A 57671-nucleotide genomic window follows, 5' to 3' on the forward strand; every position below is an offset into this window, starting at 1 on the left:
CTTTATATAGGCCTGCCTTGCAGGGAATAGCTTCTGCTTTTCAACGCTTAGCTGTACCCGACGAGGAGATTGCCGGCTTGCTGATACAACTCGTCCCCCCAACTAATGCTGCCCAACGAGCTGCAATCATTGACAGCTTATTTGAGATAAATGCTAATGAGACCATCACTAACTTATCCCGAGACACTTTTCCCTTGGAATTAGATACGGCAAATTGGATGATCTCTTCACTCCTGATCACCGGCAAGCTAGAGGACGCCTATGCAACCATAAGACAAATGACCTCCTTAGCTACGCAAGATAACCATGATTTAGAATATCTGAAAAAGTGGGCTACCCTCTGGGCTATTTGCTCTTGGGCGCTTTTTGGAGAATTCCACAATGACCTGCTAACCTATGCACCAGACGAACTCCGTTTCGGACTGCAATACATTCAGAAGTGCCACCAGCAACAAAAGGTAGATCCCGCTGAAGCAGAGGTAGATTCATTAACATTACATTCCTCATTCATTTCAGATTTGATCGAACAATCAGTAAAACTACACCAGCCCGCGTTAAGCGAAGCTTTGATAAAGCTGTTCCCTACCTTTCGGTCTGAATTAGCCGCAGCATTATATAAAGAAGGGAATAGGAATACAGCCGGTGAGCATTTTATCAGGTTAGTTAGCGATCAAGCGGCTGATGCGAAGGTTCTTTTTTATATAGGTGAGATGGTCTTTGACAAGGGGCATTACACGGAATCCAGTGAATGGTTTCAACAAGCGCTGGAGCAGATGCCTGAGCATGAGGCTGCCCGAGTGGGTTTAGCACTCTGTTACCTTCAACAAGCGAAGCTTAGCATGGAGGAGGCACTGAACAGCTTGGATGCAGCTAACGTTCATGGTCCACTGCAAACGGATATTGGTGCCATCCATAAATCCATCTTTTTACTAAATCGTACACCGTGGCACACACAATGGAGCTTCCGCCAGAGTGAGGGGAGGACAGCCAAATGAGCATGCCAAGCCAAAAACCTCTGATTTCTCTATGCATGATCGTTAAGAACGAAGCAGATAACCTAAACCAATGTTTAAAAAGTGTACGTGGTGTCGCCGATGAGATTATTGTAGTCGATACTGGCTCTACTGACTCCACGCTACAAATTGCTCTAAGCTTTGGAGCTAAAGTTGTTCACCATCCTTGGAATGGCGATTTTGCCGCTGCCCGCAACGCGGGTCTTCAGCAAGCCCACGGACAATGGATTCTCATTCTGGATGGAGACGAGGAACTGGATGCGAAAAGTAAGGGGGAGCTGTTGCTGTGTGCGGAGCATTTGGAGTATGAAGCTTTTTTTCTGCGCATTCATAATCATAAAGGTTTAACCGCAGCTTCACAGACCATTACTGTTAATCCGATTATCCGGCTATTCCGTAACCGCCCGCAGTACCGTTTCAGCGGCATCATCCACGAACAGATTGCAGAAACGATCGTAAAAGCTACACCCAAAGCAGCAATGCATTTAAGCACCATAATCATCCATCATTACGGTTATGCAGACGGCGTAGTAGCAAAAAAAGATAAGATCAAACGAAATGTTGAGCTGCTCAAGGAACAGCTAAAGTTAAATCCCAATGACCCCTTCCACCATTTCAATATGGCTGTTGAATATATGCGGCTTAGTGAATATCAACCGGCTCTAGAGCATATCAAAAGATCACTTAACGAAGCTCCACCCGACACAAGTTACGTTCATCTGCTGCACAAATATCAAATCCGCTGCCTGGCAGAATTAAAAGATTTCAACGCGGCGCTGGAAGCTTGCGACTCAGGGATAAGCTTACATCCGGATTATCCTGACTTGGCTCATATCAAAGGTGTGCTGCTGTTTCAAATGGGGGCCCTAGCTGAGGCCAAAACAGCATTGCTGCAAGCCTTAGTCATTGGAGAAGCTCCTTCCGGTTACCATACCGAGTCCGGATTCGGATCTTATTTGACATTTTATTTGCTGGGACAGTTATGCGAAGAAATAGGTGATGAGACCGAGGCCTGTGTCTGTTATACCAAAGCTGCTCAGCTTCATCCCGAGCCAACACCCATCATAACCCGACTGATCCGAGCCTTAAAATGTGCTGAGCGCGAAAATGAAATTTCGGGCTGGCTTCACGCTCATCTACCCGAATACACAGCTGTTAAAAGCAGACTTCTCTTAGATTTATTGCGGATTGAGGGATGTGAAGAGGCAGCAAAACAGCTGATGAAGACCACAGGGCAGTCCTCATCTAATGACTCGTTATTCAACCCAGCCTATCACCCAGGGCGTTCAGAGCTTTTGTTGGCGGATCGTCTGCTTGCCTCCCTCACTTCTTCAACCCCCTATTCTCCAGCGGCTAAAAGAGTGCGGCTCGCACTTCCACTGCCCAGAGTTTCAGATTAGGAAGGACGTATTCCTATGACCACACCGGATATTACACTTTGCATGATTATTAAGAACGAGGCAAACCATCTGGAGAAATGCTTATCCTCTGTGTGCGGGCTAGTGTCTGAGATTATCATTGCGGATACAGGCTCAGAGGATAACAGTAAAGAAATCGCTCAGAGGTTCGGTGCAAAGATTATCGACATTCCATGGGAAAATGATTTTTCCAAAGCTCGGAATATAAGCCTAGAGTATGCAACTTCCGCTTGGGTTCTGGTACTGGATGCTGATGAGGCTGTGGATCATTGGAGTGAGGAGCTGCTCCAGCCCTTGCTTGGTGCCGAGTATATTCATGGGTATTGGCTGCCTATTATCCACTATGTCGGTGAAATACCTGAAGCGGATTTTGTTACAGATCATGTCTGTCGATTATTCAAAAATGATAAAAGAATTATTTTTCGTGGAAGTATTCATGAGGAGATTGTCAGCAGCATTTGGGAGCTTCCAGCGGGGGAGATCGCTTATGCAGATTTGCGTATTTTCCACTACGGATATTTAGAAGATGAACTGCTGCGTAAAAATAAATATAACCGCAATTTAGCACTCATCAACAGGGATCTGCGGCTTCAACCGAACCATCTTTTTCTTCGTTACGCGTTAGGGGCAGAGTATTATCAGCAGGGTCAATATAAAGAAGCGGCAGAGATCCTCCTTCCGCTGCTCACCGATGTTCCAGCCCCTTCCGGTTATGTCTCAGATATTTACCTTAAGACGGCGTACGCCTTACAACTATGTGACCGAAAGCAGGAAGCCGAGGAAGTTTTTCGTACGGGGAGCGGTCTTTTTCCTGATTTCACGGATTTATTAGAAAGCTATGCCCTCCTATTACTGGAACAAGGGAAGCTCAGCTCAGCCAAGCACTTCTTGGAGAACGCACTTCAGAGCGGGAATACAGCACAGAAATACCCTTCTTCCTCAGGCAGTGGAACGTATCGGACAGAACTACTAGCCGGAAGAGTCTGTGAGAAGTTATACCAATATCCGGATGCGTGGAGACATTACGAGGCTGCTATACAACATAAGCCTGATTATAGCGAAGCGTGGAAAGAACTCGTCCCACTAAGCCTTCTATCTGGAGAGAAGGCACAACTGCGAGCATTGACCCACAACTATCTTCACTCTTTATCTCCTGATACTTTGAGTTATCTTCTGCCCGCAGCGCTCAATGCCCGCGATCCGGAATGGCAAGCTGAGCTTTCTACAGCCAGCCAGTTACCCTCATCTGTTCAGGCTGCATTGCAGGCGATTCTGGAAATAAACAATCAACCGGAACATTTTCAGACACTCGCACCGCTTGAACAGCTGCTTCATAATCCTTCCCATCTTTCCAACCGATCCTTTGTACTTGGCTACCTGTGGGCTTTCTCTTGCCGTATTGGAGATACTGAGTCTGCCATGCGCTGGCTTGTCTGTCTATTGCCTTACAGACCGGGGATTTTATCGATCCATCATATTTTAGCGGGGAATTATAGCCTTAAAGCTGATCTTTCGGATCTCAACTATGCAGCACAATTGCTGCTTCAGACTGGTGCTTGGAATAGTTTATTGACACTTTATCGCCATTCGGAAGGATCTTCCTTACAATGGTCCAGTCTGCCGCAGCCCTTACTCTACGGATTACTCGAAGCCCCTACCTCCATAAAAAAACAATGGTGCTCTATTTATGTCAGCAAGCACCCTCAATATCATACGCCTGCGGACTGTACCGAGTGGCAATTATACGCTGCGATAGCCTACTCCTGTGGAGAGATGCCCATCCTTCATGTAGAGGATGAAGCCGCTTTGCGTAGAGTCGGGGGGGCTACCGCAGCCGTGAGCCTCGCTTATTACAAGCTGCAGCTCGCAGCAGAAGTATATCCGCAAGGGATACCATCAGCTCATATCCCTTCTGCGCTGCTTCTGAGATCTGCCAGCCGGACTTAGCCAGTTGGCAGATCAGATGCGGATTTCAAAGCTCCTCTTGCCATTCCACCAGATGGGGCTGCTCATCAAGGATAGATTCGTACTGCTCCAGACTACCCCAGCGCCCCTCTGGATCAAGCTCCAGGTAACGCGAGTATTTTCGCCGAAGCTCCTCAGGGGATATCGCCCAACCATAATGTTTCACACGCAGCTCGGTAAGAAAACCCGGCAATACCGAATAAGAGAGCGGAAGTCTTGGCACATGATGATCCATTTTCGGAAAAAAATAATGAAAGTTCGGCAAATACCGGACTAGTGTACGGGTATGCTTCGTGTGGATATTCCAATGCTCATCTTCACGGTAATGTGTGGTGCCACCCCAAAAATCAAATAATCGGAAGGATACCCAGTCATACACATCCTGATCGATGAGTCGCCTCATCTCCCGTTTAGCAGACTCTTCATAGAATTCATCGGCATCCACAGACAGCAGCCAATCCGGATTCGTAGATACCGCCAGCTCCCACAATGTTTGCCGTAGCTCCCATTCACGGTTAAACAAAGAGCTTTGCAGGGTTACGAGCTTCTTAACTTTGGCAAAAGAGAGACATAACTGAGCCGTATGATCTGTACTTCCATCATCCACGATCACAATATCATCCACGAACTCACTTAATTCCTCCAGCACCTGCTCTAAATACCTTCCGGCTTCGTTCCTAACCTGCATAATAGCGGTCAGACGGTTGCCTGATGTTTTGCGGAGTGGCCCTCTATGACTACTCATCCTCCACTCTCCTTCTCAATCGTCTTACAGCCTCTTCGAGATCTGCCATCTCTGACAAAAGTGGCCATGCCTGATTGTCTTGCCCTCCTGCATTTAAAAAGCTGCGAATGGCCTCGTGCCGCCTGCCATACAGCAAGTGTATGGTGCCTTCCATGGCTTCATCCACATTTTCTTCCTGCTCATGTTGCAGCACTATTGCCTTTTCCCATTGAAAAGTCCGCACATAATTTTGCACCAGCAACGCTTTTGCCTCGGGAGAAGTTAGCGGACTTAAAATTCTTACTGCCGCTGCCTCATCCTCATTCAGGTGGAACAACTCCGCGCGAACCAGTTCATCCTGCCCGGAATGGAGCCAGCCCTCCATCCTTTCTACTGCTTGCTTCTCCTCTGCGGTAAATGCTGTAATCGCAAATTGGCGGACCGCCGTTTCCAAATTCCCTGTCTTGGCTTCTATTGCAGAAAAAAACCGGAAGTGTGAAATAAGGCAATCCAAATATTCATACAGCACCATTAACTCAAAGGATTGCGCCAGATATCGATTCGCTGTGGAGTCCCCAAGCAAATACAAATAAGATGCTGCCAAATAATGTACAACAGGCTGGCTGGGCAGCTTGGCGCACATCGAGGTATAATAATCCGCCCTAAGCTGGAGTTGAATCCTAAACCAGTCCGTAGCAAGGAGGGGCTCCTCCTGCCATAAGTTCTCAATCGCCTTACTCCACAACATCTCATAATCTGTCAGAAAATAAATCCGCTCGCGCTGACATACAACTCCATACGATTCCTGCTGATCCCCGTCGAGATAAATAATATTCTCCCTGCACAAGCTCTGCTCCAAATAGATCCGTTCTGACCGGGTTCCTACTAGATCGGCCTTTGCTCCAAGCAAGCCGCTGTATTTATCCCATAAGACCTTATTTTCTTCTTCCGGACAGCGCTCTAATAAAGCCACTATATATCCCGCTTGCAAAGAAAGAACCTCTGGTAGCCAATAGGGAGAAGAGACCAGAAATGTGTACTCCCTCGCCTTGAGAGTATGAATATCCGCGATCATTACCGGCTTGATCTGGCTGTTAGTCTGCTGCTCAAGAGTCATTCTTCCGGCAAAACAGACCTCTTCCCGCTCGGGCAGAAGATCCAACAGTCTTTTATATTCGTATTCCTCCCAGGAGCCTCTGCTCAGAATTAAATATTTCATGACTGCGCCTCCTTGCCCCTGCTCCTATCTGCCTTCTTCCCCTGCGGTTCGGACAAATCCCCCACATAACCTATAGTTAGTGAAGCTTCAGGGTGAAGCTGCAATTGGTGCGAAGTAGACGCCTTACAGGTAATCACTCCAGGCACATTCCCGCCTTTATGAGCAACTCGCTCTAATGGAAAAACAATTCCCGAAGGGTCCCCCCTAAGCAACCGCCCCACCTCTTCGTCCATATCCGTAGATAAACTAACGATCAGATCCGCGGAACCTTGGGTGATCGCCTTCACTACCCGTTCAACGTAATATTTCTCATACCTGATAGAGTCTGATAAATACACAGTTATCTCACTCTCAAATAATGCAGATGCATTCTTCAAAGCCCGCAGCCAAGCCTCTTGACCACGAACTGCAATCACTACATCCTGTTCATTTACTGGCAAGCCGGAAGCTGTGTTCATCCAGCTGTCCTTGATCCAGATCCAGCGAATATTCTTGTAGCTCTGCTGCTCCTGTGTAGCTGCCCATTCCTGCGGAAGAGGGTCCCCATTCCCATCCTCTTCACAATAAACAATCGCCGTCACTAATGGCGTTTGCAAGGTTGCCTTACCGAGTGGAATAACAGGTTGTGTTGATTGTAAGAATCCATTCTGCGGTACAAGATGTTCTTCGGCTTCTAAGACATCTTCCAGTGCCCATTTTGTACTATACGCCTGCCAGCCATCCGCAAGTGTTGGTCCGTTCATCCTTCTCTGGCCCCTATCAAGTGAATGTATAGCATGAACATACACAGCATCACTTAGCGCCAGCTTGGCTCCAGACTGCCGCGCTCGAAGACACCAATCGGCAATCATAAGAGACCGCACTTGAAGCGAGGTGTCCAACCCTCCGATACGCTGAAGCAGCTCTTTAGAGAACAGGAGGCAAGAACCCGTTAGTACATCCATCTCTCGCCATTCTCCTTGATGCCGGCCAAGATTGTAGCTTACATGAGCAGCAAACTCATCATAGGTGCCGAAGTGAAGACGTTTCTTCCCTTCCCCTCTTTCGGTTGAAGAGCGAGGGGCCACCACCTTAACTGAAGCGTCATCAAAAGGAACCCACAATAGCTCACTTAGCCAGCCAGGCGATACCATGATCGAATCTTCAAGCAAAACCGCGAAACTGGTTTCGATCTGTGCCAAAGCCTGGTTAGGCATGTACTCCTCCTTTTCATAAGGAAGAAAGAGAATCGACTGCTCCGGTGAGAACTGTTCCGCTAAAGTTTCCATAGGAAAATCAGGAGTCATCGCCACAGCAATAATGCGCACAGACTCTCCAGAATGGAGCAGCAGCAAGGGTAAGCAAGCTGCGGCACATTCCAGGCGGCTTAGCTCAACTACAAGGGTAAGTCCATCTTTACTCGGCAGTGGAAGTAGTCCCGTGCGCTCCAAGAACCCATACCTTCCCGCCAAGCGTTCCACATTCAGAGATTCTTGCGACATTAGGATTCACGCTCCATTTATTAAAGCTGTTCTACCTATAGTCTATGAGCGCTGAAGCGTGATATCCCCTTAATTTCCTCCGCCCGCGCCTTTGTCTTCTTCCGTATGATCTGCACCCGTACTCGCGGGATCGGTTGCCGCTGGAGACGAGCTGTTATCTTTCTGACTGTTACTGGTGGTATCCTTGCCCTGATCCACTACTCCACTCTTATCCCCGCCTACAGCTGGAGCAGGAATGGCAATTCCCGGAGCACTGCTGCCGTTCGCCCCCACAGGTTGACCTTGATTATCGTAATAATACATAGGTACATCTCCAACAACCATCAGATAAGACACAGGAATTTCTGTATCCACTACCTGCGGCTCCATATCAAAAGGAATGACGACTGCAACCTCTGTCACAATATGAATGTATACCTCGACCAGAATCATATTGATCCCAGCGTTTTGCTGGCGGGTGCTGAGTTCAACCTTAACCGCACCTTGTGGTTCAATCTTGATCGGAATATCGGGTCCATAAGAAGCAATAAGGGGACTGCCCAGCGCTTGCCCCAGCGGAATATATTCTGTTCGATTATGCAATTCCTGCAGCGTAGACTGAATGACCTGTGCCGCTTGCGAAGTAATACGCATATGCTCCGCGTAGTTGAGCATGAACCCTGATATTTTCCCGTTCTTATCCGTCTTCCAATCAATTAGCTCTTCCGCATTCCCTCCATTCGCAACCTGTGAGGTAATCGCCTTATTAATCGATTCCGTAGCGATTTGCTTCACACGTATTTGTGCTAAATGCAGGATGGGCGGTTTCATATGCAGCTCCACATAGCGCAAGGATTGCAGCACCAGCACAAGTATTACTAAGGATGCTATCAGCCAAAATTTACGTCGGCTTCTTGGCTTATGTGTTCTTCCGCCTGCAACCGTTACCTTACTCTCTGGCCGGCTGGATAATCTAAAGCGGCCTTTGCTACGTTTGGCTTCAAAGCGCGTACGCTGCGGCCTAACCGCTGCCCGGCTGGGTTTTGACTTGAATGCGGAGCTTCTCGCTGAGAATCTCCGATTCGTGTCCCCATTTATTTTTGGCAGCCGAAAATGGCCTAGATCAGGTATTCTCAGCCTTCGGTTTCCCCATTTTTTCAATCTGCCCATTGCAACAGTCCCTCCCGCCTTACGCAGAGGTCAAGCCACCTCCACTTAATTTAAGGTATTCGCTAAGAGGACAAAAAAGAAGAACGTTCCCTCCGGCAAACTGCGCCTGAAGTAACGTTCTTCATCCTTTAGATCATGAACTGGGAAGATGATATTAGTGCATTCTGCTCCGCTTATCCTCCTGCAAATGGTCCCAATGACGCCGAATAAAGATGCCAATGAGAATAGCTATAAACACCGCATACCAGGTAAGATAACCATTCCATTCTTCACGCGGAACAATTAGGGTGGATCCGATCGTACCGAATAACCATATATAAGACAAATTACCAAGTACGGTTCCCCATATAAAAGATGAGGCTTTAATCGGTGAAACAGCAGACATGAAATTGATTACATTATTCGGAATAATCGGGATCGTACGCAATAGCACCAGTGTCCAAATCCCATATCGATCCAAGTAACGTTGCCATTTATCATAGCGCTTCAGTTTGCTTCTCCATTTTCGGTCAAACCAGTTATACAGATATCGCCGAATGAGAAAATACATCAGTATTCCGCCCAGATTGCAGGCCAGCCAACTGATCAGCATGCCTCCAATTACGTTAAAAACAGAGACATGCAGCACGATCAAAATTACGAATGGAAAAAATCCTAATATACTCTGCAAAAGTGCGAGCGGGATGGTCACGAATAAAATAGATGGCCCGCTAAGGCCCAGCGTTTGCAGCAGCCAATCAATCCAGGTATTTATGGTCTCTGTCATGAAGCAGTCTCCTCTCTTGACTCCTTGCAGCAGCTGCCTCCTGATTTACTTTGACAAAGCATAAGTCTAAGTGTGTAAACTAGGTATCCATTCTTATTGAAATATAAGCAGGGTACACTAAGAGCTTGTAATACTTTGCTTATATTCCCAAGAAAAACACCCCTTACGGGGTGTTTTATTGAATGAGCTTGCTTATGAAGTGTAATGTGTAAAGAACAGTAGTTAGCGTACAAGTTACATTTTTGTTTCCATTTATTCTTCACATCATAACACAGTTTTTAATCTACTTACAATTCTATACCTGCAACCCAAGCATTCACTTTATCCGGATTGCTTTCCACCCAAGTTTTAGCGGCTTCTTCTGGGGACTTCCCACCCTGAACCTCGATCATTACTTTGGCCATATCTTCTGCTGTCCATTCGAATTGATCCAGGAATTTGTAGACATTGGGCATGTCATCTTTCAGACCTTGGCGAACCATCGTGTGGATCTGTTCATCCGCACCGTAAACCCCTTTTGGATCTTCCAGATATTTCAGATCCATATTGGCGAACATCCAGTGCGGTGTCCAGCCTGTAACAACGATTGGCTCGTTGTTGTCATAAGCCTTTTGCAGTTCCTGAGCCATCGCTGCGGATGAGCTTTCAAGAAGTGTGTAATCGCTAAGATCATATTCCGCGATAGCCTTTTCTGTGGTTGTCATAATGCCGGCACCTGGCTCAATGCCGATAATGCGATTGTTCAGCTTTGCTGCCATATCACTGTTCTTCAAGTCTTCAATAGAGTTAATATCCATATAGGCCGGAACAGCCAAGCCAACCTTAGTCCCGTTTAGATTTGCACCCAAATCTTCAATTTTTGCACCGTACTTCTCTAAATAAGCCGCATGGGTGCTTGGCAGCCAAGCTGCAACCATTCCATCCGCACTACCGTCTGCAACCCCAGCCCACATTGGACCAGCATCTACCTGCAGCATTTCAACGGTAGCTCCAAGCTTAGTTTCAAGTACTTCCTTTACTACATAAGTACTCGCAATTTCCGAATCCCATGCTACATATGCTAATTTTACCTTCTCTTTACTTGATGAAGAACATCCAGCAATAACAGCAATCATCATAATAACTAACAGGAATACCCCTATATTTTTCTTCTTCATTTATTTAAAACTCCTATCTTTGTTTTGGTTTTAGTGCGTTCTGTGTCAAACGGTCCAGCAGAATGGCGATAATAACGATCGCAATCCCTGCTTCGAATCCGTCTCCTGTCTTAGCCTGTGATACCGCACGGTATACATAGGCACCCACGCCCTGTGCACCAATCATCGATGAGATAACAACCATTGACAGTGACAACATAATGGTCTGGTTCACACCTGCCATAATTGTTGGTAAAGCGATTGGAAGCTGCAATTTAACCAATTTCTGAGTAGGTGTCGATCCGAAAGCATCTGCTGCCTCCACCAGTTCCTCCGAAACCTGACGAATTCCGAGATTGGTCAAGCGAATCGTTGGCGGAATTGCAAAAATAATCGAAGCAATAACCCCTGGAACTACGCCCAGTGAGAAAAAGGATACCGCTGGCAATAAATATACAAAAGCCGGCATCGTCTGCATAAAGTCCAAAATAGGCGTAACTATATTTCTAACGGTATTTCTCTGCGCACATAAAATACCAATCGGCACACCAATTACTACAGCCAATATCGAGGCGGTTAGAACAAGGGCCAAGGACTGCATAGAAGGTCCCCATAATCCAAGATTATCAATCAGAAGCAGCCCAATGACCGCAAATAGTGCCATGCGCCATTTACCGATCCAATAAGACAAAGCTGCAATAAGCACGATAAGTACTAATGCTGGCAGGAAGGTAAGTGCATTTTCAATGCCAGCCACCATACCACCGATAATCGAATGGATGAAGTCAAACAGGGGCCCACAATAAGTCGTCAGCCAATTTTCCAACCACTCGAGTGCCTTTCCCAAAGGCAGTTTAGGAATGTCCATTATAATCCTCCTTCCGGTACCGCGTTGCCGGCGAGTGCGGAAAGAACGGCTCCTTTAATCACAATACCCTTCAATTTATCCGCTTCATCTACGACGGCTACAGGCAAATGTGTCTCAGATATTAATTCAAAGAAATCATTGAGTAGCGTTTCCGGTTGAACACGTGGGATTTCTCTCCGCGTTACTTCCAGAATAGATTTATTATCATTCAGTGCCTTAAGGGCATCCTCAGCTGTAATAACACCCAGAAGCTTATTTTCCTTGTCCACTACATACAGACTGAATATACCACTGTCACGCATTAATTGAAGCGCTACCCGAGGCCCGCGTTCAGGTCTGACTGTTTCCGGCTGACGCATTACATGAGCTGCAGTCAACACCTTGGACAAGTCCACATCCTCCACGAATCGCTCTACATATTTATTGGCAGGTTGGATGAGGATTTCTTCCGGTGTACCAATTTGCACAATGACTCCGTCCTTCATCAGTGCGATCCGATCTCCAATCCGCAAAGCTTCGTCTAGATCATGAGTGATAAACACGATGGTCTTCTTCACTCTGGCCTGTAATTCCAGCAGCTCTTGCTGCATGTCTTTACGAATAAGCGGATCCAGTGCACTAAATGCCTCATCCATAAGCAGGATATCCGGGTCGTTAGCAAGGCCCCGTGCCAGTCCAACACGCTGCTGCATCCCTCCACTGAGTTGATCAGGACGATGATTCTCCCAACCTTTCAGACCTACCAGATGCAAGGCTTCCGTTGCCAGTTCAGTTCTTTTCTTTTTATCTACGCCCTGAACTTCAAGCCCGTATGCTGCATTCTCCAGTACGCTTCGATGTGGAAATAATGCGAACTTCTGAAACACCATGCCGATGTTCTTCCGTCTGAATTGGCGCAGCTGCTCCGGATTCATTTTCACAACATCTTTCCCTTTAAAAAGAACTTGCCCCCCTGTAGGCTCAATCAAGCGGTTCAACAAACGAACCAGCGTCGACTTACCGCTGCCGGACAAACCCATAATGACGAATATTTCTCCTTCTTCAATGCTGAATTCGGCTTTGTTGACTCCGACTGTCAACTTCAATTCCTGAGCAATTTTTTCCTTCGACATCCCTTGCTCTAATAAAGGAATCGCGCGTCCCGCATCATGACCGAATACTTTGGTTAGTTGTTTCACCTCTATAATAGCCATGCCGTCCTCCTTCTCCCGAAATGTTATCCGGGTTTAGTTCACTTATAGTAGTTTACCGGACTATTGAAAATTCATGCAAACACCATATACGGATAAAAATTAGTGTACAGTTTTAACTTTACGAACTTTATGTATGGAATACTCTGTTTTACGCCAAATTCCTTTATTCATGAATTCTTTACTTATGGAGGGGGATTTGATTACAATACATTGTATAAGGTTGCAGTCTATCGACCTATTCCTCAGGAGGGACATCATGAACGATTTAGAAGGGCTTACGCCCGAACAAATAGAGAAGATTAGTAAAGCCCGTGAACGTGTGATCGATTCTATCGGCAAAAACATGGATCTGTATGGCATTACCTTGTCTATTGGACATTTATACGGTTATATGTACTTCAATCAAGGTCCAGTGACACTGGATGAGCTCAGCAAAACAATGGGAATGAGTAAAACGTCCATGAGTACGGGAGTCCGTACCCTTCTAGATCTGAAAATGATCGACAAAGTATGGGGGAGAGGGACGCGCAAAGACTTGTTCACCACTGTGCCTGACTGGCATCAGAACTTCAGTGATTACTTCTCTATTAAATGGAGAAAAGCCGTCGAAGGTAATATGATCTCACTAGCGAAATCACTTGCAGAAATTAACGATATGAAAAAAGAGTATAGTGACGATAGTAAACTTATGCAGCTCTTAAATACAGATGAAGAAAAAATAACTGAATCCATTAACTACTACCGCTGGTTGCTGAAACTAATAGAATCTTTTGAGAGTGGCAAAATTTTTGAATTTATCCCTAAAGAAACTTAAATCAAACCCACAAAAAACACACAAAAAAACGACAGTGCTCCTGTAAAAGGAGAACACTGCCGTTTTTTTCGTTTACCCTTCGATCAAGCTTACATCATCCAAATAAATTGTACTGCCCGCGCTAATTTCACTATTCGTCTCCGTACTATTCCCATCTATAAGCCCTAGCAAAAACACCAGATGAACACCAGCGTCTGTTGCCCCATTCATTGTAAAAGTGTAGCTGTATTCGTCCATATTCTGGGTCAAGGCTACAAGCTCAGCTTCCATATATTTGGTGTAGTCCCCGCCTTTATGCTCCACAGCTACCTGAATATTGCGGTTTACTGTAGAACGAGCTTTAAACTTCAAGGTGTACGTTTTTCCCTGAACGAGCTTGAGATTTTCGTAATCCACCTGTGCGCTATAAGGGGCTTGCCCGGTACCTGTTAAGTTGATAGCAAATTCCCCCTCTTGAACAGAAGCAGATCCGATTCCGTCAAAATACTGGCTCCAGCCCGTTGCATCTACATCGAAGGTTCCATTATCCAGCGTACCGCTTGGCGGTATTACTGGTGGACCCCCTTGTACCTCCCTGACCACAATATCGTCAAAAGAAATCGTATGCGGCGTACTATTAGCCGCAGGATCAGCGCCCAGCGTTTTGCCGATCAGATAATTAAGCTTCAGCGGGTTGCTGTTCGACACCGTAAATTGTGCTGTATAAGTAGCCCAATCCGCATGAATATCAAACTTAGCTTGCGCGGAAGCAGCTGAAGTATTGGAGTATTCTAACACAATTTGGCGCGGAACCGTTGATTTCGCTTTGAAGCTCACCTCATACGTTTTTCCGCCCTCCAGTGGAATACCCTCTTGGAAAAATTGTGTATGCCACACCTCCCATCCGGCCGACGTAATCAGAATTTCAGCTACGCCATCCTTCACATTAAACGCGGAGACGCCACCTTCTCCGGACCATGTAGTCCAGCCCGTCTTATCGCTGCCAAACGAACCATTGATAACTAGATTGTTATCATTAGCTAGAATAGTCTGCGCGACAGTTGCAGTAACATAATGTTCAGCCTCAACAGTAATGGTATAACTTCCTTCTGCCGGAAATACTGCTGCTTCAATTGTGATTTTCCCCGGTTCAATAGTGTACTGCTCTGCATTAAGTGTTGTACCGTTAACCTTTACCGCCATGATTTGATTCCGCCAATTTTCATTATCGATAAAAGTAAGCTCAATCGGCTGCGAAACTCTGTTATTGCTGCTGTCGCTTAGCAGCTCCTGCGGTTTGGCCGGTGCATTTTTGATCTCAAATTTCACATTGTCAATGATAATATCATGGTTTTGAGGAATACTAATCCCCTCAACCTTCCCAAGCAGGAATTTAAGAGACAATGTATCCTTGCTGCCTTGCCGGAATTCGAATCTGTAATGATTCGTCTCCGGCGTTACCTCCACAATATTGCTGAATGAGGCCTGATACGTACCATTTTCTACGTTCACCCCGATTTTGCGGATTACGGTTGAACTGGCATCAAATTCAACCACATAATCCATTCCAGCAGCAGCTTTCAAGTTGTTCTGAAACAACATTACAGAATACGCCTGACTGCCGGTATTCGTAATGCTAAATTTTGCTGCTCCATCTGCAACCGTAGCGCTGCTCTGACCACCCTGCTCTGTCAACAGGCGATCCCAGGCGCTAAACCCAAAGTTAAATTCACCATTCAGGAGCGGGTAATATATTAGCGATGGATCAAAATAGAAGCTAGTACGTATCATCTGGAAGTTATCCAGAACGACTGTATCCACAGCTCCGTTTAACAGTAATACGAATTGTCCTTCATGATCGGTTGCACCTCTAAGATTAATAAAGGTGGCTTTAATTTTTTGCTCACCTTCGCTTAAGCTAACCGGTTGTTCTGCCTGTACACTGCCGTCTTTTCCTAGTAGTTGGACCGTTCCTGTGCGTGCAGAGGAGACTGAAGCATTGAAGGTAACCTCGTAGTCCTGCCCTTGAATGAGCTGAATTCCCTTCTGAAGTAACCGAACCTCACCATTTTCACTGCCGCCAATCTGTAGCTTTAACTGGCCATTGTCATTAACGCTTGATTCTACCGTTGCACCACCAGCTGCTTCCGTATGCCAATAACTCATCCGATTGGGTTCCCCAATATCGAAAGTACCATTGTACAGATGATTACCGTTGGCCAGCGGTTCCTTCACACTATCATGAGGGAATTGAATATTCTCAATCTCTTCTAATCTGACATTACCAAACCATACCGGTGAAGTATTGGTACCCACGTTGAACTCGACGCGTGCAGCAATATCTGAGTTTTCCTTCATTTGAAACATCGTCTCGTAATGCGTCATCGCTGAAGTTAGATCTACCTTAAGCGATGGAGAATACGCTGCAAATCCACGAGATTCTCCACCTGTTAACCGGACGCTCATACTGCGGGACATATCGGTTTTGGCATCGAAGCTGAGTTTATAGAACCTGCCTTTAGCTATAGATACGATAGCTTGGGGTTGAATCGAATAAAAATTGCCGCCGCCACTGCTGATATCTACCTTCACATAATTGCGCTCCCCAATAGGAACGGTAGAAACCGTAGCTTCAGCCCCTGCTTCTTTATAAAGTGCCCAATGTGCGGTATTCGGGATTCCCATACCGTCATCCCCCGGCGCCTGCTCCGAATAATTGTTGTTATAGACCATGTTGCCGTCTGCCAATGCAAGCTTGGAGCCTTCCGGATAGGCTTCCTTCTCCAGTGTAACTGGAATAGGCTCGCGGTACTCACGACCTGTCAGCTCGTAGACTCTAACGTAATCAATCTCCATCGATTTTGGAAATACGGTTTCGCTAGTCGGATCACCATCAAAGTTACCGCCTACGGCCAGATTCATCAGCAAATGGAACTTCTGATTAAACGGCGCTGGATACACATTATTGGCAGGCTGCCCATTGCTGATGCTGTACCAGTCATTTTTGGTCGAATATAATTCACCATCCACATACCAGCGAATTTCGCCCGGCTCCCACTCAATAGAGTACGTATGGAACTGCTCAATCGTAGCGTTGTCCGGAAATACATACTCTTTGCCGGAGTATACATTGTTCGGCGCCATACCGCCGTAATGAATCGTCCCCGCTACCGTGTCTGGACGACTGCCCCAGCCTTCCATAATATCAAGCTCACCGGAAGCAGCCCAAGTCCCGTACACATCGTTCTCCGGCAGCATCCAGATCGCCGGCCAGTACCCTTTTCCAGTAGGTGCTTTGGCCCGAATTTCAAATTTCCCATATTTCTTACTAAACAACCCTTTAGTCTTAATCCGTGTAGAAGTATATTGTTTGCCAGCTTTTTCTTCTTTGTGGGCCGTAATGATCAGGTTACCGTCCTGTTCCTTTACATTCTTCTCATCGTTGGTATACCACTGCTTCTCATTGTTTCCCCAACCTGGATTGTTGTATTGCGAACCATCTCCAAGGTCATAGGTCCACTTTGTAGCATCAATCTCTCCATCATCAAACTCATCCCCCCACACCAGTGTCCACGGATCAGTGGTCGGTGTTTCGGTTGGTGTTGGTGTTGGTGTGGCTGTTGGTGTCGGTGTGGCTGTTGGTGTCGGTGTTTCGGTTGGTGTTGGTGTTGGTGTTGGTGTTGGTGTTGGTGTTGGTGTTGGTGTTGGTGTGGCTGTTGGTGTCGGTGTGGCTGTTGGTGTCGGTGTTTCGGTTGGTGTTGGTGTTGGTGTGGCTGTTGGTGTCGGTGTGGCTGTTGGTGTTGGTGTTTCGGTTGGTGTTGGTGTTTCGATTGGCGTAGCAGTTGCCGTAGGTGTCGCCGTTGCTTCAGGTGTGGAGTTTGGTGTCGATATTGGACCTACATTCCCCGAACTGCTTGGCGCTGAGCTTGCTATTGGCAATGTTGTTTTGCCAGTGTTTCCTTTTTTTAATGCTACACCGCCAATCGTTACTCCATCGGCTTTGTTATCTATTGTGGTTACGCTTCCGCTGCCTTGAATTGCTGTACCTCCAGCGCTCGCAGATAGGATTAGTGCCGCCACTTGTGAATTGTTCTCCAATGTTAATTGGGTCGGACTTCCCAGAGTAAGGCTGCCGACAGTTCCAAGGATTCTTAACAAAGAACCGCTGACTGCTGAGTCTGCCGAACGAACCGCTCCAAATTTTCCGCGAAGCGAAATATTGTGAGGAACGACATCCATCTCAACATCCCCAAACCCTGCCCCGGTAAGATCGCTGGTTTCTTCCAAGATTGCCCCAGATAGCAGCCGCACTGTACCCACAGCTGTTGACCCGCTGGCATAAATCCGAACCTTACCATTAGGCTTGGCTACTTGAAGCAGTCCAAGAGAAGTATGGTGTAAGCCGATACTTTGCTCGCCGCCTCCCCGTACAAAAGTAGTCCCAGTTACCTTTACACCTTCAAGCTTTGCATTCCCGTCAGCTATCCCCTCGGTTAGATAAAGATTACCTTGGATGACCGTGTCTTTAAGAATCACATCAGCCCGATTAATGACTACATTGCCCTTTACTGTTCCTAGTGAAGTCTCTCCTGATTTCAGGAGGAGTCCCGAAACCATTCGATCAGCCAACTGAGCTAACTCTGCACGGGTGATCCCACCATCTGGCTTAAACAAACCTCCAGGATATCCTTTTACATAACCTGCACTCGATAGAACAGCTATTGCTTTTGCGGTTTCATCGCTGACTCCGTTCAGATCGGTGAATGCTGCTGTACTGCTTTTGTCTGCATTGAAACGAAACACTTTCTCCAATGCTAACGCCGCCTCAGCGCGCGAAAGTGCTTTTGAAGGATAAATATTGTTCTTCTGATCACTGCTTAAATATCCAGCTGCAATCCCTTTGGCTATATCATTTTTATACCAGTCTGTAGCCTGGACATCAGCGGGAACCTTATCCGATTGCTCCTGATAATTAAATATACGATTCATAATAGCTGCGAATTCTGCCTTCGTGACTTCCTTACCCGGACGAAACGACCCGTCGTCATATCCGCTTATGATCCCATTTGCGCTCCAACGCTGTAATGGGCCTGCGGCCCAATGACTTGGAGATACATCGGTAAACGCTTTCAATCCATTGATTGGTTCATTTTCCACTTTCGTTGCCGCTGAATCAGGTGAGTTTTCCTTTAACGCCTCTGCCGCTGAAGCATTCATGCTCCCAACCGGTGATAGCAGCCCGGTGACAAGGAGCATAGCAGCAAGCGCTGCTGTGAAATTCCTTTTCATCCTAAACATCACTCCTCGAATTTCGTAATATTCGTAATTCAAGCGAAAAATCGAAATCGGTTTCGACAATGCTATTGTTGCTTAGTTTTCTATTTTTGTAAAGATGTAATTTTGAATTTTTTTACATAGATTATTTTGGAATAAATCTGCATAGTGAAATATATATTTGACTTGTTTCGGCAATAATAATAGACTGAAAATAATTGAATTTTCATTCACCCTATTCATAATAACTCGCAAATAACCGCTCTAGAACAGTCTTTTTCTCAAATTTCAACTATTTAGCGGAGGGTGGCTTTATTAACTATGAATATCAAAATGATTGCCGAAATGGCCGGCGTGTCTGTCTCGACTGTTTCGAAAATTATGAACAATTACAACGATGTTTCCGAAAAAACCAAGCAAAGAGTTTTGGAGATCATCGAACAAACCGGATATTCACCTTCCAACTCCGCCAAGACACTCGCAACTAAGAAGTCGAATCTGATCGGGGTTATTTTTGCTGGCGAGCTTAATGTCGAATTTACCCATCCCTTTTTCGTAGAAGTGCTAAATTCCTTTAAAAAGCAGATGGGCGTTCTGGGCTACGATCTCATTTTCTTTTCCAACGAGAAATTCATCAGCAGCGGCGATTATTTCGCTCGATCTGTTCATTTTAATGTGGATGGATGTGTCATTATTTCCGGGCAAAAGATGGAGCCTACCATCCGCGATCTGGATATGAGCAGTATTCCTTGTATCGGGGTCGACCTTGAGCTAAAGGGCAAAAAATCTGGCTTTGTGATGTCAGATAACTTTCAGGTTTCTTCCAAGGTCGTGGAGCATTTTTATCTACTTGGCTATAGAGAGCTTGGATTTATCGGAAGTGCAGCGGATTCAGATATTTCTAACTTGCGGGAATCTGGATATGTCAAAGCTATTGAAAGCTTCGGCCTCACTTTGAACCGTCAATGGTTTGTTCATGGCGACGATTTCTTTGAGCCCAGCGGTTATACGGCTATGCAGCAATTAATTCAAGCCGGAAATTTACCAAAAGCCATTTTTGCGGCTTCTGACTTGCTGGCTCTGGGAGCCATCCGGGCTTTGAAAGAACACGGCCTCAGCGTTCCTGAAGATATTGCAATTATCGGTTGTGACGACATTGAAGCCTGTAAATATACCAGTCCAAAACTGTCGACCATCCGCCAGAACAAAGAACGGCTTGGCATCCTCGCTGCTCATATGCTCTATGACTTGATTAACAATCAGTCTGGCGGTGGATCGTTTGTAGTGGAGCCTGTGCTTATTGTACGTGAATCCTGTGGCAGTCAATTAAATACTCAGTAATCAAAAAAAAAAGACAACAGCCAAGGTAAGCGGGTTTCCGCAAACGGCGTTGTCTTTTTTTGATTAACCGAAACGTTTCGTTATAAACATTCATTGGACATCAACTCGCCAAATTCCACCTCTTAATATGGAGTAGGTATCCCTACCTGATGATCCAAATTCAACTCAATCAATTGCCCCGCCTGGGTCAATCCGGCACCAAAACCATACATCAGGATCTTTTGTCCATTTTGTACTTTACCCTCGCGGATGCCCAAATCGAGTGCTAAAGGAATCGTGGCAGCAGAAGTATTGCCGAAATTCACAAGACTGTGCAGCACCTGCTCCAGCGGATAATTTAATCGCTCACAAATTGGCTCAATCATGCGCATATTAGCGCTGTGTGGAATAAACCAGTCTACTTCCTCCAGAGTTACCTCCGCTTTTTCAAGCAGCTGTTGCACACCTAAAGGAACCGTTCTGACCGCCCAGCGAAACACTTCACGTCCGTTCTGTACCAGCATTTGTGTATCTACCAGCTCAATATTGTTTACAGTATGGGCAAGCCCCGTACGGTACACATGATGTGCCCCACCGCCATCACTTGCCAGCTGGAAGCCCAAAAATCCCGTCGACTGCTCATCACTTTCCACAAGTACAGCTCCCGCTCCGTCCCCAAAAAGAATACATGTACTGCGGTCAGTATAATCCGTAATCTTGGAGATCGTATCCGCACCAATAACCAGGACCTTACGATGCATTCCTGAAGCCACATAACTGTGAGCAGTATGCAGTGCATAGACAAAACCCGCGCATGCTGCGCTCAAATCCATAGCACCCGCAGTCTGTGGAATGTTAAAACGATTTTGAATCAAAGAAGCTACTGAGGGAAAGGAAAAGTCAGGTGTGCTCGTAGCTACCAGGACCATATCGACATCCTGAACGCTTTTTCCATAACGAGTCATAAGATCCTGCACAGCTGCTGCACATAAATCACTTGTATACTCATCCTGCCGACTAATTCGACGCTCACGGATTCCGGTCCGTTGCACAATCCATTCATTATTTGTATCTACGATCTGTTCCAGATCGGCATTAGTCAGTCTTTTAGCTGGGACATAGGTTCCGATAGCGGTAATTTTTGCACCTGTCATTCCAATCACCTCTTCAATTAGTATCTGATATTAGTACTTGGTACTAATTATAACTCTGTGCCTGCTAAAAAGTAAAGAAGGCCGGTAAAGCATCCTAGCTTCCCGGCACTTCCGAAACCTTACGAACCCACTTAGAACCGTTTTCTATTACGCTGCTTTCTTTTTCTGATAAACAATATAATCGCAGTTACAATAACCACCACTAAAATGATAAGCACAATCACGATATTCCATACATTAGGCACATAAACCTGCATTTGAATTGGCTCTGTATCCGCTAGTGTAACATTCCAAGTAAGGGTTCTGCCGTCCTCCACATTTGCATTATTGTCTCCATATAAATCCACAGGTAACGTTAATTTAAAGTCAAAAGCCATGTTTTGCAAAAACGCCCGAATAATCGGCTTCGATAAGCTGAGCGATCCCATATTATCCATTATGGTGTCTATGTAACTATTTAATTTAGGCTTCGCCTCAACATCATATTTGGTATAAAACCAATAATCTTTGGTATCTAATTTCAGGTCCACAATATCCAAGTCACCAGAGAGTGCTTTCATTTCCTCAAAAGAGGCATAAGATTTCATGAATTCATAGACTGTAGATTTTCCATCTTGGCTTTTCTCTAGCTCAATCCCCTGATCTTTAAGTTTGTTTACCAGAGCATCTTCCATTTTTCCGCTAATCAACGCTTCTGCCCGCGAATTCACTTTCATATTCACTGCAAAATCTACGCTTCCATTCTTATTCACTGTGACATGCGCTGTTCCTTTAGAACAGCCTGATAATAGTACAAGCATTAAGAGCAGCCCTAGTAACGAAAACCCTCTCCATTTTGACAACAACATTTCCCTCAAACCCTTCACTGACATGTATTTATATAACGGCTACCCATTCTATAAAGGCTACCTCATTTATATCATAGAATCAAACTCTATATGAATGAATAATCAAATTTGAGGACCGTCAAACTTAAACTTTATACGCGCATAAAAAAGAGGCCCTCACAGAAGTAATTACTCATGAGGTAACCTCTTTCAAAAAAGCATCAGCAAATTTGATGTTACTTGGAGTGCTCGTTGTCGCTTGGGTGCACGGTGTTACTTGAAGTGCTCGACGTTACTCTGGATGCTTAATGTTACTCGAAGTGCTAGTTGTCGCTTGGGTGCACGGTGTTACTTGGGCTTTCAAAGTCGCTTTCGGACTCCAGAGCCGTTATTTCCGCACAAACGTCTCTTTTCATAAGCTATCGGACTCCAGAGTCACTATTGCCGCAAAATCACCCCATTATGAGCCATTTCACGAGGAATAGCGCCCCTCCAGTCCGAAACTAACCGGAAAAGGCTCTAAATTAGCAAATAGCGGCAGTTGAGTCCGAAAGCACAACGCCAGACCTCCCGCAACCGCCCTACTGCCCCTAAACTAATCAATTTTTAAGCCACAGAGTTGATCTATGTTACTTGAAGTGCTCGATGTTACTCGGGATGCTTAATGTTACTTGGAGTGCTCGACGTTACTCGGGATGATCAAAGTTACTTGAACTGCTCGACGTTACTCGGGATGATCAAAGTTACTTGAAGTGCTCGACGTTACTCGGGATGCTTAATGTTACTTGGAGTGCTCGACGCTACTCGGGATGATCAAAGTTACTTGAAGTGCTCGACGCTACTCGGGATGCTTAATGTTACTTGAAGTGCTCGTTGTCGCTTGGGTGCACGGTGTTACTTGGGCTTTCAAAGCCGCTTTCGGACTCCAGAGCCGTTATTTCCGCACAAACGTCTCTTTTCATAAGCTATCGGACTCCAGTGTCACTATTGCCGCAAAATTACCCCTACATTAGCCATTTCACGAGGAATAGCGCCCCTCCAGTCCGAAACTAACCGGAAAAGGCTCTAAATTAGCAAATAACTGCAGCTGAGTCCGAAAGCACAACGTCATCCCTCCCGCAACCGCCCTACCTACCGCCTGCCCGCAACCGCCCTAACTACCGCGCCTCCCGCAACCGCCTTACTACCGCCTCCCGCAACCGCCTTACTACCGCCTCCCGCAATGGCCTACTATCGCACTACTGCAGCACTACTACCACCCTACTGCCGAAACAAAAACACTACTCCACAAACAACATCTGACTCTAAAACCACTCCATTGCCCATCAAGCTGGGCTTATAGAGTCCCGCTTATGTGGTTAACGAGGCGCTTCTTTTCCCCGCTCCATGTAGTGAAGCATTCTCTTCACTCAAGCCGATATCCGCTTGGCGGAGAACCTTTCGCCCCCTCCAGCGCGCCAAAACAAGCAAACCTCTCACCAATTCGTCGGCTATCATACAACAATAGATACCTATGAGTCCCCAGCCGACGCTGATTCCTAACCAATAGGAGCAGCCCACGCCAATGAGGGACATAGACACGATGGAAGTATACATCGTATAACGCGTATCCCCGATGGCATTCAGCGCGTTGCCGAGGGCCATATTCAGCATTTTGGAGGGCTGAAGCAATAGATTTAGAGCTAACAAAGAAACCCCGATCGCAATAATTTTCGGATCAGATGTGAAATAACCGAGCAGCTGTTTTCCGAACAAGAATAATAACAACATGTTAGCTGACACAATGCTCAAACCAATAAAGAGTGTACGATACGCACTGCGATAAGCTTCTTTTAGTTTGCCTGCTCCGAATAAATGAGCAATCTGTATCTGCCCCGCCAGCGCAAAAGCATAACCAAGCGTGAAGCAAAAGGACTCCAGGGTGTTAAGATACGTGCGTGCTGCTAACGCTTCGGCTCCAAGTGCAGCCAGAAAGGAATACACAATAAGCTGGGAGAATACCCAACAGGAAGAATTGATCCCGAGCGGCCAGGCAATCTTCAGAATTTGCTTAAACAGCTTGCCATTGAATATCCGGAAATCTCTAAGTCTAACCTTGATCTCGAAAGAACGCCGGAATAAGGAGTAGAGAATAATCACTCCGACCAGTCTACTGACAATACTGGAGATCGCGATGCCCGCAAGGCCTAGCTGTGGCAGACCGAATACACCAAATATAAAAATATAGTTCAGAATTATATGGATGACATTGATTATAATCCCTGTGTACATCGGCCCTTTGGTATTCCCTGTGTTCCGGATAGCGGTACCGAGGGAAGCGATCATCCCTACCATAAAAAGTCCACCGCCGACGTAGGAGATATAGACATTGGAAAGTGACAATAGCTCAGGTGCTATATTTAGAACCCCACCAATAGGGCCCGCATAGAAAAACAATACAATACTCACGACAATCCCCAACACGAGGCTAACCGTTACCCCCATTATAGCAATCGTGCGCGCTTCACCAAAACGTTTGGAGCCCATTCTCTGTGCGATCAGAATCCCCGCTCCACCCGCAAATGTTGTAAAAAGTGTGGTCAATGCACCGAACAATTGATTGGAAATGCCGACTACGGCGACTGCATCATCAGAGATACGGCTGACCATTAATGTATCTACCGTACCCAGCAGAGTCTGTAGAAATACCTCTATAAATATAGGCCAAGCCAATACCCAGAGCCCAAAACCCTGTCTTTCTTTTTTCACTATACAAACCCTCCTCGTAAACCATACCTACAGACTTAGCCTAAAAAATAACATCTTTATTCATTAGGTCAGACTAAATTATAGATGATATACTTTGGATGATGGTACAGATTTCAAACCAATTATTACATTATTCCAACCTCACTAAAAGGAGCTTCTGACATGAACATCTTGAACTTCACCGTTCCTCCGTTGCTGTACTACATTGTAAGCGGATTCCATACTTTCTCCCCCGGCCATTATCATATGAGCCGCCATAATACCCGGGTGTTCGATTTGCTTGTAGTTAAACAAGGCTGTTTATATATGAGTGAAGGCGGTCTCCCTTTTCAAGTAAAAGCAGGTCAGGCGCTCTTACTTCGTCCAGACAGCCATCATTTCAGTACGGACAGCTGCAAGGAATCCACCTCTTATTATTGGCTGCATTTTCAAACGGTGGGCGACTGGAATATGACCGAGGATACGACTGCTAGGCTTGAGAAAGACAACGTCAAAATAGAGAACTCCCTGCAATCTGACGAATTTGATATCCGGCCGTTTAGCTTACGCTTGCCTCAATATACAACTCTGCTGCAGCCGTCCAAGATGGAAGAGCTGCTCTCGCAGCTAAATCAGCTTGTGCCTAATTCCCATTTAAGCGATACTCCATTTCAGCAGCAGCTGTTGTTTCAGGAGGTTATACAGCAGTTATCCGCCTCCCTCAGCCATGAGCGCCCCTCGCCCTCCAAAATATGTGCAGAGCAAGCGGCCTCCTATTTACGCAGCCATTTTCGTGAGCATATCACTGCGCAGCAGCTCGGGGAAAGTCTAAGCTTTCACCCTGTATATATCGCTCGTTGCATGAAGAAGGAATACGGCTGTGCGCCGATGGAATATCTGCTGCATTATCGGATTCAGCAAAGTAAACTTTTGCTGATGCAGACCAGCTACACAATTGCCCGTATAGCCGAGGAAGTTGGCTTCAATCAGGCGCCTTACTTCAGCTCCAGCTTTATTCGAATAGAAGGAACCACTCCACGGGAATTCCGTCAACGTTTCTCGTAAATCTGAGTACGTTAAAGAACACAAAAAAAGGGATGCTCCCTGCCATTAGGCTTAAGGAACATCCCTTGCTACTTTTATTATTTCAAACCCTTCTCCTGCACATAAGCATCCCATTGCTTGATATATTCGGTCTGGATTTTTTCAAGGCCGGCTTGCTTAGCCTTTTCCATAAAGGTGGCTAAACCCGCATCAACATCCTCTACTAATCCAGCTTGCAATGGATACAGGTATTGCTTTTCCACCTGCTCTAGTGCTGCTTTTTCCGCCTGATAAGAGGTATAATCCTCAGCAAAACCGGTGAAAATATCCGGCTTCTGAATTTTGTCGAGCTCAGCGAAAATTTCCTTCACGCCATCATAGGATTTATCAAATAGCATGAACTCCGGATTCCGCCAGGCCCAGCCATTCATTCCCTCGCGTGTAAAACCGTTCGTTGAAGCATCTCCAATAAGTTCATAGTAGCCGTTCGCATCAATTTTATAGTTCTTTCCTTCCACACCGTATTGTGTCAGCTGATTATAACGTTTATCCATGACCATTTTTTCATAGAAGGCCAGTGCACGTTCAGGGTTCTTGCTGCTCTTCGGAATGGCGAAACCATTATGAATAGGATGAACTGGTGTTGCATAACCAATGGTATTGCCATAAGGATAGTAACCTAGATCCCAATCCGGATGTGCTGCTTTCACCTTCATCAACGTATCGTTGAAGCGAGTCGGATTATCTCCGAAGATGCTTGCTGCCTTGCCCGCGATAATCGGAGCCTGGATGGTATCCTTCAAGTTCAGGACGTTTTTGGAAATCAATCCGTTTTCCTGCCAGCGTCTCATCGTCAGCAGCTCTTCTTTATGTTCCTCCGAGCCCCAATACAGATAAGCTTTTGAAGGATCATCGTACTTAATACCAATACCATAAGGCAGGGGACTGCCGACCTGTGCGGTAAGTGTTGAATATACATCATGAATGTTACCTCTTACATCACTGTTAAAAGAAGCAGGTGACATCTGCGGTTCATTTTTCTTGATTCCTTCCATGTATGCTTCATAGCTAGCCAGATCTGTCGGCTGAGGCAGATTGTATTTCTTGCGCAGATCCTCACGCCATACGAAGCCGTTCGTTACATACTCCTTATAAGTCGCTGGAACGGTGTAAATCTTGCCATCAATCTTCACAGCATCCCACATTTCCTGTGGTACGAATTGCTGGAGTTCTGGGGCAGCTTTAGGCAGCAGATCATCAATAGCTAAAAAAGCTCCCTTTTTCGCATAAGCCTGATATTGTGTCCAGTCCGCAGTGAAGATCAGATCGATTGATTGACCCGACGACAGCAGCAGCTTATATTTCTGATCCCAATCTGTCCAGGTTGTATAGTTGAATTTAACGGTTGCATTCAGATCCTCTTCGGCCATTTTGTTAATTTCCGCTTCAATGCTTGAGAGGTCCTTCGGCGCATCGCCTAGCATATAGAATTGCAGCTCGACCTTTTTGGAAGTGTCCAGTCCGGTCTTCTCCTCCGTCCCTGCGTTCGTACTTTGTGCTGTGTTTCCTCCGCTATTACTCTCTTTTACCGCCGCATTGTCTCCGTTTGCAGAATTAGAATTCCCCCCGCAGCCTGCCAGCAGCGTCAAGCCCAGTACTGACGTAAGCAGAATAGACATGCGTTTGCCCCGTTGTTTATTCATCTGAATCCTCCCTTTTCACTATGCTTCTATGTTAGCCGACTGTACCTTAACCCGGTAGTGGGCAGGTTGCGGTTCTAACCTTTTACAGCGCCGATGGTCAGGCCTTTGACAAAATAACGCTGAACGAACGGGTACAGAAAAAGAATAGGTCCCGTCACGACAATTGCCATCGCCATTTTGGTAGACTCAGCAGGGACCTCCGTAGCCAGTGACACCCCGGTTCCCGCCCCCATCTGTGCGATAAACTGTGCTGAATTAATAACATTGTACAGATAGAATTGCAGCTGATATTTATGCGTATCATTGATGAACAGTGAAGAGGTGAACCAGTCATTCCAGTAATACAAAGCCAGAAACAAACCGACTGTAGCGATGCCCGGCATGGAAAGCTTGAGTACAATCTGCCAGTAAATCCGGAAATCACCGGCCCCGTCTATTTTGCCAGAATCGAACAATTCCTCAGGAACTGCTGATTTGATGAAGTTTTTCATTAAAATGATCAAAAATGGCGTCATCAGACCTGGAAGCACCAGTACCGCATAGGAATCCAGCAGACCGAGGTATTTCGTAATCATGATGTACCACGGGACAAGTCCTCCCCCAAACAAAGTCGTAAAGTATATATAGAAGGAAAAGCTATTTCGATATTTAAAATCTTTACGCGCCAGTACATAACCCGCCATAGTCATGAAAAAAAGTCCCATTACCGTTCCAATAGCAGTTGTGCTGACTGTGACCGCATATGCCCGCAGCACCTCATCCGGGAAGATGAATACCGTCTTGTAGCCCTCCAGTGAGAACTGTGCCGGAATCAGATGATAGCCATCGCGAATAATGGACTCATTGCTGGTCAAAGATGCAGAGATAATTAGCAAAAAGGGCAGCAGGCAAGCGATCGATAAGCCAATAATGACCACATAGGCAATCCAATGAAGCATTCGCGTATATTTATCCTTTTGAATTTTCATTTCTTATCCTCCTAGAACAGGGCGTAGTCATCGTTTATTTTGCGGATAATGTAGTTGACCGTCATAATGAGGACGAAGCCGAACAAGGATTGATAGACCCCGGCAGCCGTTGCCATGCCCACATCAAAGGTTACTTTAAGCGAACGGTATACATAGGTATCAAGGATATCCGTCGTATTGTAGAGCAGCCCGTTATTGCCTATTAATTGATAGAAAAGATCGAATTGGCCCTTCATAATACTCCCGAGCGCAAAGAGCAGCAGCACCACAAAGGTTGATTTCAGCATCGGCACCGTTATATACCAAATCCGTTGGAAAATATTAGCGCCATCAATTTTGGCCGCTTCATAATATTCGTCACTAATCCCCGTAATCGCCGCCAGATAAATCACCATGCTGTAGCCAAGATTTTTCCATAGATAAAAGATAATGATCAGAAAGATCCATGCCCAAGGTTTACTGTAAACGTCGACCGGATCAAGGCCAAATTGGGTAAGCATTGTATTTAAGAAACCGCTGTCATAATTAAACAAGTTGTAGACAATTACGCTGAGAATTACAAAGGATACAAAGTAAGGCAGAAACATTACCGATTGGCTAATCTTTTTAAACCATTTTCCATTGAGCTCACTCAGCAGGATCGCACAGACAATTGCCAGCACATTCCCTAGTACAATAAAAGCAATATTGTATCCTATCGTGTTCATCGTGAGCTTCACCAGCGTACCGGATCTCCAGAGGAACTCGAAATTCTGTAATCCCACAAACTTGGAGTTGAACATGCTGCTGTTGAAGTCGAATTGAGTGAACGCATAATAGATGCCTACCATTGGAAAATAGGAATTCACCAGAAAAAAGATCAAGGTGGGCAGCAGCATCAGAAACATTACCCGATTGTGCACCAGCTCATACAACAATCCTTTCTTCTTTCTTGTCGTTCGTAAGCGTGCTCTACCATCAGCCTGGATGCCAAGTTCGACGTTTGAAATTCCTTTGGATGAGGTTTGGCTCAAGATCTCTCACTCCCCTTAATATAGAAACTGCATAATTCCACTATAGGGGGATTCTTCTGAACACAGAAGTGAAGCTTACAAGCCTTACTGCACAAACTGGCGAAACAGGAACTGAACAATCAGGATGTTTATGTAAAAGTCTTCGGAGACCCACTGAGCTTCTCAAGCTTCGCTAACTCCTTATAATCCTTGTAGAAAAGACTGTTTTGTACACGAATATTTAATTTGTTCACTCCCTTCAGATTGGAAAAATGCAGGATTCTAAGGTTGCTCCACTGTTCTGTTCACTCTTGGGGACTTATAATAAAGGAACTTCATAATATGAATTCATCCAGAGTCTTGTCCGAGTAAGTCATATGATGATCAGGGGGGACGGTATGAAGAATAATGATCTACGGAGAAAAAGACTACTGTATGGCAAGCTGCTCACCACCATAACCCTGTGCATATCGTTAACCCTTCTTATCTCTACTTTTGTTTACTATACGTACTATATCGGCGTCGAGAAGACGCAAACCTTTCGCTCCGATCTAAGGGATCTGACCCAGACTGGCAAAAAAGTGGTCAACATGGCTGAAGTCGCGCAAACGCTTTCATTTCAACTGTATCGAACCAGCACGATTTCTCATCTGTTGTTCTACAACAAGCCCTCTATTTATGAGGTAACCGCGGCGATGTCCGATCTCGGAAACTACTTAAATTCCATGCCTTATATTGAATCCATCTATGTATATAATCCGAATAATGACACGGTTTATATTTCGGCAGCACAGGGCCAGAATGGCGTATTCACCACCCGCGAACTGGTGGACACTGAAATTATTCAGATGCTGAATCATTATCAGGATTACAAAACATTTACGCCGATTCCGCGAACCTATTCCATAGATGAACCTGAGAAAAAAACCATCTCAGTCTATACTTACCTTTGCTATGATGCGATCAATTGGGACCGCTCTATTAACTCTGCGGTTATTGTTAACATATCCGCGGCTTGGATCAATAAAGAACTGGCTAACGGCAATACACCCGGTAGTGGCAGTACCTACATTTTGGATGACCAAGGCCGTTTTCTGTCGGGGAATAAGCTGACATTGGAGAAGCTCTCCGGGGATGAAAACAGTTGGCTGGAGCATCAAGTAAAAGCACGTTCTGCCGGCTATTTTACTGCCCCTTTTAGAGGGAATAAATCACTGGTGTCCTATACTTCGCCCGATTCGCTTGGCTGGCAATATGTGCGCATTACTCCTTATGAGGTAATTACTGAACAGACCAATCATATCCGCAATACTACGCTTCTGATTTCTTTAATTATTTTATTGTTCGGTCTTGTTATTTCTAGGGTACTGTCCAAACGGCTTTATCTGCCGATTGATTCGATCGTAAGCCGAATGAACACCCTTGAGGCAGATAAACGCAACAGTATGTTTACGATCAGGCAGAACTCATTACGCAATCTGGTGCTTGGCATTAAATCTCCTCATAACAGCCGGCAAAATGATGTTCAACAGCTGGGTATTTCTTTTAATTTAAACGAGGGCTACCGGCTAGTATTACTACGCATTGATGAGTACGAAGCTCTGCGAAAGGAACGAGGCTCTTATCTCCTTCCGTACAAGTTTGCCATCATGAATATTGCCTCAGAGATCTGTGGACAGACTTATCAGGTGGAAACTGTAGATATGAATGACGATAGTGTGGTCATGTTGCTTAGCAGCATGACCTCCACTGAGCATCTGGATACCGAGCTGATTGAAGTGCTGCTGCGGCAGATCCGTGTGGCCTGTTGTGATTATTTAAAAATCGGACTGTCGTTAGTGTACAGCCCTATCAGTGATAATCCAGATGTACTAAACCGGCTGTACAGTCAGGCCAGAGAAGCTTCCAAACATAGACTGTTTTATGGTCATGGCAGCCTGATCAATGCTGAGCGAATTAGCGAGCTTCAGAACAATCTTTACTCCTACCCGGCTGACAGCGAAAAAAAGCTGGTCGATGCGCTCACAAGTGGCAGAACAGACGAAGCCCGCAGTCACTTCTCCGAAATGGTACGTGAAATGGAGCAATATCCCTATCATGTGCTGGAACTTACTGTTTCAAGGGTGACGCTAACGATTAAACGAATTGTCGATAACATCAAGAAGCTTAGTCCTACCCCCACCGAAGGGATGATGGTGATGCCTTCGCTTGAACATTATGAAACAATAGAAGAATTTGAGGCAGCTTTTTACCAGCTTTTTGATCATATTCAGGAATTCCAAGCGGATAAGCGCAGCTCCAAGCAAAGCGATCTAATCCGGCAAATTAACCAAACCATTCAGCAATCTTACATGGACCCTTGCTTAAGTCTGAACCAAATTGCCGATGAACTTAATATGTCTCCAATCTATGTCAGCAGACTTTATAAGCAGCAGACCCTAACCACTATTGTGGATGTCATCATGGAGGTACGGATGAAGGAAGTATGCCGCCTGCTTGTAGAGAGTGATTTATCGGTATCGGATATTGCTGAAGTAACTGGCTTCACCAGCAGTTCTTATCTCCACCGGATGTTCAAACGCAACTTCAGCCTTACACCAATAGAATTCAGACGGACCAAAAACAGTTCATAACATGAATCACCTATCCCCCAAAAAGAAAGGTGCTCCAGCAGCCATTACATTGGCCTTTGGAACACCTTTCGATATCAAAGGAAATATTAAAATACCTTCGCAATATTTGCTTCATTCTCACCTGCAAGAATGGTGTATTCTTTGGTCAACAGATTAGCTTCAAGCTTCGCCACACTGTTTTCATTTTTCCAAGTGATGTTCAGCTCATTCTCACTACCTTGTTCAATCTTGATCTCACCATTAAAAGCTGGACAGCTATTTCTGAATTTCAACAATGCGAACAGCTTTTGAACAACAGGACGTTGTACCTCAGCAGCAATTTCATCTTTAGAATAATAATGGCGGTTAATATTGCGTCCTTCTTTTGTGCTTTCGAGCAGCTCAATATCATTCTCGCCAGCGAATAGACCTACATAATAAATCTGTGGAATACCAGGGGCGAAGCACTGAATAGCTCTGGCCAAAAGATACGCCTGATCATCATTGCCAAGTGCAGAATAATAAGTGCAGTTAATTTGATAAATATCCAGATTATTATAAGCGGCGGAGCTATATTTTTTCTTAACATTTGCTCCTTGGCTATATAGGCTTTCTCTGGTCATTTCAGCTTCTTCGTCGGTCATCAGATCCTTAACATCCACCACGCCAATGCCGTCATGCGTATCCAGGGTAGTGAATTGTTTTCTCGGACAGATTTCCAGCCAATGCGCAAGCCGATTTACTTTTCCACTATATAGAGCATGTAATACCAACATTGGCAGGGCGAAATCATAGACATAATAATCCTTGTCTGCAATCTTCAATTGAATGCTGTAATGCTCATGGATTTCCGGAAGAACAGTTACGCCATAAGGCTCCACTACTTCTTTAGACAAATTCAACATTTCCCAAATATCCGGTTCTACGAAAAAGCAGTTGGTACCCATCTTTTTGTTGGCATAGGCAAAAGCGTCCAGCCGGATAATCGATGCTCCTTTATCAGCAAGGAAGGTCAGATTGTCTTTTACGAATTTCTTCGTAGTTTCCGTAGTCACGTCCAGATCGATCTGCTGCTCATCAAACGTACACCAAACCTTTTCCTTCGTCCCGTCTTTAAAAGTAACCTCTACGTATGGCGCCCGCGGTTTACGTTTATAAATTAAATCCACATCAACCTCAGTTGGTTCACCGTTAGGCCAGAAATCCTTGTAACGAATAAATAAATCCTTGTATTGCGATGCATCCTTCTTCTTAAGGAAATCTTGAAAGTATGGAGACTGCTGTGAAATGTGATTGATCATGAAATCATACATCATGTAGAACTTCTCGCTCATCTCTTCGATTTCCGCCCAGTCACCAAAAGCCGAATCAACCTTGGTATAATCCATCGGAGCAAATCCCCGGTCGCCCGAAGAGGGGTAAAACGGCAATAAATGAACCCCACCCACGACTCCTTGCAAGTGTGTATCCAGTACTTCGTTTAGTTCTTTTAAATTGTTTCCCATGCTATCTGCGTAAGTGATAAGCATAGCTTCATTTTTAATCTGCATATTGGCGTTCTCCTTCTATTTCAATTTATACACTCTTGCTTCATAAGGTCTGAGAAATCATCAAACTAATGCAACTTATGAAAGCGTTCTCCTAACGATCTTGTTCCTCCCTAGATGAAGGTTTATTCAAAACCAATTTTATAGATGCACAAATAATATGTCAAACGTTTTCATATAATTAAATCAATAAAATAAAGCTATAATTATTGGAATTTAATATTATATCCATATATTTGTGGTAACGTATAACATACCTATTATAACTATCTATGCTTTTACAATTGTTAGTCTCGATTAGTGTCAACAATCCAAGAAAGTTGTAGAATATAGATTAGAGCATTTTATGAAACGGGGATGAGGGTATGGCAAGTATTAAAGATGTTGCCAAGGAGGCGGGCGTTGCTGTAGCTACCGTGTCCAGAGTAATGAACAACCGGGGATATATCAGCAAAGAGACGCGTAAAAAAGTTGAAAAAGCGATGGACGCCTTAGATTATCATCCTAATCAAATCGCCAGAGCCTTACAGAAGAATCAATCCTTTTTTATTGGGATTATTGTTCCAGATTCAAACCACCCTTTCTTTTCCGATCTCATCAAGTATGTTGAAATGAGTGCTAATGAAAAAAACTATAAATTGCTAATATGCAATTCTCTTGACGATCCTGAGAAGGAAGCCAACTATATTAGCATGCTTCGCCAGAATCAAGTAGATGGCATTATCATGTGCAGCCACACTATGAATATTGAAAGCTATAAAAAGGTCCCTTTCCCTATTGTCTCTTTTGACCGTTTTATTTCTTCCAATATCCCTTGTGTGGGCTCGGATAATTACCGCGGTGGTGAGTTAGCTACCGAACATTTGATACAGCTGGGCTGTAAACGGCTGCTACATATCTCCGGCCCGCTAGATCTGGATATTCTAGCGAATCGCCGTCGGGATGCTTTTGTCATCACAAGTATGAAACATGGTGTAACTTACGATATTATCGAAGGCGCGCACAACAAGCTTACCTTTGATTATTTTTGGTCCTTCGTCACCGAAAATATCTCTCCGGCCCAACTTCGAGAATATGATGGAGTATTCTGCAGTAATGATATTGTGGCTTATGCTTTATACATTTATGCTGAACAGCAAGGCATTCGAGTGCCCGAGCAACTGAAAATCATCGGTTATGATTACCACAGCTTTACCCGCATGCTTCAGAGTCCTAAATTGACTACCATTATGCAACCTAGTGATCGGATCGGGGTCATGCTGACCAATACTCTCCTGCAAATGATCGAAAGTGCTGACGGAGAGCTAATCAACAACACTACTGTAGACGTAACTCTTATTAAGGGAGAGACTACTTAACGTATCTATTAAAAAGGTAGACTACCGTAATTAGCGGTGGCCTGCCTTTTTTGTATTACTTCATTAATAACGACTTTCAGGAATAACGGCTTTTAGGGCAATTTTTGTAACCACTTCCGCTTCTCAGAATATGCTGATTGGGCAGGTTCCCATTTTTTAAAGGAATGAACAGGAGAAGTTCAAGGAGGAGATATAGAAATATGCCTGATTACAGACCATTTAAAGGCGATGCTATCCTAAACAAGCATGGAAGGATCAGCAGTCCTATTAGAAAGAGGGAGTGTAACGCACTATTAAAAATAGTCACTGATCTCTCTGCAGTGGTGCCCCCCGTACTTACGAATCCCACAACACTTCATATTGCCAATCTGCAAAGAGTGTTAAGAGAACTATTGGAATTCTTGCATACCTCTAAGTTATGCAGCCCTTTTAGAACTGAGCTACTTTCTGTAGTAGAGATAACCATTGTATCGACCGAAGTCAGTCCCTTCTCTGTCGTAAGCGTGGGCACTAATCTTCAACTGTTGTTAACTGAGTTATTATCTTTTATTCTCGCCACGAAGATTGACTCTAATTGTAAAGATCAGTTGATTATTCAGATCAGACATATTCAAGCTTCTATTACACAAGCAATTGGATTACCTATTAAAGGTGTGACTGGACCTCAAGGGCCACAGGGACCCCAGGGTCCGCAAGGAGCGCAAGGGGTTCCGGGCGCAAAGGGAACCACAGGGGCAGGGCTGCAAGGAATTGTTGCTTTTAATCCTGCACTAAGCCCTACTTATCCAGCAGGTCAAGTAGTAACCTTTAATGGCAGTACCTATATTGCTATTGTTGCTGGACCAACGGGAACACCTGGAAGTTCACCAGACTATTTATTAATTGCTGGTGGCTCCACAGGCCCCCAAGGACCGCAAGGACCACAAGGCCCTCAAGGAACGCCTGGACTTCAAGGACCTCAGGGTCCGCAAGGGGTAGGGCTGCAAGGAATTGTAATCTTTAATCCTGCACAAAGTCCTACTTATCCAGCAGGTCAAGTAGTAACCTTCAATGGCAGCACCTATATTGCTACTGTTTCTGGACCTACTGGAATACCTGGCAGTTCACCAGATTACTTGTTAATCGCTGGTGGTGCGATGGGACCTCAAGGACCACAGGGTGTGCAAGGGATTCAAGGACCAACAGGTGCGCAAGGACCAGCGGGTCCAGGCTTAGGAGCAACGGGCGCGACGGGTTCGACGGGTGCTGCCGGCTTGGCGGGCCCTGCAGGTGCAACGGGCGCGACGGGCGATCCTGGCGCGGTCGGCGTTGCCGGAGCTACGGGTGCCACAGGGGCGACGGGTGATCCGGGGGCGGTCGGCGTTGCCGGAGCTACGGGGGCAACGGGCGCGACTGGTGATCCCGGCGCGGTCGGCGTTGCCGGAGCTACGGGGGCAACGGGCGCGACTGGTGATCCCGGCGCGGTCGGCGTTGCCGGAGCTACGGGGGCAACGGGCGCGACTGGTGATCCCGGCGCGGTCGGCGTTGCCGGAGCTACCGGTGTAACGGGTGCCACGGGTGATCCCGGCGCGGTCGGCGTTGCCGGAGCTACGGGGGCAACGGGCGCGACGGGTGATCCCGGCGCGGTTGGAGCTACTGGCATTACCGGAGTCACTGGTGCAACCGGTAACGGTGCAATTATTCCGCTGGCATCCGGAGGACCTATTATTATGACCACGGTTTTGGGTGGTTTGGTTGGAACAACAAGTCTTGTAGGCTTCGGAAGTTCAGCCACAGGCATTTCGCTTGTTGGCGGTAATATTGATTTGACAGGTACTCTCCTTGGACCGCTTATCAACTTTGCATTCTCAACTCCTCGAGCAGGAGTAATAACTTCCATTGCTGCTTACTTCAGTAATACCATAGCTTTATCGCTGCTTGGTACTACGATAAATGTAACAGCACAGTTGTACCAATCGACCACACCAAATAATACATTTACTCCTATTCCAGGCGCAACAGTACCGCTCCCACCTATCACAGGTACTATAAATCTAGGAACTTTTGTCAGCGGAATTACGAATGGTATCAATTTTGCTGTAACTCCACAGACACGTTTGCTTATGGTATTCTCAGCCACCGCTACAGGCCTCACCCTTGTAAATACAGTCACTGGTTATGCAAGTGCTGGCTTTACGATTGTATAATCACTAAAACAAATTTTAAAAAAGCATCTGCGATTCCTTTTGAAGGAGGTGGCAGATGCTTTTTTGTAATATGCGGATTCAACTCTTGAACTTTCGGACTCAGATGCCGCTATTCGTTAATTTATCACTGTTTAGAGAGATTATCGGACCTGAGAGGCGCTATTGGGCAGAAATGGTGCTCAGTAGTGTCTATTTTGTACTAATAACGCCTATGGAGTCCTATAGCAACTCAAAAATAGGAAAATATTGCAAATAAGAGCGCCTGAGTCCGATAGCGAGTCCGTTCACTGGGAACCATAGTCCATTCACTGAGAATCATAGTCCGTTTACTGGGAACCATAGTCCATTCACTGAGAATCATAATCCGTTCACTGAGAATCATAGTCCATTCACTGGGAGCCATAATCCGTTCACTGGGAGCCATAATCCGTTCACTGGGAGCCATAATCCGTTCACTGAGAATCATAGTCCGTTCACTAGGATTCACACTTTGTCACTGTTTGCAAAAACGAACCTCACAACTAATACGATTTCAGCTTATAACAAATACACCTTCAGCTTATCGATGACCTCATCGATTTCCGCTGTAGTCGTATATCGTCCCACACTAAAACGAACCGCCCCCCGTCCAATGTTCTCCGACACATGCATAGCCTTTAAAACAGGCGAAATCAACGTTTCACCGGAATGGCACGCTGAGCCAGTTGAAGCCGCCACAGCTTCCAGGGAATCGATGATTTCATGACCCACTGCTCCAAGAAAACTAACGTTAAGGGTGTTAGGCAAGCGCTTGTGTTTATGACCATTCAAATGAATTTTTTCGCCAAAAGACTCCTGCAGTCTTCCATAGAAATACTCCGTAACTTGCTTAACTCTTTCTCTAGAATCAGAGTCAGCAGCAAGCTCGCAGGCTTTTCCTAAGCCAATGATGTAAGGTGTATTTTCTGTCCCCGCTCTTCGCCCCTGTTCATGGCCCGCACCGTGTATCAAAGGCTCAATGTGAATGCCGTCCCGAATGTACAGTGCTCCAATGCCTTTGGGCGCATATAATTTATGGCCTGCAAGCGTTAGAAAATCCACCCCTAAATCCGCTACATCGAGGTCTACTTTTCCCGCAGACTGTGAAGCATCTGTATGAATAAGAACACCCCGTTCGTGGCAGACCTCAGCTATTTCCTTGATCGGCTGGATCGTGCCCGTTTCGTTATTAGAGTGCATGATGGAGACCAGAATGGTTTGGTCCGTGAGCTGCTTTTTCACATCGTCAACCTGCACCAATCCATACGAGTCAACTGGTACATAAGTCAGGTTGTATCCCATCTGCTCCAGGTACTGACAAGGTTTAATTACCGCTGGATGCTCAATAGCAGACAGGATAATGTGATTACCTTTATGGCGATACGTTTGGGCTACTCCTTTAATGACAGTATTATTAGACTCACTACCCCCACTGGTAAAAAGCACCTCACCCGGCGCACAATTCAGGAAATCAGCCACCTGTGTTCTTGCCTGCTCTATTCCGAGTTTAGCTTCCCGCCCCAAAGAATGACTGCTTGAAGGATTCCCAAAATGACCGTAAAGATAAGGGATCATAACCTCTGCTACTTCCTTATCTACTGGTGTTGTAGCGTTGTAATCTAAATAGATCATATTAAGTAAAGCCCCCTTTAACCATAACGCGAAACTTATACTTCCTGACGTTTTAAAAAAGAACGCACAGCAGTCTCAGCTTCATCCAGATTATTCACTTTAAAAGTAACTCTCTCAATGCCTTCATACTGAGTGGACGTATAATCGTATCTAGGATCATAGTAATATTCTAGCAGCAGCGCCACAGCTTCGCCGAACAAATCTGCCTGCAAGCATCGCTCGATTTCTGCCGCAATAGGGATATGAATTCGGGATTTAATACTCCGAAATGCAGAAATACATTGCTCCTTGTATTCTACTGGCCGATAATCCTCAAGGATTTGCTCCACTCTGGCATGCAAAGGCATCTCAATCCAGATCTGCGTTCCGCTCTCTTTTTGCTCGGCCATAAATGGGGGCATTACTACCTTACCAATCTTTTTGCTCTCCGCTTCAAATAGTACATAAGGAGAATCTCCGATCTTAATTAACTCCTCTAAAAGAAGACTATCGAACGTTTTTTGATTGTTCGCACGAAGGCCAATCTCACCAAAAATAGAACCACGGTGACCTGCCATCCCTTCCAAATCCAGAACAGGATACCCCTGTGTCTTCAGACGGTGTAACAGATTGGTTTTACCTGTGCCTGTATTTCCGTGAATCACATAAGACTTCGCCTTACATTCATAGGACTCCAATTCGTCGAGCACCCATTTACGATAAGCCTTATAGCCGCCTATCAGCCGGTAAGCATGAATATCCATTAAAGAGAGTACGGTCGCAGTTGTACGACTGCGCATACCTCCCCTCCAGCAGAATACTGCTTTGTCTCCTTGAATCGCTGCAAATTCTTTGACAAAAGAAGGCAGTTTTGCCGCAGCAATCTCCAAACCACGTTCTTTCGCGGCCTGCACACTTGTCTGTTTATACAACGTCCCTACTTCAGCCCGTTCCTGATCATCAAAAAAAGGAATATTCAAACTATCCGGCAGCGTTGCATCTTTATATTCAGAAGGAGATCTAACATCAATAATGGTGATCTGCTTCTTGTTTTTTAACACTCTAAGTTCTTCCAGTGTAATGTCCTGAAACAATATGCTCTCTCCTCTGGTGGCTAACCTTCATAATTTGCTCTAAGCTGATATACAACAGTTATTCCACAGCAGCTATAACCGTAATCTGACCCGGATGCTCTTCCGTTACCTCTCCGATCAATACCGCTTCTACCCCTGCATCTACTAACTCTTTTAGCAAATCTTCGCTTTGTTCAGGGGCCACAGAGATCAGCAGTCCGCCAGAAGTCACAGCGTCACATAGAATATAGCGGCTTAGTTGGTCCATCTCTTCCGGATAAAGAATGCTGCCTTCCAGATGGGCAAAGTTATTCTTAGTGCCTCCTGGAACAAATCCCTGTTCCGCAAGCTCTCTTACTCTTGGCAGCATCGGTACATCGCCTTGACGAATGATCAGGCCCGTGCCGCTCCCTTTAGCCATTTCCGAGGCATGTCCCAGTAGCCCAAATCCGGTAACATCTGTACAAGCATGTACATCATAAGGCTCCATGATTTCAGCCGCTTTTTTATTCAAAGTAGACATTACTGTCGTAAGGCGTGTGGTTTCTTCAGGAGATAGCTGATCCTTTTTAATGGAAGTTGTTAAGATCCCCACACCGATAGGCTTCGTTAGAATCAGCTTGTCTCCCACCTTGGCGCTCGCATTCGTTCTTACTTTGTCAGGATGCACAAGGCCCGTAACGGCCAATCCGAATTTGGGCTCTTTATCGTCGATGGAATGTCCGCCCACAAGAGTAGCTCCTGCTTCCTGTACTTTATCCGCTGCACCGCGCAAAATGTCACCGAGAATACTTTTATCTAAAACAGAAATAGGGAAGGCCACAATATTAAGCACCGTAAGCGGCTTTCCACCCATCGCATAAATATCACTTAATGCATTGGCTGCTGCAATTTGACCAAATGAATAGGGATCATCCACGATCGGCGTGAAAAAATCAACAGTTTGCACTAACGCTAATTCATCACTTAAACGGTACACCCCTGCATCATCACTAGTATCAAGACCTACTAGTAGATCCGGGTTAGGAACAGTTGGTGGCAGACTACGAATAACCTGCATGAGATCGGCGGGACCGATTTTGCAGCCACAGCCCCCTTTTGAAGATAATGAAGTCAGTTTTATAGTTTCAGCTTGAGACATCATGACTCAGCTCCTTTAGTATGAATTATCTTAATCTTACACGAGTAGATCGCATTGTACAAAATGCAAGAGTAGCAGATGCGTTGCTTACTACGCCTCCTTCTATACACTTACCTTCACTACTTAGGGCCTACAGTTCTTTCCCACGTCGGGTGAGCTATATTTGGTGCTGTGGTAGGGTAGGGACATTAAGTAGCGTTCTAGGTACAATATGCTTGTAAATGTTCAACATCCATCGGTTAGTAAAATAACCAAAGGCTGGCTCATTCGTAGATTTCACTACGGATAAGCCAGCCTTTAATTGGATGTCCATTATATTAGGGAAATCCTCCCTAATGTTCATCGATAATCGCTTTAAAATGAGGTTTTTAGGGAATTCCTCCCTAAAAATTCATGCAAATACCCATTTATGGCTAAAAACATCCTATTATTAGGGAGGATTTCCCTAATCTACGTTCTAGGAGCCATAATCTCCTTCATTTTAGGGAGAATTCCCCTAAAGTTCTTCCCAGAAAGACGACCCATAGCCAGCTCATTCCGCCCTGGCTATGGGTCGCCTATTTTCTCACTTAAACGCTTCGCTTGCGAAGGTCTCCCTATAGATCAGCTAATCTGCTGAGTACCCTGCTGCTTCTCTAAGAAACGTTGAAGAATCGCATTGAATTGCTCCGGCTGGCACAGATTACTTGGATCTAATGCGTTCGGAATAATCGCCAACTGCGCATGTGGCAGCTGAGACACCATTTCCTTCATACAATTCACTCCAAATTCATTAAAGTCCCCTACAATACATAAAGCAGGACGTTTAAAAGCCTTTAAGCATCTGGTGTAATCAACATGGCTCGTAGCCAGCCTTTGCCGATATAGCTCCCGGGGACGTTTGTCCAGCAGCCCTCTTCTAATCTCATTGTAGGCCAGACTCCAGCGCTCTCGGTACATCATCCGAATCGAAGGCAACACCAGCTCGCTTGGGAGATAATACATTAGTAAACTGCAATATGCTGCCATAGTTTGTATTTTCCCTACTATTGTTGATCCGTGAGTCCTACAAAAGCTATCCGCAACCACAATGGCTTTTACACGCTCAGGATATTGTTTGGCAATATGCTGAACGACTAAGCCACCATAGGCGATTCCTACAAAAACTGCTTCACGGATACCTAGGTCATTCAACAGCATAATCAGATCCAGACATTGCGTCTCAATAATCTCATGTGGGGCCTCCAGCAGTTTACCAGACTTGCCATTCCCCCGTAAATCGCACAAAATCACTTTATATTTATCGGAAAAATACTCCAGCTGTGGTTTGAACATACTGTGTGTTAATCCATGTCCATGGATAAACACAACCGGAGTGCCAGTTCCATTGATTTCATAATAGAGCGAAGTTCCGTTCAGTTTAGCGATAGGCAAAGGTAACACCTCTTTCATAATAAATTCTACGACTATATCTGCTTAAAAACGCAGCAAAAAACCACAGAGGGATTCTCTGTGGCTATTCATCACTAAACACGCCATTCATCCTCTCTCCATACGCTTACGAGGTTAGCTGTCGGATTCGGGCAGTGAGAGTTGCCCTACCTGCAGGGATGCATATTATGCACCCGGAACAGGATTCACCCCATAACCAGTGCCGACTCTCACATCGGCTGCCAGTTGTTGGTTCCCCCGCTTTCCAGAAACGGAAATTAAGCGGATTGCTTATGTAATTGTAAATTTAAGATAATTCTCAGTTCTGAGATGAATCATACTCTTGTAAGGTTTTCTTGTAAAGGAGGGCTCTGGTCAAAATAATGTTGAAAGCAATGCTTTTCATTTCATATTAAGCATACTCTTCATTTTCTCTTTCTTTTGCTCTTGTTTACTCGTTTTCTTTAGAAAAACAGCTCTGAAGCAAGCGAAAAAGGGGGTGATTCACCAGTACTTTCCTATTTAATAAGAAACGACAATCTTCAATACCAATATTGGGCCAGTTTCTGTACCTTGGGGTGTTGGTCGTTTCTATGTCCCCGATCCGTTTGGCAAGCTTGTTAATATTATTTCACATGAACAGCACGAATGATTTCATAAAAAAGAAAAAAGCTAAGCAGAATCAGAGATATCCCCCTGTCCACTTAGCTTCCTTTTACAATACTATGGCTACAAAAGATCGGCGTTTTTCAATGCATGCTCCCAGCTTGGAAAAAAGAACAGCGCACTTCTCATAAGCTCTGGGTCGCTTTGCTTTACTTGTTTTTTACTGATCGAGCTTCCGTCGCTTTGCAGCTTTTTGATCCGACTTAATACTTCATCAGCCTCCAAAGGAATTTCCATTGAAACACTCCTTTCTCAGTGACCTGTTTCCCTTCATTTTCTCCATAATATGTTTATTTATTCCGTACTCTTAATTTCCCCAGATTAAACCATCTGATAGATGGGTTGTTCAGCAATGAACCGGGTAGGAAGCATGGGATATTTGTCTGCTAAGATTTCAGCTAAATATTTCATCCCCGGCGCTTCACTCTCCGCATGACCTAACATGATGAGCGCTTTAGATCTGCCTTGGTGCCCTGCATCCCGCACATATTCCGGAGTCTCCCACTCTGGTCCTTCTCCAGCAATAATTAAATCAAGATTGTGATCATTAAAAAGTGGAATAGCCATCGTCCCGCCCCCTCTGTAACCTACTAATATCCCTATGCGTTTGCAGGACAGAGACAGGTCACCAGCAGCGCGTACATAAGAGATCCCTAGCTTACTTTTAATATACTGAGCAGCTTCCAGTACAGTCATGGCAGGAATAGTGAGAATCGTAGCAGCCGCTTGCTGCTCTTCCACATAGTCTGACCAATCCAGCTCTCGCAGCAAACCCATCATAATCCCATCTGGCTCTTGCCGATGCCAATAATCATGATAACGAAAAATAGCTATTGGGGAATGTCCGATCAGACTTTTTTTCGCATGATAAACCGGATCACCTTCTAACCACTCGTTCGCCGCATGATGGCTATAAAATACACCTTCATGCGTGATCAGCAAATTGGCTCCTAACGCTATTGCTTGCTCCACAATATTTTGTGTGGCAGAAAAGGCCGTAATAATCCCTGTGACTTCAGTTTCCGGTTCCCCTGGGTTCAGAATATCCACAGTCCCTTCTACCTGTTCCACAGTTCCCATTAAATCTTTCAAAATCGCTCTAATCGTGAGGCTCACTATCATCATCCCTCGGTTCAAAATCTAATAAATCTTTCTGCCTTTAAGATCCTCAATTCCGCTCTTGCGGTAAAAATACGTATTGATCCGATCTCTCCATTCCTGCGCATGCTCTGCTTGCTCTTCAAGACGTTGCTTCACTTGCACATACAATCCACTATCCATGCTGCCTTCAAGTGATTCCCATGTTGCTAGAAGCTGTGCAGCCTGCTCTGCCCCCTCGAAATGAGTATCGTAGATATGTTGTATAACCGTTTGCCCCGATTGCAGAACATGCGTGTATGGAACATGATGGAAGAACAGCAGCAGCTCTTCTGGACAAGACGCTAGATTCTCATAATTTGATGCATTAAGACCCATATACTGTCCGCTATACCCCGTTCCCGATTTGACTGAACGATCCACACCAATGCCCTTATGATCCGCATAATGGTACGTTCCCCACTTGGCGTATTCATATCCATCCACATTCGGCCCATAATGATGATCCGGATTAACCATCCAGCCCACACCTAATGGAGCTGTGTAAGATTCGTAAATCCTCCATGAGTCCATTAACATCCCGCGAATAGCAGCCACTAGACCTTCATCAGTGCCAAAGGTAAGGCGAATCCATTCCTCAGCTATTTCTTTTGCCGTCAGCTCCGGATTCCAAATTAATCTCCCATATCCATACAGATTGGCTTGAGCTAACCCATGCCCCGTCCAGTTCATGTCATCCCCAACATTAGTTACAGCAGCCACACCATTATATTTATTTCCCCACACCGATCCGTCCACAATATGTTTCACAAGCGTAGTTTGCCCTTTGGCATAAGTATTGAAATCAAGGACTTCTTTCCACTGTGGAACGAGATAACAGAGATGCCGCTGCTGCCCCGTATATTCTTGAGCAATCTGAAACTCCATCAGATGATTGGTATGTTCCAGTGCGCCAAACAACGGAGATACCGGTTCTCTGACTTGAAAATCCATCGGTCCATTCTTGATTTGCAGCACTACATTATCATTAAAACGGCCATCCAATGGTTTGAAATGATCATACGCTGCTCTGGCCCGATCGGTCTTACGGTCACGCCAATCCTGCTTGCAGTTATATACGAAACAACGCCAAATCACGATTCCGCCAAACGGCTCCAGTGCTTCTCCCAGCATATTAGCGCCATCGGCATGGTCACGCCCGTAAGTGAATGGCCCTGGTCGATTTTCTGAATCTGCTTTGACCACAAACCCGCCAAAATCAGGGATCACTCGATAAACCTCACCAGCCTTATCTTTCCACCATTGCCGCACCGCTGGGTCCAGTGGATCAGCTGTCTCCAATGCTCCGATCTGTATCGGGCTGGCGAAGTTAGCACTGAGGAATAGCTTAATTCCGTATACGCGGAATATTCCTGCAATTAACGCGATATCAGGCAAATATTGCTCCGTTATAAATAGAGATTCAAGCTCATGAACATTCACATTGTTAATCGAAATCGCGTTGATCCCCACAGAGGACATCAATCTGGCATAATCACGCAGCCGCTTTGTATCGTTAAGAAATTGATTGGACTCGTAAAAAAAGGACCGTCCAGCATAGCCACGTTCAATACTGCCATCAAAATTATCCCAGTGATTAATCATTCGCAGGCCGTTCACCGGATTCATAGACAAATTCAGAGCGTCTATCTCGCTTTCTGTTCCTATCAGCCGTAACAGATGGAATACGCCATACAATATTCCAACAGGCGTTGAAGCACCGACAGCGATACATTGCTCAGTAGCATTTGTACGTATAAGGAAACCTTCAGGACCCAGTGAATCGGTTCGTTCTCCTGCGAATACTCTACTAATTAATGGATTCCCCCCTTGGAAGGTTCCTATAACGATACACGGTCCTTCAGGTTTCGCTGTGAGCAGTGGCGCTTTGCCCAGCATAGAGGTCATCCCCTGTATGAATTCCGCGGCTGCCGCCTGAATCGTCTCGTTGTCCTCCGTTACTACCAACTCAACACACCAATCTATATATTGATTGTATAGAGATCCTGATTTCAGCTGGTCATAGTTGAGCCAAGCCTCATAAGCGGTATTTGTCATGTTTATTCCTCCCGTATAAATAACCCGCCCTGGATTGAAAAGGACGGGTTCATAATTCGCAAGCTTGAGCAGGTTACCCGCTCTATGATTTGGTGACAGCGTTAAGCAATTGGTGATAAGCCGGCTTAGGATTATGCCGCTCATCGAATAGAAATGGCCAATTTTTCCGTCCCCGAACAGGGAAGCCGTCCAGCCATGTATAGTCATCCGCTGCTCCCCAGAAAGTGACTGAGCTAATCACGTCGCGGTATTCTTTCAACAGAGCAAACATCGCTTCATACCGCTCTGCCTGCAGCTCGAGCAGTTCGGCAGGTGCAACCTTTAAATCCATTCGTTTGTCATCGAAACGGAACATGGACACATCCAGCTCTGTCAATTGGAGCTGAAGCCCTAAAGATGCATACTTCTCAATAGCAGCACGTATTTCATCTAAGTCCGGATCGTATAGATTCCAGTGCGCTTGCAATCCGACGCCATGGATCGGTACTTCCTGTTCCAGCAGCGACTTCACCGTTTTATAGATTTTGTCGCGCTTAAGGGGATTAGACTCGTTATAGTCGTTGTAGAATAATAAAGCCTTTGGATCGGCTTCATGAGCGAATTCAAACGCTTTGCCGATAAACTCCGGTCCTACAATATCCAGCCACTTTGACTGGCGAAGAAGTTCTTCTCCTTCATCTGCAATAACTTCATTTACAACATCCCAAGCATAGATATCTTCCTTGTAACGCCTAACCACGGTCTGAATATGTGATTTGAGCCGTGCAAGCAATGTCTCTTTGCTTACACGTCCGCCCATCTTATCCTCAAACAACCAGTCCGTAGTCTGATTATGCCAGACTAAAGTATGCCCACGCATAGCCATATGATGTTTTCGGGCGAACGCAACCAACTGATCTGCTAGTTTAAAGTTATAAATGTCTTCAAGCGGATGCAGACTTTCAAACTTCATCTCATTCTCAGCGGTAATGCTATTGAAATGATAGGCGAGCAAATGCTCCTGTGATTGTATCGTCAACGGGTTAACGGCTGCGCCAATTTTGAAATCCTCAGCAAATATTGTTTTTAGTGCAGGTTCTGTGTAATCACTAGCTTGTCTCAACAAGTTCCCTCCTGACAAACGCATTTATATCAGTATTCGAATAATTAAGACTGATAATCGAACCAATCGAAGTAGGCAGGCACCTCAGCCACCTTGCCATGTCCTGTTGCATATAATCCAATAAGAACACCCGTAAATCCATTTCCTTTTACAGCTTGAGGGGATAATGGATACGCTGCTGCTGTTGATAGCTTATTCCACTCCTGCCCATCCAAAGAATAAAGGAAGCTGTATTCGGTAAGCTCAGCCTTAACTTTCAAATAAATTCGCTCGGCAGTAGTTGGAACCTCTGCCACTGTACGGGTTATTCCATCCATAGTCACATGAGCTGTAATCACTTTTTGCCCCTTTATTTGAACAAGTCCAATTTCATAATGAGCATTCTCATCTAATCTGGCGCAAAGTCCAGCTTCCACATCAGCAATAGATGAAGGCATTTCAAGCAGCGTGCTCCATTCTGCCGAAGTATGCTGCTGTCTTCTGCCTACAAAAGCCACTTGGCCTACTTCACTGAGACCTGCAGATTGTCCTCGAAGAGATAACCATCCCTGTCTTTCGTTTAAGGACCAGCTTCCCTCAGCCGGATTCCGCAGAAAGGCTAATCCCAGCGGCAATACTTGATCATCAAAATCATATCTTCCACTAGTCTCAGGTTTTGGCGATTGACCAGGTACACGTGAAACCTTCATTTCCAGTCCAACTGTGTCTTCATTATTATCGATCATCGGCCATCCGTCTTCAGTCCAGCTTACGGGAGCAAGGAAAGTCTCTCTTCCAAGCACAGTAAATTTTGCATCTACTAGTCTTACCCCAAGGAATACGGCCCACCAATCCCCGTTACGATCCTCAATCAAATCGGCATGCCCTAAATACTGAATGGGATTGTCAGTACCGCTGTGCGTCAATATTGGATACGGCAATCCTTCAAACGGTCCATATGGAGAGGAGCTGCGGCCAATGATCTCCCGATGTTCCTTAGCCGTTCCTCCTGAAGCCGTCATGATATAATACATTCCATTTATTTTGTACAAATGGGGTCCTTCCGTCCAAGGTCCGCCATCCCCAGTCCAGATAACAACAGGTTCTGTTAACGCTGCTCCCGTAGCAATATCTATCTCATATTGGATGGCATGGGAGTCATAATCTGCCCCCTGCTGGGTGGTTACATATACCTTTCCATCCTCATCAAACATTAGGGAAGGATCAATTCCTCCATAAGGAATACTAATCGGATCTGACCACGGACCCGCAGGATCCGTAGCCGTAACATAGAAATTTCCTTTCCCGTGTACTTCGGTCGTTATCATGTAAAACGTTCCTTCATGATACCGGATCGTTGGGGCAAATATCCCCCCAGAGCTCTTGCTTTTACGAGTATCCAGCTGACTTACACGATTGAGCACATGACCTATTTGTGTCCAGTGAATCAAATCCTGACTATGAAAAATAGGTACGCCAGGGAAATACTCAAAGGAGCTGCAAACTAAATAGTAGTCATCCCCTGCCCGAGTGATACTTGGATCCGGATAGAAGCCTGGAAGTATCGGATTCGTGTATGTGATTGAAGATGGGGTCATAATTTAACAGACAACCTTCCTATTACTTAATAGTGATTGCAAGCTCCTTATTCCTTCACGCTTCCTACATTTAGACCGACCACAAAATATTTCTGCATGAATGGATAAACTAGCAAAATTGGAACCGAAGCAACGATCGTAACGGCTGCCCGTATGGAGATTGGTGTAACCATGGCATGTACCGACTCCTGAGTCATCCCTGTCCCATTATTTACACTAGGGTTACTGTTCGAGTTCATAGTAGAGGATAGCAGCTTCATTAATTCATATTGCAATGTACTCAAGTTCTGGCGGGAAGAGGTGTAGATAAACGCATCAAACCATTGGTTCCACGCACCTACTGCAACAAAAAGGGCGATGGTAGCAAGAACAGGTTTACACAAAGGGAAGACTACTTTCATGAAGATCTTGAATTCCCCGGCACCGTCGATTCTTGCAGATTCCATAAGACTCTCATGTAAGGTACCAATATAAGTACGGATAACGATCATATTAAATGCACTTACCATGGACGGGATTACATATACCCAGAACGAATTGAGCAAATGAAGATCCTTCATAAGGAAATAGTTTGGAATCAGACCCGCACTAAAATACATGGTAAGGACGAATATAAAGGTAATATGTTTGCGGAAAACATATTCTTTCCGGCTTAATGTATACGCAAGCATCGTAGTTAAAAATAGATTCAGGATCGTAGATATCACTGTTCGTGCTACCGAAATCCAAAAAGCATTATAAATTGTACCTGAGGCAAAAACCGCTTTGTAGTTCTGTATGGTCCACTCTCTAGGCCATAAATAAATGCCGCCGCGGATGGTATCATTCCCCGCATTAAAGGAGACTGCTATAGTATTCAGGAATGGATACAAGGTAACAATAACTAGACAAACCATAAATATAGTATTGAAGGTGCTGAACACTACGGGTTCGAACCTCAGATTTTTCATCCGGTTTCCAGCATTACTTTTTGGAGATTTTTGAGGAATCAATTGAGTTTTTTCCATGATTATAACAGCCTCTCTTCCCCTAGCCGCTTCGCAGTCCAGTTAGCTAATAGCAGCAACGTTACACTTACGACTGTTTTGAAAATACCACCCGCGGTAGCTAAGGAATAATTCCCTTGCGCTATACCATATTTCAATACAAATATATCAATCGTTTCCGACCAATCTACGACAAGCCCGTTTCCTAACAAGTACTGAACCTCAAATCCAGCTTCCAGTACATGTCCTACGGACATTATTAACAGGATTACAATGGTTGCTTTCATGCCCGGCAAAGTTACATGACGCATTTTCTTATACCGGTTTGCTCCATCAATCTCAGCAGCTTCATATAAAGCCGGATCAATAGAGGCGATAGCCGCCAAGTAGATGATAGTACTCCATCCGACTTCTTTCCAGACGTGTGAAGCACCTACAATACCCCAGAAATACTTCCCTTCACTCAACCAAAGGATCGGTGAATCAATGAGATGCAATTTCATGAGCACGATGTTGATAATCCCGTCATTAACCGAAAGAGAAGTAGCTACAATGCCTGTTACAATAATCCAAGAGAGGAAGTGAGGCAAGTAGGATATGGTCTGAACGGTTCTTTTCCAAAATACATTTTTGATCTCATTAAGCAGCAATGCCAGTATTATCGCAGTCACAAATCCTAGAACTAGATTAATTAGGCCCATGGCCAACGTATTGCGCAGTACTCTCAAAAAGCTATCGTCCGTAAAAAGAAACTTGAAGTGTTTTAAACCCACCCATGTTTGTTCACTAAATGCTCTAGCTGGTTTATAATCTTGGAAAGCCATCGTCCATCCCCAGATGGGAACATAAGCAAATAGTATAATATAAAGCATTAATGGAACCGACATCCAAATCAGCTGTTTCTGATTCTTAATCAAGGTCATAGTAATCGGTTGCTTCTTTTTTCTTTTAGGATGCCGGTTAACTTTTTTCCCCGTTAATATCTCATCCATATATGTTTTCTCCCCACATCATCCATATATTTCAGAAAGTGGTTGGCCTAATAAGCCACCACTTTCTGATTTTTAAGCAAGCTCTAACTATTTAACACTCCAAGTATCAAATCTCCATTTAAGCTGTTCATTGATTTTGTCTTCATAGGCTTTGACATTCGCTTTACCAATTTCTCCAACAAAGTCATTCCAAACCTTATCGAATTCTGATGGACTGGCCAAGATTGCTTTTGGCAGGTACTTGGTTCGCAATTCATTCAGCTTCGTTTCGGCAATTTTGGCATCTGAGCCTTCAACAAGATCTATGGACCAAGCTGGATAAGCTACTGGGTTCGGCTCAGGCTCGCTGAAGAAATCCACATAACTGTTGAAGCCATAAGCATCAAGGATTTCCTTGTCATACGGCTTGAGTGCAGCCCGGTATTCTTCTGGTTGAGCCGCAGCATCTGTTGAGTTTCCATCCTCAAAGAATCCTTGCAATTTCGGAGCTGTAGCATACCAAGCATCTGCTTTGTTGCTGAGCTTCCATGTAGCATCAACTGCGTTCTTCCGTTGTTCTTCATTTCTTATAAAGCGGCCATTTTCCACTTGATAATCTTCACCTTCGATACCCCAAGTGAAGATTTTTTGCCAATCTTCTTGAATCAATGTATCCATTAGTTTAATAATTCTTTCAGGATTTTTGGCATTGATACTGATCCCGAAGCCATTATTCAAGTTCAGCGCTGGGCGATCCAGATAATAATCTTTAGTGCTGGTATCAAACACAAGTGGAAGTCCTACATAAGTTCTTTCATCTTTACCTTGTGTCCGGAGTGAATCTTCTGCTGAACCAAAGTTCCAGTGCTGATCAAACATTCCCAGAACGGCTCCACTGGACAGTTTTGCCAAATATTGATCGTAGTTTTGCACAAATGTTTCTTGGTCGATAACGCCCAATTGGTTCATTTCATTAAGCTTTTGATAGTATTGCTTAGCATAGTCTTTATCTGCGAAGATTTCTGCAACGTTATCATTAACAACCACTCCGCCATCATTCGGGTGCCCGATCAGATGCTGAGGAGCGTTAAACAATCCCCAGTTTCTCCAGTCGTTGTTAAGAATTTCGAATCCGATGGTTGGCGTTCCATCGATAGTTGGATATTTTTCTTTATATTTCACAATGAGGTCAAAATACTCGTCCAAGGTCTTCACCTTTGGATAACCAGCATCTTTCAGGATGTCCTTCTGAATCCAGAAAGCAGGACCTGCATAATAGGTTGTATTCACTTTACCGTTATACGCACCATAATTCGGAAGCGTATAAATATGTCCATCATTCGGGTCTTTCATCATGTTCCAGTAATCTGCGTAATGCGCTTTCAAGTTTGGAGCATATTGTTCAATCAAATCTTCAAGCGGGATAAAAGCTTCCGCTCCTGTCAGCTTAGTATTGGCAGTCATCAAATCCGGATAATCCTGACCGGCAATCATTACGCCTAGCTTCTGGTTAAGATCCCCAGCTAAGAATTCGAAATTGAAGGATGCGCCTGTTTTTTCTTTAATCATTTTGTAAATTTTATTATCTGGTGTTGGTTGCTGGCCTGCTTCTCCAAGAAAGATACTAATTTCAAAAGGTTCAATCTTATCAGAATCTGTTCCTGCAGCAGTTGAAGTGGCTGTTTCTGCTGGTTTGTCTTCCCCTTTAGCCGTCGTATTGTTGCTGTTATTTCCTCCGCACCCTGCTAAGGTAAAGCTTAGGGATAACACAGCAATCAGACTAAGTTTCCATTTGGATATTAACTTGCCCCCCATAAAGCACCTCCATATATTTGTTGGTGTAACAATGTTGTAAGCCCTTACAAGTTAAATTATAGAGGTGATAATCTTCTGAAAATACGCCAGAATTAAAGATGTACCCCCAAAAAGTTTAGGTATTAGTGTTTTTAAATTCGTTAGGGCTCATATGCAGTTTTTTTTCAAATTGCTTGAGGAACTGACTATAATTGCCATAGCCCACTTTTTCAGCGATTTCACTATTTTTTAATTTATTTTGTTGAAGTAAATGTACTGCCTCTTTTATTCGGAGGTTATGCAGCTGTTCATTGAAATTAATACCGTTCTTCTTGATCAATAATTGACCCAGATATACCGGGTGCAGGAAAAAAACCTCTGATAGTCTCTTAATGGTAAGACATTCGCGAAAATGCTCTTCAATATAATTGTTAATCTCCTGAACAATCCCCTGTGATTTTAGGTTTTGTTCCTTAAGAAGGATATCGATACTGGCCTCGCCGCAGAATAGCAAATTACGCATTAAGTCCGTCAAGGTGATCATTGAGTCTAACATCGCGGGGATTCTAATTTGATTAGATAAGGAGGACTCATGAACTTCACTGGCTTCCGAGGTAAACTCAATAATCTTATACATCATATGAATAACAATTTTCTTCACAACCTCTGGAGCGATGCGCTGTTCCCGGAAACTGCGGGCTGCCGAGTTCACAGCTTGGCTAAAGCCTGCGGAGTCCAGGGTGTTAATCGGTCTTATCAAGTCATCCATCAGTTGAATTTGATCATAATGATAACTAAAGGGACTATCCTTAATCTCCTGATAAGTCAGGATCTCTACATTTTCAGAATAATAAAAATAATACATTAATGTTTCTTTCGCCATTCGGTAACTGTTCCCGATCTGAAGCAAAGAGCCTACACCAGCACCTGCTGCAATATATAAAGCTTGTTTGGGGTGTTCATTCAGCAAAGGAGTTGCAATCTGATCGATCACAGCTCCCTCAGTGGACAATGAATTGTATCCATATACGATTCCAAAACAATGACTTTCCAGATCCATCAGAAACATCGAATCTTTATCGGTTAGGAGGGCTGAGGCTTGCTCTCTGATCTCCGTATATAAAACCGGCTCTATCTGTATCAAACAAATATTCCAATGGCTTTTACCTTCCGATAGTCGGTTCAGTACCTCCTGATTCGACTGCTCAGCTTTCTCATGCAGCATTCCTTTCAGGAGAGAAACAGCCTCCTCCGCGGAGGCTATTTGATTTAAACTGCGCTTCTGAGCTTCCTGCTCCAGCTCCTGATATATCTCCAGCAATTCTTCTGCCGCCTCTTCCGGAAACACTGGCTTCATCAGATAATGATTAATTCCATAGTGTATAGCTGTCTTGGCATATTCAAACTCACTATAACCACTTAGTATGGCAAATTTGATCTCCTTAATCTCAGCTTGTTGCCAAGCTGCGACCATCTCCAGCCCATTCATTAGCGGCATATTAACATCCGTAATTACAAGATCTGGCTCTAGCTGTTTCATTAGCTCCAGCCCCTCTTTGCCATTGCTGGAGGTCCCACATACCTCAAAGCCAAGCTCCTGCCAATCAATCCACAGCTGCATCGCTTCAAGCGCACTAGGCTCATCATCGATCAATAATACTTTGTATTTCATTGGGGGTCCCTCACTTTCTAGCTATTCTTCCGTTCCAGGAGTTTTAGTGGAATGTCAAAAGTGACAATGGTCCCTTCATCCGGAACGCTGCTGATATCAAAACGGACCTGATCTTCATAGTACAATTCTAATCGGCGGTACACGTTGCGGATTCCGATATTCGTTCCCGAAGACGCTTCATTTTGAACATTACCTAATAATTCTTGCAGCTTCTCTGGCTCTATCCCTTTACCGTTATCAGAGACGGTAACTTTTAATCGTCCCTCCTCCACTAACGTCTTCACTTTTATCACACCTAGTCCCTCTATGGCCTGTAGACCATGTTTGCAGGAATTCTCAACGAGCGGCTGCATGCTTAGCTTGGGAATCTTATATTGAAGCGACTGCTCATCGATCTCAAATTGATAGTCGAATTTATCCCTGAACCGGAATTTTTCAATTTTCAAATACATCTCGATGAAAGTCATTTCTTCTTCCAAGGTAACGAGATCCTCTTTCCAGCTCAGCAGCCGTCTAAGTAATTTCGATAAACTCTTAATGATATCCGTAACATCCGAGTAATTATTTTTAGTACAGACCACCAAAATGGCATTTAACGTATTAAACAGAAAATGCGGATTCATCTGGCTTTGCAGGAAATTCAGTTCAGCTCTTACTCTTTCCATCTCCAGATTATTTTTTTGAATCTCCAGTTTATATACATCATTGATCAAGGAATTAATGGTAGTGGTCATCCTGTTAAAATTACGGATCAAGCCCCCGATCTCATCCTGACCTTCATCAATCCGAATCAGCTCAAATTTCTCATTGGATACTTTCTGCATATGTCTGGACAACCGTTTCACCCGATAATTATAGGATCTTAACATCACATATAAAAAAGCGGTTGTGATTAGCGTGACAATAGACGCCAGAATCCCTGCATAAATCCGAATCTCCATTATCGCTTGGGCAATACGCTCACCTTGTGTAATTCCTATTATCCGCCAGCCTTTTATATAACTAGCTCCGCCGACGGGTACAATATGCACATCCTCCTTGCGCTCATCATCCTGCAGCTTGAACACGGGATAAGGTTCCGTGGTGCCTCTTTGATACCCGCTTTGGGCAGACATAATAATCTCGTCCTGCTCGTTAACCAGATAAAGACTCAAGTAATCTTTTTCTCTGATAATCACGTCATATATTTTACTGAGATCCAAATCAATTCTAAGCAGCTTTTCAAATTTATTGTATGAGCTGTAAGCGTCCATTCGCTCAATAACACTCAAATAAGGCGCTGTAGAAATCACACTAGAGATGTCACTCATATGATAAGCGGCAAGAAACAGATGTTTATTCGCAGCCTTCGACTGCTTATACCATTCACTATTCATAACCTTTTCATTGATGACCTGATAGTTGCTGCCAGAAACAATGGAATCATTGTTCGTGAATACAGTAATCCGTTCAATCTGATTGTTCACCGGCATATAGCTATTCATGCGGCCTCTTAGCTGTTCATCAAAAGTGTCATAGAATTCAATAGAGTTCCCATACGTCCGCTCAAGCAATTCATACAGGTTCTTATCAGCAGAAAGCGTATAGCTGACAGCTACCCCACCTTCAATGAAGTCATGAATATCCTTTCGGGCTCTTTCTAAGGATATCTCTAGATTCTGCTGCTCTCTCGATTTGATCAGATCGGAAATCCGATCCAAAAAAACAAGGTTAATAATAATGATAGGGAGAAGAACACCTATGATATAAATAAGGGAAAATTTATAATTTAAGGGAATATCATTCACTACTTTTCTAAATCTGAATTTTTTTCTCTCCATATGAAACACCTTGCTTCCCCTAGAGCTGTTGGTTCTTATTCTCATTTTTATACACGGATGGTACTACCCCTACAAGCAGCTTAAACTTATCTATAAAATAATCAGTGTTAGAGAATCCCACCTGCACCGCTATATCCGATATCTTTAACTGTGTTCGCTTCAGCAGACTTTTTGCCTCTTCAATCCGTTTGGCATTTAGGTATTCACTAAAACCCTGACCCGTTTGCTTTCTGAACAGTTGTCCCAAATAGGTAGAATTAATATGAAATTGTTGTGCCAAATCCTGAAGCTTTAATTTATTCCGAAATTCCCGATCCACATACTGAATAACCTTGTAAATCGTATTTTGTTCATTCTGCTGCTCTAGTTCAGACAGATAGACGGCAGCCCGTTCACACAGACTTTGTACATAACGGCTTAATATAAAATAATCACTAAGCTCACCTAGATTTCCGTATTCTTGCTGAAGCTTAATCATAATCGTATCCGGGTCTCCATTCATTTGAGCTATAATTCTACAGATCGTAAGCTCTAAATGGGCCACTTTTGCTTTTACAACTTCAAGGGTCAACAGATTCTCAACGAAAGCAGTGAACGCTTCTTTTACACAAGGCTGGATCTGTTCCGTATCATTCGTTTGGACCTTATGCAGCAGCTGTCTGAAATGATCCTCATGAGGTTCTTCCTTTTTCAGGCTCCTAAGCTCACTATAATAAAAGACCCCTCTTTTCTGCTGATGCGTTTTTCGTTTCCATACCTCAAGTGCCTGCCTATAAATCTCTCGAATCGAGCTCACCCCGACCATTCTGCTGCTAAGTGCTAGAAAGACCAGCTCCTGTGATTGTTCAGTGAGATCTGAATGCATCTGGTTGACGATAGTCTCCAGGCTCTCATTGCCGATAGAAGCAGACTGAAGAATGATCCCCGCTCTTCCCGATCCGTCTTGAAAGAAGCAGAAGTGTTCCTCAGAAAAATAATCACTTATCTGCGGTTGGAATGGATTCATAGAGGAGGCCGGTTCGATAAGAATACACATTAACTCTGCATCCGCTTGAAGCTTCAAGGTGTTTCGGGTTAGAAGCTCTAAATTTTCGTTATACTCCCCTTGGATCAGGCGGTTGATGATATTATTTACGATAAAAAATTGCTTTTTATCAAACTCCTCATTGGAAGCGATTTCATTTTGGATTATTGGAGT

Annotated in this window: 40 protein-coding genes and 1 riboswitch (2 of these 41 only partly in view); of the genes, 9 read left to right on the forward strand and 31 right to left on the reverse strand. The window is 44.7% G+C overall.

All coding sequences use genetic code 11. The features are described from left to right. The 3 genes in view from MHI32_RS25870 to MHI32_RS25880 are tightly spaced (at most 15 nt apart) and all read left to right on the forward strand, a layout consistent with a single transcriptional unit that may run on beyond the window. Nucleotides 1-995 carry the 3' portion of a glycosyltransferase gene (locus tag MHI32_RS25870; protein ID WP_340011283.1) on the forward strand. The gene continues 1051 nt to the left of window position 1, outside the view, so only the last 995 of its 2046 coding nucleotides appear in the window; its start codon lies beyond the left edge, outside the window; it ends in the stop codon at nucleotides 993-995. Then, complete coding sequence (locus MHI32_RS25875) at nucleotides 992-2413, forward strand: glycosyltransferase (protein ID WP_340011285.1); 1422 nt, start codon at nucleotides 992-994, stop codon at nucleotides 2411-2413. Before MHI32_RS25870 ends, MHI32_RS25875 begins: the two co-directional genes overlap by 4 nt. Before the next feature lie 15 nt (nucleotides 2414-2428). Continuing rightward, a complete protein-coding gene (locus tag MHI32_RS25880) occupies nucleotides 2429-4378 on the forward strand; it encodes a glycosyltransferase (protein ID WP_340011286.1) in 1950 nt (649 codons plus the stop codon). A gap of 25 nt (nucleotides 4379-4403) precedes the next feature. Here MHI32_RS25880 and MHI32_RS25885 read toward each other — a convergent pair whose 3' ends face one another. The 8 genes from MHI32_RS25885 to MHI32_RS25920 form a co-directional block, all read right to left on the reverse strand. Then, nucleotides 4404-5141, reverse strand: a complete 738-nt coding sequence (locus tag MHI32_RS25885) for a glycosyltransferase (protein ID WP_076193397.1) — start codon at nucleotides 5139-5141, stop codon at nucleotides 4404-4406. After that, on the reverse strand, nucleotides 5134-6339 hold the full coding sequence (locus MHI32_RS25890; RefSeq protein ID WP_076184780.1) for a hypothetical protein: 1206 nt from the start codon (nucleotides 6337-6339) through the stop codon (nucleotides 5134-5136). Before MHI32_RS25890 ends, MHI32_RS25885 begins: the two co-directional genes overlap by 8 nt. Further along, nucleotides 6336-7820, reverse strand: coding sequence for a hypothetical protein (locus MHI32_RS25895; protein ID WP_340011287.1), 1485 nt, complete (start codon nucleotides 7818-7820; stop codon nucleotides 6336-6338). The genes MHI32_RS25890 and MHI32_RS25895 overlap by 4 nt, the downstream gene beginning before the upstream one ends. 69 nt (nucleotides 7821-7889) lie before the next feature. Beyond that, complete coding sequence (yunB, locus tag MHI32_RS25900) at nucleotides 7890-8969, reverse strand: sporulation protein YunB (RefSeq protein ID WP_076184782.1); 1080 nt, start codon at nucleotides 8967-8969, stop codon at nucleotides 7890-7892. Between the two features lie 154 nt (nucleotides 8970-9123). Beyond that, on the reverse strand, nucleotides 9124-9735 hold the full coding sequence (locus MHI32_RS25905; RefSeq protein WP_076099392.1) for a VTT domain-containing protein: 612 nt from the start codon (nucleotides 9733-9735) through the stop codon (nucleotides 9124-9126). Between the two features lie 287 nt (nucleotides 9736-10022). Further along, on the reverse strand, nucleotides 10023-10892 hold the full coding sequence (locus MHI32_RS25910; RefSeq protein WP_038573223.1) for a glycine betaine ABC transporter substrate-binding protein: 870 nt from the start codon (nucleotides 10890-10892) through the stop codon (nucleotides 10023-10025). A gap of 13 nt (nucleotides 10893-10905) precedes the next feature. Beyond that, nucleotides 10906-11739, reverse strand: coding sequence for a proline/glycine betaine ABC transporter permease (locus tag MHI32_RS25915; protein WP_076099393.1), 834 nt, complete (start codon nucleotides 11737-11739; stop codon nucleotides 10906-10908). Next, nucleotides 11739-12932 (reverse strand): glycine betaine/L-proline ABC transporter ATP-binding protein, encoded by a 1194-nt coding sequence (locus tag MHI32_RS25920; RefSeq protein WP_036685362.1) that lies wholly within the window; start codon nucleotides 12930-12932, stop codon nucleotides 11739-11741. Before MHI32_RS25920 ends, MHI32_RS25915 begins: the two co-directional genes overlap by 1 nt. A gap of 256 nt (nucleotides 12933-13188) precedes the next feature. Between MHI32_RS25920 and MHI32_RS25925 the strand changes: the two genes are divergently transcribed. Then, nucleotides 13189-13746, forward strand: coding sequence for a transcriptional regulator (locus MHI32_RS25925; protein WP_036685364.1), 558 nt, complete (start codon nucleotides 13189-13191; stop codon nucleotides 13744-13746). A 72-nt stretch (nucleotides 13747-13818) separates the two neighbouring features. On the opposite strand, the gene MHI32_RS25930 is transcribed toward MHI32_RS25925, so the two are convergent. Then, nucleotides 13819-19014 carry a carbohydrate binding domain-containing protein gene (locus tag MHI32_RS25930; protein ID WP_340011288.1) on the reverse strand — a complete coding sequence of 1732 codons (5196 nt, stop codon included), beginning with the start codon at nucleotides 19012-19014 and terminating at the stop codon, nucleotides 13819-13821. A 306-nt stretch (nucleotides 19015-19320) separates the two neighbouring features. Between MHI32_RS25930 and MHI32_RS25935 the strand changes: the two genes are divergently transcribed. After that, nucleotides 19321-20340: a LacI family DNA-binding transcriptional regulator gene (locus MHI32_RS25935; protein ID WP_339188456.1), complete on the forward strand. Its 1020-nt coding sequence runs from the start codon at nucleotides 19321-19323 to the stop codon at nucleotides 20338-20340. 122 nt (nucleotides 20341-20462) lie between these two features. Here MHI32_RS25935 and MHI32_RS25940 read toward each other — a convergent pair whose 3' ends face one another. The 3 genes from MHI32_RS25940 to MHI32_RS25950 form a co-directional block, all read right to left on the reverse strand. Continuing rightward, nucleotides 20463-21473, reverse strand: a complete 1011-nt coding sequence (locus MHI32_RS25940) for a ketoacyl-ACP synthase III (protein ID WP_076128027.1) — start codon at nucleotides 21471-21473, stop codon at nucleotides 20463-20465. 131 nt (nucleotides 21474-21604) lie between these two features. Further along, nucleotides 21605-22321, reverse strand: coding sequence for a hypothetical protein (locus tag MHI32_RS25945; protein ID WP_339188459.1), 717 nt, complete (start codon nucleotides 22319-22321; stop codon nucleotides 21605-21607). A 1329-nt stretch (nucleotides 22322-23650) separates the two neighbouring features. Beyond that, complete coding sequence (locus MHI32_RS25950; protein WP_076128031.1) at nucleotides 23651-25051, reverse strand: MATE family efflux transporter; 1401 nt, start codon at nucleotides 25049-25051, stop codon at nucleotides 23651-23653. A gap of 159 nt (nucleotides 25052-25210) precedes the next feature. Between MHI32_RS25950 and MHI32_RS25955 the strand changes: the two genes are divergently transcribed. Continuing rightward, nucleotides 25211-26092: an AraC family transcriptional regulator gene (locus MHI32_RS25955; RefSeq protein ID WP_076306995.1), complete on the forward strand. Its 882-nt coding sequence runs from the start codon at nucleotides 25211-25213 to the stop codon at nucleotides 26090-26092. Nucleotides 26093-26169: 77 nt separating this feature from the next. On the opposite strand, the gene MHI32_RS25960 is transcribed toward MHI32_RS25955, so the two are convergent. The 3 genes from MHI32_RS25960 to MHI32_RS25970 all read right to left on the reverse strand — a co-directional run bounded on the left by MHI32_RS25960 (nucleotide 26170) and on the right by MHI32_RS25970 (nucleotide 29629). Next, nucleotides 26170-27780 carry an extracellular solute-binding protein gene (locus tag MHI32_RS25960; protein ID WP_139329889.1) on the reverse strand — a complete coding sequence of 537 codons (1611 nt, stop codon included), beginning with the start codon at nucleotides 27778-27780 and terminating at the stop codon, nucleotides 26170-26172. 68 nt (nucleotides 27781-27848) lie between these two features. Next, nucleotides 27849-28742, reverse strand: coding sequence for a carbohydrate ABC transporter permease (locus MHI32_RS25965; protein WP_036685379.1), 894 nt, complete (start codon nucleotides 28740-28742; stop codon nucleotides 27849-27851). An 11-nt stretch (nucleotides 28743-28753) separates the two neighbouring features. Next, nucleotides 28754-29629, reverse strand: coding sequence for an ABC transporter permease subunit (locus MHI32_RS25970; RefSeq protein ID WP_094903677.1), 876 nt, complete (start codon nucleotides 29627-29629; stop codon nucleotides 28754-28756). A gap of 503 nt (nucleotides 29630-30132) precedes the next feature. Between MHI32_RS25970 and MHI32_RS25975 the strand changes: the two genes are divergently transcribed. Continuing rightward, nucleotides 30133-32367: an AraC family transcriptional regulator gene (locus MHI32_RS25975; protein ID WP_076128035.1), complete on the forward strand. Its 2235-nt coding sequence runs from the start codon at nucleotides 30133-30135 to the stop codon at nucleotides 32365-32367. A gap of 86 nt (nucleotides 32368-32453) precedes the next feature. On the opposite strand, the gene gtfA is transcribed toward MHI32_RS25975, so the two are convergent. After that, nucleotides 32454-33896 (reverse strand): sucrose phosphorylase, encoded by a 1443-nt coding sequence (gtfA, locus tag MHI32_RS25980; RefSeq protein ID WP_076128037.1) that lies wholly within the window; start codon nucleotides 33894-33896, stop codon nucleotides 32454-32456. A gap of 362 nt (nucleotides 33897-34258) precedes the next feature. Here gtfA and MHI32_RS25985 point away from each other — a divergent pair, with 362 nt between their 5' ends. Together MHI32_RS25985 and MHI32_RS25990 are read left to right on the forward strand one after the other, a co-directional pair. Continuing rightward, nucleotides 34259-35251, forward strand: coding sequence for a LacI family DNA-binding transcriptional regulator (locus MHI32_RS25985; RefSeq protein WP_076128039.1), 993 nt, complete (start codon nucleotides 34259-34261; stop codon nucleotides 35249-35251). A 200-nt stretch (nucleotides 35252-35451) separates the two neighbouring features. Beyond that, nucleotides 35452-37437: an exosporium glycoprotein BclB-related protein gene (locus MHI32_RS25990; protein WP_340011294.1), complete on the forward strand. Its 1986-nt coding sequence runs from the start codon at nucleotides 35452-35454 to the stop codon at nucleotides 37435-37437. Nucleotides 37438-37974: 537 nt separating this feature from the next. On the opposite strand, the gene MHI32_RS25995 is transcribed toward MHI32_RS25990, so the two are convergent. From MHI32_RS25995 to MHI32_RS26065, 15 genes are all read right to left on the reverse strand, one after another. Next, complete coding sequence (locus MHI32_RS25995; protein WP_340011296.1) at nucleotides 37975-39087, reverse strand: cysteine desulfurase family protein; 1113 nt, start codon at nucleotides 39085-39087, stop codon at nucleotides 37975-37977. A gap of 35 nt (nucleotides 39088-39122) precedes the next feature. Next, nucleotides 39123-40160, reverse strand: a complete 1038-nt coding sequence (gene mnmH / locus MHI32_RS26000) for a tRNA 2-selenouridine(34) synthase MnmH (protein ID WP_076130476.1) — start codon at nucleotides 40158-40160, stop codon at nucleotides 39123-39125. A 58-nt stretch (nucleotides 40161-40218) separates the two neighbouring features. Beyond that, nucleotides 40219-41280, reverse strand: a complete 1062-nt coding sequence (gene selD, locus MHI32_RS26005) for a selenide, water dikinase SelD (protein WP_340012770.1) — start codon at nucleotides 41278-41280, stop codon at nucleotides 40219-40221. 603 nt (nucleotides 41281-41883) lie between these two features. Then, entirely contained in the window at nucleotides 41884-42693 is an 810-nt protein-coding gene (locus tag MHI32_RS26010) for an alpha/beta hydrolase (RefSeq protein ID WP_339169733.1), read from the reverse strand. Between the two features lie 105 nt (nucleotides 42694-42798). Continuing rightward, a riboswitch (cyclic di-AMP (ydaO/yuaA leader) is annotated at nucleotides 42799-42985 on the reverse strand. Between the two features lie 434 nt (nucleotides 42986-43419). After that, nucleotides 43420-43593: a hypothetical protein gene (locus MHI32_RS26015; RefSeq protein WP_169744809.1), complete on the reverse strand. Its 174-nt coding sequence runs from the start codon at nucleotides 43591-43593 to the stop codon at nucleotides 43420-43422. Between the two features lie 84 nt (nucleotides 43594-43677). Beyond that, complete coding sequence (locus tag MHI32_RS26020) at nucleotides 43678-44478, reverse strand: Nif3-like dinuclear metal center hexameric protein (protein ID WP_076302399.1); 801 nt, start codon at nucleotides 44476-44478, stop codon at nucleotides 43678-43680. An 18-nt stretch (nucleotides 44479-44496) separates the two neighbouring features. Then, on the reverse strand, nucleotides 44497-46551 hold the full coding sequence (locus MHI32_RS26025) for an alpha-glucuronidase family glycosyl hydrolase (protein ID WP_340011299.1): 2055 nt from the start codon (nucleotides 46549-46551) through the stop codon (nucleotides 44497-44499). A gap of 82 nt (nucleotides 46552-46633) precedes the next feature. Then, nucleotides 46634-47653, reverse strand: a complete 1020-nt coding sequence (locus MHI32_RS26030) for an endo-1,4-beta-xylanase (RefSeq protein WP_340011302.1) — start codon at nucleotides 47651-47653, stop codon at nucleotides 46634-46636. Between the two features lie 44 nt (nucleotides 47654-47697). Then, nucleotides 47698-49230: a glycoside hydrolase family 43 protein gene (locus MHI32_RS26035; protein ID WP_340011305.1), complete on the reverse strand. Its 1533-nt coding sequence runs from the start codon at nucleotides 49228-49230 to the stop codon at nucleotides 47698-47700. A 47-nt stretch (nucleotides 49231-49277) separates the two neighbouring features. Beyond that, nucleotides 49278-50180: a carbohydrate ABC transporter permease gene (locus MHI32_RS26040; protein ID WP_139329891.1), complete on the reverse strand. Its 903-nt coding sequence runs from the start codon at nucleotides 50178-50180 to the stop codon at nucleotides 49278-49280. 59 nt (nucleotides 50181-50239) lie between these two features. Further along, entirely contained in the window at nucleotides 50240-51208 is a 969-nt protein-coding gene (locus MHI32_RS26045; RefSeq protein WP_076130468.1) for an ABC transporter permease subunit, read from the reverse strand. 87 nt (nucleotides 51209-51295) lie between these two features. Next, a complete protein-coding gene (locus MHI32_RS26050; RefSeq protein WP_340011307.1) occupies nucleotides 51296-53002 on the reverse strand; it encodes a sugar ABC transporter substrate-binding protein in 1707 nt (568 codons plus the stop codon). Nucleotides 53003-53117: 115 nt separating this feature from the next. Continuing rightward, complete coding sequence (locus MHI32_RS26055; protein ID WP_076302395.1) at nucleotides 53118-54653, reverse strand: response regulator; 1536 nt, start codon at nucleotides 54651-54653, stop codon at nucleotides 53118-53120. A gap of 17 nt (nucleotides 54654-54670) precedes the next feature. After that, complete coding sequence (locus MHI32_RS26060; RefSeq protein WP_076184836.1) at nucleotides 54671-56473, reverse strand: sensor histidine kinase; 1803 nt, start codon at nucleotides 56471-56473, stop codon at nucleotides 54671-54673. A 19-nt stretch (nucleotides 56474-56492) separates the two neighbouring features. Further along, nucleotides 56493-57671: the 3' portion of a response regulator gene (locus tag MHI32_RS26065; protein WP_076184797.1), read on the reverse strand. Its footprint extends 360 nt past the window's final position; the window shows 1179 of its 1539 coding nt (coding positions 361-1539); its start codon lies off the right edge, out of view — the gene reads right to left on this strand; it ends in the stop codon at nucleotides 56493-56495.

The sequence above is a fragment of the Paenibacillus sp. FSL H7-0690 genome, from assembly GCF_037980415.1.
Taxonomy (GTDB): domain Bacteria; phylum Bacillota; class Bacilli; order Paenibacillales; family Paenibacillaceae; genus Paenibacillus_AQ; species Paenibacillus_AQ odorifer.

Coding starts and splice junctions, on each gene's coding strand:
- MHI32_RS25875 (WP_340011285.1), top strand. CDS start 992: ATGAGCATGCCAAGCCAAAAACCTCTGATTTCTCTATGCATGATCGTT.
- MHI32_RS25880 (WP_340011286.1), top strand. CDS start 2,429: ATGACCACACCGGATATTACACTTTGCATGATTATTAAGAACGAGGCA.
- MHI32_RS25885 (WP_076193397.1), bottom strand. CDS start 5,141: ATGAGTAGTCATAGAGGGCCACTCCGCAAAACATCAGGCAACCGTCTG.
- MHI32_RS25890 (WP_076184780.1), bottom strand. CDS start 6,339: ATGAAATATTTAATTCTGAGCAGAGGCTCCTGGGAGGAATACGAATAT.
- MHI32_RS25895 (WP_340011287.1), bottom strand. CDS start 7,820: ATGTCGCAAGAATCTCTGAATGTGGAACGCTTGGCGGGAAGGTATGGG.
- yunB (WP_076184782.1), bottom strand. CDS start 8,969: ATGGGCAGATTGAAAAAATGGGGAAACCGAAGGCTGAGAATACCTGAT.
- MHI32_RS25905 (WP_076099392.1), bottom strand. CDS start 9,735: ATGACAGAGACCATAAATACCTGGATTGATTGGCTGCTGCAAACGCTG.
- MHI32_RS25910 (WP_038573223.1), bottom strand. CDS start 10,892: ATGAAGAAGAAAAATATAGGGGTATTCCTGTTAGTTATTATGATGATT.
- MHI32_RS25915 (WP_076099393.1), bottom strand. CDS start 11,739: ATGGACATTCCTAAACTGCCTTTGGGAAAGGCACTCGAGTGGTTGGAA.
- MHI32_RS25920 (WP_036685362.1), bottom strand. CDS start 12,932: ATGGCTATTATAGAGGTGAAACAACTAACCAAAGTATTCGGTCATGAT.
- MHI32_RS25925 (WP_036685364.1), top strand. CDS start 13,189: ATGAACGATTTAGAAGGGCTTACGCCCGAACAAATAGAGAAGATTAGT.
- MHI32_RS25930 (WP_340011288.1), bottom strand. CDS start 19,014: ATGAAAAGGAATTTCACAGCAGCGCTTGCTGCTATGCTCCTTGTCACC.
- MHI32_RS25935 (WP_339188456.1), top strand. CDS start 19,321: ATGAATATCAAAATGATTGCCGAAATGGCCGGCGTGTCTGTCTCGACT.
- MHI32_RS25940 (WP_076128027.1), bottom strand. CDS start 21,473: ATGACAGGTGCAAAAATTACCGCTATCGGAACCTATGTCCCAGCTAAA.
- MHI32_RS25945 (WP_339188459.1), bottom strand. CDS start 22,321: ATGTTGTTGTCAAAATGGAGAGGGTTTTCGTTACTAGGGCTGCTCTTA.
- MHI32_RS25955 (WP_076306995.1), top strand. CDS start 25,211: ATGAACATCTTGAACTTCACCGTTCCTCCGTTGCTGTACTACATTGTA.
- MHI32_RS25965 (WP_036685379.1), bottom strand. CDS start 28,742: ATGAAAATTCAAAAGGATAAATATACGCGAATGCTTCATTGGATTGCC.
- MHI32_RS25970 (WP_094903677.1), bottom strand. CDS start 29,629: ATGTTTCTGATGCTGCTGCCCACCTTGATCTTTTTTCTGGTGAATTCC.
- MHI32_RS25975 (WP_076128035.1), top strand. CDS start 30,133: ATGAAGAATAATGATCTACGGAGAAAAAGACTACTGTATGGCAAGCTG.
- gtfA (WP_076128037.1), bottom strand. CDS start 33,896: ATGCAGATTAAAAATGAAGCTATGCTTATCACTTACGCAGATAGCATG.
- MHI32_RS25985 (WP_076128039.1), top strand. CDS start 34,259: ATGGCAAGTATTAAAGATGTTGCCAAGGAGGCGGGCGTTGCTGTAGCT.
- MHI32_RS25990 (WP_340011294.1), top strand. CDS start 35,452: ATGCCTGATTACAGACCATTTAAAGGCGATGCTATCCTAAACAAGCAT.
- MHI32_RS25995 (WP_340011296.1), bottom strand. CDS start 39,087: ATGATCTATTTAGATTACAACGCTACAACACCAGTAGATAAGGAAGTA.
- selD (WP_340012770.1), bottom strand. CDS start 41,280: ATGTCTCAAGCTGAAACTATAAAACTGACTTCATTATCTTCAAAAGGG.
- MHI32_RS26015 (WP_169744809.1), bottom strand. CDS start 43,593: ATGGAAATTCCTTTGGAGGCTGATGAAGTATTAAGTCGGATCAAAAAG.
- MHI32_RS26020 (WP_076302399.1), bottom strand. CDS start 44,478: ATGATAGTGAGCCTCACGATTAGAGCGATTTTGAAAGATTTAATGGGA.
- MHI32_RS26025 (WP_340011299.1), bottom strand. CDS start 46,551: ATGACAAATACCGCTTATGAGGCTTGGCTCAACTATGACCAGCTGAAA.
- MHI32_RS26035 (WP_340011305.1), bottom strand. CDS start 49,230: ATGACCCCATCTTCAATCACATACACGAATCCGATACTTCCAGGCTTC.
- MHI32_RS26040 (WP_139329891.1), bottom strand. CDS start 50,180: ATGAAAAATCTGAGGTTCGAACCCGTAGTGTTCAGCACCTTCAATACT.
- MHI32_RS26045 (WP_076130468.1), bottom strand. CDS start 51,208: ATGGATGAGATATTAACGGGGAAAAAAGTTAACCGGCATCCTAAAAGA.
- MHI32_RS26050 (WP_340011307.1), bottom strand. CDS start 53,002: ATGGGGGGCAAGTTAATATCCAAATGGAAACTTAGTCTGATTGCTGTG.
- MHI32_RS26055 (WP_076302395.1), bottom strand. CDS start 54,653: ATGAAATACAAAGTATTATTGATCGATGATGAGCCTAGTGCGCTTGAA.
- MHI32_RS26060 (WP_076184836.1), bottom strand. CDS start 56,473: ATGGAGAGAAAAAAATTCAGATTTAGAAAAGTAGTGAATGATATTCCC.